Annotated in this window: 18 protein-coding genes and 3 pseudogenes (1 of these 21 running past the window's edge); 12 read left to right on the top strand and 9 right to left on the bottom strand. The window is 27.4% G+C overall.

Annotation, left to right across the window (positions count from 1 at the left end):
* Positions 1-24: 24 nt before the first annotated feature.
* Positions 25-260, bottom strand: a pseudogene (locus EXC46_RS03710) (IS1634-like element ISMsy1 family transposase); the annotation flags it as partial.
* A 170-nt stretch (positions 261-430) separates the two neighbouring features.
* Here EXC46_RS03710 and EXC46_RS03705 point away from each other — a divergent pair.
* The gene (locus tag EXC46_RS03705; RefSeq protein ID WP_027333906.1) at positions 431-796 is read left to right on the top strand and encodes a hypothetical protein; all 366 of its coding nucleotides are present in this window, start codon (positions 431-433) and stop codon (positions 794-796) included.
* 116 nt (positions 797-912) lie between these two features.
* The gene (locus tag EXC46_RS03700; protein ID WP_129622194.1) at positions 913-11,565 is read left to right on the top strand and encodes a lipoprotein 17-related variable surface protein; all 10,653 of its coding nucleotides are present in this window, start codon (positions 913-915) and stop codon (positions 11,563-11,565) included.
* A 418-nt stretch (positions 11,566-11,983) separates the two neighbouring features.
* Here the strand turns inward: EXC46_RS03700 and EXC46_RS03695 are convergent, their stop codons facing one another.
* Positions 11,984-12,187, bottom strand: coding sequence for a hypothetical protein (locus tag EXC46_RS03695; protein ID WP_027333877.1), 204 nt, complete (start codon positions 12,185-12,187; stop codon positions 11,984-11,986).
* A 659-nt stretch (positions 12,188-12,846) separates the two neighbouring features.
* On the opposite strand from EXC46_RS03695, the gene dcm reads away from it, so the two are divergent.
* Both dcm and EXC46_RS03685 read left to right on the top strand, forming a co-directional pair.
* Positions 12,847-13,809 (top strand): DNA (cytosine-5-)-methyltransferase, encoded by a 963-nt coding sequence (gene dcm / locus EXC46_RS03690; RefSeq protein ID WP_084262970.1) that lies wholly within the window; start codon positions 12,847-12,849, stop codon positions 13,807-13,809.
* Position 13,810: 1 nt separating this feature from the next.
* The gene (locus EXC46_RS03685) at positions 13,811-14,566 is read left to right on the top strand and encodes a PDDEXK family nuclease (RefSeq protein WP_027333880.1); all 756 of its coding nucleotides are present in this window, start codon (positions 13,811-13,813) and stop codon (positions 14,564-14,566) included.
* 171 nt (positions 14,567-14,737) lie between these two features.
* Here EXC46_RS03685 and EXC46_RS03680 read toward each other — a convergent pair.
* A pseudogene (locus tag EXC46_RS03680) lies at positions 14,738-14,977 on the bottom strand (IS1634-like element ISMsy1 family transposase); the annotation flags it as partial.
* Positions 14,978-15,814: 837 nt separating this feature from the next.
* On the opposite strand from EXC46_RS03680, the gene EXC46_RS03675 reads away from it, so the two are divergent.
* The gene (locus tag EXC46_RS03675; RefSeq protein WP_129622193.1) at positions 15,815-28,138 is read left to right on the top strand and encodes a lipoprotein 17-related variable surface protein; all 12,324 of its coding nucleotides are present in this window, start codon (positions 15,815-15,817) and stop codon (positions 28,136-28,138) included.
* A 282-nt stretch (positions 28,139-28,420) separates the two neighbouring features.
* Here EXC46_RS03675 and EXC46_RS03670 read toward each other — a convergent pair whose 3' ends face one another.
* From EXC46_RS03670 to EXC46_RS03660, 3 genes and pseudogenes are all read right to left on the bottom strand, one after another.
* Positions 28,421-33,046 (bottom strand): PA14 domain-containing protein, encoded by a 4,626-nt coding sequence (locus EXC46_RS03670; RefSeq protein ID WP_052353030.1) that lies wholly within the window; start codon positions 33,044-33,046, stop codon positions 28,421-28,423.
* Between the two features lie 264 nt (positions 33,047-33,310).
* Positions 33,311-34,991: pseudogene (locus EXC46_RS03665) on the bottom strand (IS1634 family transposase).
* Positions 34,992-35,158: 167 nt separating this feature from the next.
* Positions 35,159-37,735 carry a DNA topoisomerase IV subunit A gene (locus EXC46_RS03660; RefSeq protein WP_027333890.1) on the bottom strand — a complete coding sequence of 859 codons (2,577 nt, stop codon included), beginning with the start codon at positions 37,733-37,735 and terminating at the stop codon, positions 35,159-35,161.
* 501 nt (positions 37,736-38,236) lie between these two features.
* On the opposite strand from EXC46_RS03660, the gene uvrB reads away from it, so the two are divergent.
* The 6 genes from uvrB (at position 38,237) to EXC46_RS03630 (ending at position 46,544) form a co-directional block, all read left to right on the top strand.
* On the top strand, positions 38,237-40,231 hold the full coding sequence (gene uvrB / locus EXC46_RS03655; RefSeq protein WP_027333888.1) for an excinuclease ABC subunit UvrB: 1,995 nt from the start codon (positions 38,237-38,239) through the stop codon (positions 40,229-40,231).
* Positions 40,232-40,241: 10 nt separating this feature from the next.
* Positions 40,242-40,718 carry a hypothetical protein gene (locus tag EXC46_RS03650; RefSeq protein ID WP_027333887.1) on the top strand — a complete coding sequence of 159 codons (477 nt, stop codon included), beginning with the start codon at positions 40,242-40,244 and terminating at the stop codon, positions 40,716-40,718.
* Positions 40,719-40,730: 12 nt separating this feature from the next.
* Positions 40,731-43,571 (top strand): excinuclease ABC subunit UvrA, encoded by a 2,841-nt coding sequence (uvrA, locus tag EXC46_RS03645; protein ID WP_027333886.1) that lies wholly within the window; start codon positions 40,731-40,733, stop codon positions 43,569-43,571.
* An 87-nt stretch (positions 43,572-43,658) separates the two neighbouring features.
* On the top strand, positions 43,659-44,609 hold the full coding sequence (gene hprK / locus EXC46_RS03640) for an HPr(Ser) kinase/phosphatase (protein ID WP_129622192.1): 951 nt from the start codon (positions 43,659-43,661) through the stop codon (positions 44,607-44,609).
* A complete protein-coding gene (gene lgt / locus EXC46_RS03635; RefSeq protein WP_027333884.1) occupies positions 44,599-45,579 on the top strand; it encodes a prolipoprotein diacylglyceryl transferase in 981 nt (326 codons plus the stop codon). The genes hprK and lgt overlap by 11 nt, the downstream gene beginning before the upstream one ends.
* A 35-nt stretch (positions 45,580-45,614) precedes the next feature.
* Positions 45,615-46,544 (top strand): NAD(P)/FAD-dependent oxidoreductase, encoded by a 930-nt coding sequence (locus EXC46_RS03630; protein ID WP_027333883.1) that lies wholly within the window; start codon positions 45,615-45,617, stop codon positions 46,542-46,544.
* Between the two features lie 59 nt (positions 46,545-46,603).
* On the opposite strand, the gene EXC46_RS03625 is transcribed toward EXC46_RS03630, so the two are convergent.
* Positions 46,604-47,833 (bottom strand): IS3 family transposase, encoded by a 1,230-nt coding sequence (locus tag EXC46_RS03625; protein WP_165005584.1) that lies wholly within the window; start codon positions 47,831-47,833, stop codon positions 46,604-46,606.
* Positions 47,834-47,911: 78 nt separating this feature from the next.
* Complete coding sequence (locus EXC46_RS03620; protein WP_027333869.1) at positions 47,912-48,523, bottom strand: hypothetical protein; 612 nt, start codon at positions 48,521-48,523, stop codon at positions 47,912-47,914.
* 124 nt (positions 48,524-48,647) lie between these two features.
* Between EXC46_RS03620 and EXC46_RS03615 the strand changes: the two genes are divergently transcribed.
* Positions 48,648-50,438 (top strand): hypothetical protein, encoded by a 1,791-nt coding sequence (locus EXC46_RS03615; protein ID WP_129622191.1) that lies wholly within the window; start codon positions 48,648-48,650, stop codon positions 50,436-50,438.
* A 218-nt stretch (positions 50,439-50,656) separates the two neighbouring features.
* On the opposite strand, the gene tuf is transcribed toward EXC46_RS03615, so the two are convergent.
* Positions 50,657-50,668 carry the 3' portion of an elongation factor Tu gene (tuf, locus tag EXC46_RS03610; protein WP_027333868.1) on the bottom strand. 1,176 nt of this gene lie beyond the right edge of the window, so only the last 12 of its 1,188 coding nucleotides appear in the window; the start codon falls outside the window, past its right edge — the gene reads right to left on this strand; its stop codon occupies positions 50,657-50,659.

Genomic DNA, 50,668 nt, shown 5'->3' with positions numbered 1-50,668 from the left:
TTGGAAAAATTTGGTTTTAACTTAAATTTTATCTTCTACAACAGAAACCAATCTAACAATTGGTTTTAAATCATCAATGTTTTGTAGAGAATATTTTTTCTTTAATTTCTTCTCAATAACCTAATCCAACTAAATTCCCAATCCCTTTATCGTATCCTTTTGATATTCCTAATGCAATGTAAATCCCTTTTGGGTTTTTTTATTTTATACAGAATGTAGTTACTCATATTTATACTATAGACTATCATCATTGTAATCATTGTACAAAGTTAAAATAATTAAAAATTGTACTTATATACTATGTATATAAGTAATAAGTTAAAAGGTATAAAAAAGAGCTTCCAACTTGGAAACTCAGGATTAATAAAAGTGATATTGACAAAAAACTAAGATTTTCGAAAGTGTTTGAAAAGACGGAGTTTTTGATTTTTTGGCATTTAATTTAGACGAAAAGCATATTTATATTTATGTTTCTGAATACATGAAATATTATTCTGATGAACTTGAATTAGATGCTAAAGATATTAGTTGAGAAGAGTTTATAAAAACAATAATTCAAAAAGAAAAATTTATAAACAACTTAAGTAAAAAATTTAAATTTAATGAATATTTCTTAAATAATATTGATTTTGAATTCAATACATTAACTATTACAAGAGATGAATTTAATTTTACCGATTGACTTTTACCTGTTAAAATTCAAATTCCTTCATGTAAAGTTCCAAAAACCAATGAATTGGTAAAAACAAAAGTTGAAGTTAAATTTAGAATTAAAAACATTAGACTAACAGATTAATAAAAACAAAAACCAACAGAATTATTTGAAGATTTTAAAGAATATATGGAACTTATAATTAAAAAATCTATTAAAATTAATTATATATATATATATATATAGAATAGGAGATATGTATGAAAAATAAAGCATTAAAAAGGAGTCTTTTAATTGTAACTGCATCAGTACCATTAATAGGACTTGTTTTGCCTATTTCAATGAATACAAGTTCAAACAATGTGTCAATTGAAACTAGTTCAGGCATTAGTTGAACTTTTGATCAAGTTAATATTAATGTGCAAGATAATATTTGAAAGAACTATAATTCACTTTCAAATTCAAATCATAATGCCAGATATGCACCATATAGATATATAAATATTTTTGGTTCAAACGGTAATTTGAATTTTAATGACGAGAATTCTAATTGACAATATATAGCGGTTGGAGATTCATGATTTAGATTATTTGATGCTTCAAATCCAGGTTTTCCAAACAATGTAAATGTTTCAGATTGAACAGGCGATAATTACGCAACAGAAAGTGGAACACTTTATTCTTGACAAGTAGATGGTTTTAGTAATAAAAGTGTAGATTATGGACCATGATGAAATGGAAATGGATATAATCCAGGTACCGATACCAAAAGATTTAAAATAGGTTATAACTTAGTTAATAAACCATTACATGGTTCTGCTACTCAAGGTGCGCAATCAACATTCTATACAGGAGCATTTTATTTTTCAAATGATATGAAATTAGCAAGTGATATTAAAATTCACTTGTATATTAAAGTTGATGATAGAAATAATTCAACTGTTTTAAAACAAAAAACTTATACTATCAAATTAAAAGAAGAAAAAAATGCTACCTTATCTGATTATGATATTTCGCCTTGAATTGGAAAAGTACAAAAAGTGAATAAAGATTCTCTTCAAGCTTCTAAAAATGGAGATAGTTTAGAAGCATGATTAACTAATTACGCATACTTACCTTATTACCAAAATACTCCAACCTCATATACAAGTGGTTTAAGTTCAGATTTACTTAGCAAAAAAAGAACTTGAGATAATTACAAAGCATCAGGAAAACATAACGGAATGTATGATATTCTAGTATCTACCCCAACGGATATGTCAAGTATTAGAACAAACGGATTTAAATTATCAGAAAATAGTGGTACATGAGTAAATTTTGGTTTATATCAAAAAAACCTTATTAGTGATGCAAGACCAGCAGATATTATATATAACAATCAAGGTGGTTTATTTGTCTTCAATATTGAAATGAATAGAAAGCTTGATTATTTAGTTGCCGGAGCAGTAGCAGAAGCAGAATTTGAACCATATAATGATGTGGCTAATCCAAGTAATACAACGTTTTTTGGGAACACTGGATCATCAACAGCTAGAAAATCTTTCTTTGGATCAGCAGAATATCGTGAAAAAAATGATGACAATAATCAAAGAATTGTTTCTGGATTTTGAAAAATAGCTGACAGATCTGAATCTCAACTTAAAAAATTCTACACTTTAGAAACTATTGATTCAGCACTTGGTTCTGATATTTATAATCCAAATAGTGATGCATTTCCAGCCACAACTTTAAGAATTACTGAAAATGGAAATTCAAATATTAATTATGACATTTCTAAAAATAGAATTAATAGAAACAAAAGAGCAATTAGTACAAAAAATATTTATCAAGATACAAAAGCAGTAAATAATACAAATTCTTTACGTTTAACAAGTACAATTTCTAGTACAGATGCCAAAAAATGAAAAGTTAAAAGCGGTAGTTCATTAACTGCTAGTCCATTACCATCAAGTAGATTTGATAGCAATGGAATTGAATTCAGTCCAATTATTTATACATACACCGATCTTGAATTAGCTAAAAGATATGTTGATAGTAAAAAATGATTAAATAAAAATCAAAAAAATTCTTTAAAAATTGGATTAGATAATGAATCTGGATTTAATGCAAGTAATCAATATTCAAAGGATACTCTTTTAACTAAATGAAAAACTAAAATTGATATTCTTGATGAAAAGGCCAGAATTAAAGACTATACTGCTACTTTTGATTATCCAAATAAAAATATTCAACCTACATCTGCTGAACAAAATTTAGTTTCTCAACAAAGCATTTCTCCTGATGCAAACGGTTTAGAAACTGAAATTATTTCTATTAGCGGTAATAATGACACCAGAACTTTAACTGTTACTTATAGAATAGTAAAATCAAGTGATAAAACTAATGTTTATACTAAAAATAAAACCTATGATATCACTGGTTTTGCTAATGAACAAAATAGAGTTAATAATTTAAATGCTACTCCAGATTATAAAAATGCAAGTCAAAAATCAAATATTCAAGCTTCAGCTGTTGTAAAAAGAGATAAGAATGCTGAAGATATTGGTTGATCATTACCAGAAAGCACACAAATTTATCAAGGTAGTGTTAGATATCTCGGTTATAACGATATAACTGGCAAAATTAAAATTGCATATAAATTACAATCAACTGTGGATGCAAGCACTATTTCTAATGAAAAAACCGCAGAAATTACTGGTTTTCAAACAGAATCAACCAGATTAAATAATTTAGTTGCACAAGACACGTATACTAATCAAAATACAATCCTTAACATCACTGCAAATCCTATTAAACGCGCTTCAGATTCAACTTTAAATACTGATTACACAATCTCTTTAGCAAATAATTATGGAACTACTAATCAAGTTGAATTAACTAATTTATCATCTCCTACAGCTAATGATACTGATGGTTCAGTTTCATATACATATAAATTAAAAACTACAAGAACTAAAGAAGATTTAGTAACAATTACTGAAGAAGCAGTCGATAACAATAATATTTATAGTAATATTTCAGCATCACAAACTAGAACTGGATTTTTAACTCAAGCTCAATATGAGAAAAATCAAAAAGATGCGGCAAAAGAAGCAATTGATAATTATAAATATTTAAATGATGCACAAAAAACAGCACTTAAAAATCAAGTTAATCAATCTAATCTAGATCAATTAGATCAAATTGCAAAAAATGCAAGTGATTTAAATGACGCAATGAAAGCTTATAATGAAGCAACTAATAATATTGAAACAATTAAACAAAATACAGATTATACTCAAGCAGACAATCAAAGTGCTTTAGATAATGCAGTAACTCAACAAAAAACTGATGTTAATAAGACTCAAGGAACTAATTTATCATTAGAAGAAGTTAAAACTAGAACTAAAGCAATTCAAGATGCAATTAGCGCTTTAAACGGTGATGAAAGATTACAAAAAGCTAAAGATGATGCAATAGCTAAAATTAATTCTGATTATTCATCATTAACTGATAAACAAAAAGAAAAAGCAATTGCTTTAATTAATGAACAAACAACAATTGATGGTGTTACTAATCAAGATGAATCTAATAGTGCATTAAATTCATCAATGAAAACCTTGCGCAATTATATTACAAATCAAAATACTGTAACAGCAGGCAATAATTATACTTATACTACTAACGCTTTAAGAGAAGCCTATGATGGTAATCCAACTAAAGAAGGTAACCAAAAAGGCGGAGTAATTAAAGAAGCTGAAGATTTATTAGATGCTTTAAATACCGACAATAATGATAATTTAATGAATAAATCTAATATTGATTTATTAAATAACAAAATTCAAACTGCAATTAATAATTTAAACGGTCAACAACGTTATAATGAAGAATCAAGAAGATTAAATGATTTATCTCTTGCTTTAGCTAAAGTTAAAGATGCAAAACAAGCTACAGATACAGCAAGTGAAGTTGACACTAATGAAGTTGAATTCATTGCTTCAACTATGCCTGAAAATGTAACTACTGTTGATTTAGTTATTTCAAATACAAATGAAGTAACAGGTAAATTAGACTTAAGTTACAAATATCAATCAACTAAAGAAAATCTTGAAACCGTTAAGTCAACTAAAGTTTATACATTAAATAACAATAATGCTTTAAGTACTCTAACAGAAGAAGTGAGATTAAATAATTTAATTGATAATGATAGTGTTGCAAAAACTATTGCATTTAATGGTAATAATCAAAATCAAGTAGCTGTTGAAGAAGTGTCTGCTACTGACTTTACAGGAACCATTGATTCTACAAATAAAGCAAAAATTGTAATTACATCAGTGAAAGAAGATCCAAATGATCCGCACGCTGTACTTGTAACTTACGAATTGCAATCAACTAAAGATAATTTAGGTGATCAAACAGTTGTTTCAAAAACTAAACAAGTTAAAATTGATGGTTTTATGAGCAACAAAGAAAAAGAACAACAAACAATTGATGATTATACAAGCGCTAACTTTGTGGGAACTCCAGATAGCAATAAATTAGCTTCTTCATTTGTTGCATCACCACGTAATGTTAATATTGCTTTTGCAACAAATGATAATGCAAATCACGCCAATGAAACTATTGAAATTCAATCAGTTAAATCATGAGATGATGTTAATGGTACATTAACTGCTGTTTTTGTAGTTAAAAGCAATAAACATGGTGAAGAATTAACTTCTACAGAAAAAGAAATTACTATTACTGGTTATTTCACAGAAGAACAAAGATTAAATAATTTAATTGACAACAAACAAAAAGAATTTAACTTTAGTGGCACAAAAGCTAAAGATAAAACTACTGTTGATGAAGTTACTAAAGATAATCTTTCAGGTTATTTAGCAGAACAATTAAATGACCAATTAACTAATATTAATAATCAAAATAATGCTGTTGTTGTAATTGATGAAATTACTAATAAAAATCCGGATGGAACTATTACTTTCAACTATCACTTAAAATCAACTAGAAGCGATATTCAAAACAACACTGTAGTTTCTAAAACTTTAAGTGCTACAATGTCTGGATTCCAAAGTAATTTAGATCGTGAAAAAGCTGATTTAGATGCCAAAACTAATGATGATATTGATGTAGTTATTGATAAAACTCAAATGGCTTCAAGTTTCAATCCAAATCAAATTCAATTAAACCCTAAAGATAATACTATTAGTGTTGTTGATAAAACAATTACAGGTTACAATGATGTAATTGGAGCAATTAAACTTACTTATAAACTAAAAAGTAATAAAAATGGTCAAGATGTTTATTCTGAACCAAAAGACATTATTATTACTGGACTTAAAACTGAAGCGCAAAGATTAAATGAACTTTTAAATAACTTAGTTGAAGGTGATATCACTTTTAACGGAACTAAAAATAATCAATTACCTTCAGTTGATCCAGCCAATGATAAAGCTAACTATTCATATGATGCAACTAAACAAAACACAAATAAAGCTAGTGCATTTATTAATTCAATTACACCAGATGATTCAACTGGACAAAATACTTTAAACTTAAAATTAGTAACAAGTAAAACTCAAGATGAATTAATTTCAAATTGAAATGTAACTAATTATGAAGCACCAGAAAGTCAAAGCAAAGACTTAGTAATTACTGGTTTCAGAACACAAGCTCAACAAAACAAAATTGATCAAGATGCTGAAAAAGCAAGATTAACTAAGTTAGTTGCTAATGCACAAATTACTTATCCAAATAGTGATCAAATTTTAGCTTCAAGTTCAGTAGTTGGCGGAATACATAAAGTTATCAATTCAACAGATAATAATGCAGAAATTATTATTCAAAATATTACTGATAAAAATGACTTAAATGGTTCAATTACAGTAGCTTATGTAATTCATAGTACTAAAGGTGGAATTTACGAAAATGTAAATACAGATGTACAAAATGTTGATTTAAACAACTTTAAAACTGAACAACAAAGACTTGATGAATTATTCTTAAATAAAGTTGCTACAGCTTCATTGACTGGCATTGACAGTGCAAACTACAGACAATATTTACCAGAAGAAGTTTTAGATCATTTAACTTTAGCTGTTGCTGATTTAGAAAATGCTAAGGTTGAAATTGTTTCAAAAACACCAAATAATCAAACTAATAGTATTGACTATACATATCGTTTAGTTTCAACTAGAGGAGTGGTTAGTGGTCATGATCTAAATACTGTCACATCATCAGAAACTAAATCAGGATCATTAGCTGGCTTCAAAACTGTGGCACAAGCTGAAAAAGAAAGATTAGACAAGCTTAATCCAAATGCAACTGATGATGGTTATACTCATACAATTGATTACTCAAATAGAAATCAAATTCTTGCTTCAAAAGTGCAAATTAGCGATCAAAATTGAACTTGAAGTGTAGAACCAAATACTGATCATACTTTTAGTGACCAAGAAATCATTGCTTATGATGATATTACTGGTAAATTAAGAGTAAGATACAAATTACAATCAACTAAATCAGGTTTAACTGATGTTAAATCAGAATATAAATACGCAACCTTAACAGGTTATAAAACTGAATTAGACAGATTGAATGATTTAGTAAAACAAGCTAATCAACCAGTTGCTATAACTGCAAAAGATGAATCTAAAAAAGATGGAGCAAATCAGAAAAAAGCTTCACAATTAACTTCTGATGACTTTAATACAGCCTTAACAGAATACGGGCAAAATGAAAATGTTAAAATTGAAACAATTTTAGACACTCAAAATGCTAATAATGAAACTGGAACAATTCAATTAGGTTATAAATTAATTTCTACAAGACCATTAAATGGTACAGATGGTTTAATTTCAGGAACTTGAGATGATGCACCTCAAGAAGCACCTACTATTAAATCTGAAACTTCAAATCCATTATTAATTTTTAATGGTTATGTAACTAATGATGATGCAGAAGAAAATAGAATTGAAAGATTAATTGCTGATTTAGTAATTGATTATCCAGGTAAAGAACAATGATTACCTCTTTACAATGAAACAAATGTTATTCCTTCTGCAGTACAAGTAAAATTAAGTAATAATCGTGAATTAAATGCCGAAGGTATTTCAATCAAACCTGATTCAATGAAAATTGTTACTCGTGATGATAGAAAAGGTGAAATTACTGTTAGTTATACTTTAGTTTCAAATTCAAGACAAGCTGTTGAGGTTGAAATTAATAAAACTAGAAGTAAAAACGCTAATACTATTAAAGGCTTCAAAACCGAATTACAAAGATTGAATGAATTAACTTATAGTTGAGAAGATGCAATTCAAAACAAAACAACTATCAGCCCATCTGATGTTATTTTAAGTCATATTACTCCAGTTTCAACTAATGATGATCAAGCTAAAGATGTTGTGATTACAAGTTTTGATGATAGAACAGGTACTTTAAACGTTCAATACAACATTTATTCAAAACGTGCTGATTTAACTGATATTCATGTAGTTAATAAAACTGGACAAATTACTGGTTTACAAAATGAATTACAAAGATTAAATGCTTTAATTGTTAATGATCAAGTATCTAAAACAATTAATTATGTACTAAATGATAAAGCACAAATCAAAGCAAGTTCATTAGTTAATAAAAAAGCTGAAGTACTTGCAAATAATGATAATTCATACTTTACAACCTTAATTCAAGATCCAACTACTTCAAAAGCCAAAATTATTATTAAAGATATTACTGCTGATGATGAAACAGGTCAATTAACTGTTAAATATGTATTGCAATCAACCAAAGATAATTTAACCGATATTGATTCAGATACTGAAAATACAGTTCCAATTTCTGGTTTCTTAACTAATTTACAAGAAGCTAAAAATAATTTAAAAGCTAAAATTGATGAATTAGTGCAAAATAATAAATTAACTAGCGAACAAGCACAAGCACTTAAAGATAAAATTGATAGCAATGAAACTGATTCTATCGATAAAGTTAAAAAAATCGAATTAGAAGCAGATAAACAAATTCTAGTTAATGAAGCAGAAAAAGATTTCGTTCACTTAAACAAAGCTCAATTAGCTGATGTAATTAATAAAATTAAAACTGCTGAAAACTTAGATAAAGCAAAAACACAAAAAGCTGCTGGTCAAACCTTAGATGATAAAATGGCTAAATTAGATGAAATAGTTAAAAACTATGAAGCTAAAAAATCATTAGATAAATATAAACATGCTTCAGAAACACCTAAAAATGCTTTTGACAAAGTAATTGAAGATGCTAAAAACTTATTAGATAAAACTAATACTACTGATTTAGGTACAGATAATTTAGATAATTGAATTGGTAACGAGGAAACTAATACTAAAGGTGAAATTCAAACCAAATATGAAGCTTTAGATGGTGATATTCAAAAAACTATTCAAGAAGTAACTGATAATGAATACTTATCTCCAAAACAAAAAGAGGATTTAATTAATAAACTTAATTCATTAGATCCTAATACTTTAGAAAAAACTAATGATGATGGTACTAAATTAACTCTAAACGATATTAAAGGTGAAATTGCACAAATTGAAGCTCTTAAAAAAGAAGCAATTAATCGAATTAAAGCATATGAAAACTTGAATCAACAACAAAAAGATGCATATATTAATCAAATTAAATCAAGTGACAATGATCAATTAGAAACCATTGAAAATAATGCAACTACTTTAGATAACAAAATGCTTGAGTTAAAACAAACAATTAAAAATGTTAAAGATGTACCTAATTCAAGTGCATATCAAAACGCAGATCAAAATAATAAAGAAGCTTTTGATAATGCATTAAATGTGGCTAATAAAATTAAAAATGGTAAAGAAAATACTGATCCAAATGATGCATTTAATTACAATGCAGATTTAAATGCAGTACAAAAAGCAATTGATGATCTTAAATTAGCTAATACCAATATTAATCGTGATGAAGCTCTTAAATATGTTGATAATGCACCATATTTAAGTGCAGACGAGAAAGTAAAATTTAAAGAACAACTTAACAAAAATGCAATCACAGATGAAACTATTGCGAAATTAAAAGAGCAAGCACAAATTGTTAATGATGCTAAAAAAGTTTATGTAGATCAAATTAAAGCAATTGATAATAATGATTTAGATCAAAATAACAAAAATGAATATATTAATCAAATCATTAATAAAGAAATGACATTAGATGAAAATAATGTAATTACTAATCCAGAGGAATTTAGCAAAATTGTTTTTGATGCTCAAAAAGAAGCTTTACTTAATAAATTAGAAAAGAATGTAAATCAACCTGATTTACCAAATATTCTTAATCAAAAACAATTAACTGAAGCTAAAGAAGCAATTAATAATGCAACTGATTTAGCAGAAGCACAAAAAGCTTATGAAGATGCAATTAATTTAAGTAAAAAAATGGCAGCTTTAGACAAATTAGTCAAAAACTATGAAAAATCAATCGCTGATCCAAATAACACAAAATACAATAAAGCTGATAATAAAGAACAATTTGATAATAAATTAGCTGAAGCTAAAAAATTATTAACATCAGATTCAGATAATGGTGTTGATAATAAATTATTGGAAGATTTATTATCAAATAATGACAAATCATTACAACACTCATATGAAGAGTTAAATGGTTTAGAAAATGATTTAATTGAACAAATTAATAATTCAGAAGTTTTATCACCAAATGAAAAAGCTAATTTAATAGCCCAAGTAAATAACATTGATAAACATAATGATGAAGCTGGCCAAGTAGCTACATTGCAAGATAAACTTAATAAATTAATTGCTGACAAAAACAATAATATTAAAGCTATTCAAAACCTTGAAAATCTTAACCAAAGTCAGAAAGATGATTTAATTAACAGAATTAAAAATAATGACTTGGTTGATAACCCAGCAATTTTAGATGAAGCTCAAAATCTTGATAATAAGATGAAAGAGTTAAAAGATGAAATTGCAAAAGAAAGCGAAATTAAAGGTTCAAGCTACTATAATAAAGTATCTGAAGAAAAACGTAATAACTACGAAAATGCTTTAAATAATGCTAAAAAATTAATTAATAATCAAACTCCAAATGGTTATAATAGTGCAAATACTTCAGTTGCTGAAACTCAAGAAATTTTAGATAAACTTAAACAAAGTTTCAAAGTAATTGATGATGAAGTTAAGAAAATTAATGATTTATATGAGAAGTTAAACGCCAAAATTATTGAGTATCAAAAAGATGTTAATAATAAAGAATTGCCAAAAGAAATTCAAGACATTTTAGATGAATTGGTTAACTATGGTGAAGATATTAACGACATTAATAAATTGATTGAATTAATTGAGCAAGGTAAATTGCTTAAATCATTACACGAACAATGAAATAATTCAGATGTTAAAAATCCTGATACTGAAAAAGCAATTCAAGACTTAAATGCTAAAATCAATTCAATTACTGAATTAATTAATTTAGTTGAATCAAGCGATTTAAATAGTAAATTAGATACAAGCAAAAATTTTGTTCTAAATCAAAATCAATATAATCTAAACTTGGCAGAAGCTGAAATAAGTTATTTTGATGCTCTTAAAAATGTTGACAAAACTAAATTTATTGATGCAACTAATAAGTTAGAACAATTAAATCAAACTAAGTTTGTTGAATTTGCTAATAGTATCTTAAATACTTCATATTTTGATACTTATAAACCAGAAAGTAATTTAAATAAAAAATTAATTAAAGAATTATTAAAACTTAATTATGATCCATTAAATAAAATTGAAAAATCATTATTTGAAACACTATTAAAAGAAAAAGCAGGTGTTGAAGAAAAATTAAGTTGACTTTGATATTTAGCTTTAGGTTTAAGCACAACTCTTGCAGCTATAATTATTGGTGTTTTAGTTAAAAAAAGTAAAAAATAATTCTTAATTTTACATTAAAAAAATATGGAATTTTTGTTCCATATTTTTATTTATTTTAAAAATGTTTAAAATTAATTGATATTACAAAATAACTTTTAATGAATCAAAATCATCCATTGATGATTTTATGTTTGATATAACAGTGAAAGAATTCAATCGGTGCGAAATTAAAAACAACTAAAGTGTATTGAAATACCTTAGTAAATTAAACTTTTTACTAACTTTTGATGCCCTAACTTACTGTTTTCTGGGTTTTATTTTTATATTTTTAAAATAAAATTTTAGACTAAAAAAGAAAAAGTATTTTAAAAATTGATAGCAGACTATTATATATCAAAAATTTTAAATTTATGTAAATTATTGTAGGTGAATCAATTGCGTGATAAATGAAGACTTTTTTATTACCGAAAAACACTTCTTAACAAGCATCTAATTCAACATTTTCGCCAAATTTTAAATGTATATTTTTAGCTTGATAAACGCTTTTTCTTTTCTTTTCACACTCATCTATTTCTAAAGAACTAATTCTTGTGAAAAGTGAAATTTTTTCACCAATTTCTTGTTCAAGTAATCTTCTAATTTTTTTTAGATTCGTTTTTATATTTTCTTGTCATTTGAACATTAACAAAACTTTGCTTTTTAACTCTTTTAAAAGCTTGTGAATAACTAATGTTAAAACTTTGTTTTACTTTTTCATGATAATAAAGCGAAAAAGGAGCAATGTTAATAGTTGCATTTTTAGGAAAAAACTCTTCCGTAAAATCATAATAATCACGCATAATTTTATTTATACTCTCATCTTTATATTTGAGAGCATTTTCGTTTTTCTACCTTTGTGAGCAACAGTAAATGAACCACTTTCAACAAGCAGTTTTATTTCTTTTTTGTATCTAATTATTGTTCTGGCACTGAGGCGATAAAGGTTTCAAGTTCTTTGTTTGTCCTTTTATTTCAAAGCCTTAATACACCGTCATTATGTGGGCTTTTCTCTCTTCGTAATCACTCATTTTTTTATGTGTTGTAATTTTAAACAGGCTCATAATCACTCCTTATTAATTAAAATTTTATTTAAGATCTAGATTTCATTTTTAAAACTCTAGGGTGTGGCATTTCGTTTAATATTTAATATTATTTTTAAAAATTTCATGTTTTTTAAGATGATGTTAATGCTTAATATATAATTAATAATATTGATTTCTACATTTAGTATTCAAAGAGATTGTAGTGGCTATTAATTCAATGTTTTTTAAAAATATGAAAGGTTAAACTTATATTAATATAATGATAAAATTTTTTGATTTTTGTGCTGGTATTGGGGGTGGAAGAATTGCTCTTGAAAAAAATGGTTTAGAATGTGTTGGTCATTCAGAAATCGATAAGTATACATCAAAAACATATGAATTGTTTTTTGATGATGAGAGAAATTATGGTGATTTAACAAAACTTAACATTCTAGATCTACCTAAATTCGAGTTTTTAATAGCAGGATTCCCTTGTCAAACATTTTCGATAGTTGGTAAAAGAGCTGGATTTGACGATGAAAGAGGAAAAATCATATATTCTTTAATTCAAATAATGAAACATATGAAAAATAAATATTTTATTTTAGAAAATGTAAAAGGTTTGGTAAATCATAATAAGGGTAAAACATTTAATACAATAAAAACCGAATTAGAAAAAATAGGTTACAACATTTACTATAAAGTCCTCAATAGTTTAGATTTTGGTGTACCGCAAGCACGAGAAAGAATTTATATTGTTGGATTCTTAAAAGAATATGATAACGGTAATTTTGTGTTTCCAAGTAAATTTGAGTCAAATAAAACTTTTCATTATTTTCTTGACTCAGAGAATAATACAGAGCTAGATATTCAAGATAAAACGTTTCAAAAATATTTATCAAATAAATACAACAATCAAAAATTTACAAATGATGAAATATTAGGATGAGAAAATTGTGTTATAGATTGAAGACAATCAGATTTAAGAAAGTATAATCAGTTTTTTCCAACATTAAGAACCGGTAGACATGGATTATTGTATGTTCAAAATAAGAAAATTAAGAAATTAAACGGTTACGAGGCATTATTAATTCAAGGTTTTCCAAAAAATATTGCTAAAAAAGTAAAAAAATATAATCTAAATAATAATAAAGTTTTATCACAAGCTGGTAATGCTATGACTGTTAATGTTATCGATGCGATAGTTCAAAATATGTTAAGAAATATTAAGAATAAGGAATAAAATGAAACCAACAGATAAAACAAAACTCGGTTCAAAAACTGCAAAAGGCGGTTTTCGAAATGAAAGATTTATTGCACAGAAATTTAATAATTGAAAAAGTGATAAAGAAGCACAATCTTGATTAAAAATAATGAAATATAAATTGAACGAAATTGAATATGTTAAAGCAGATTTAATATTCGGTTATAAAAGTGATTTGAATGTAAAAATCAAAATTAAGTTAAAAAATACTATCGATGTTGAAAATATTCAAGTTAAATTAGTGAGCAACAAAAAAGGATACAATCAAATTGATAAAAGATGATTAAAAAGTTACCAAGAAATGTGAAATATACCTTTAAATGTCTATACTATTTTTCAATATTTCACTGGTGAACTAAAACCATATAAAAATAATGTTAGAGATAAAAGAAGAATGTATATTGATGAATTTACAGATGAAGAAAAAGATTTGATTTTGAATTGATTAAATCAGAATAAACTGTTGATAGTATTAGATATATTAAAAGGTCACGGAGAATTCTCTGTGGAATGAGTTCTTGTAATTCGAAAAGAAGAAAATGATTTTTCATGAGCTTTAAAAAATATAAATGAAGTTATTAGTTATTATTATTTTAACGGAGAGGTTCAAATAAGTGCAAAAGGTTCTATTAAAATAGGGAAGATAACGATTCAAAGAAAAGGTGGTGATAGAGGTAGAGAAACTGCTAATATGTTACAATTCAAAATTGATCCAACAGAACTTTTTACAATTTAGATTGCAATATATTTACTTTTAACTCATGTAGATGTAATAAAGGTGAATTTCTAGTGGTGATTTTCGTCTTTTTGTTTAAAATTAAAGATCTTAATTCTGCGTTTCCAAGTTATAATGAAAAAAAACGAATACACCTACAAATAAGGCGTATTCGTTTTTTGCACTTTTAAATTACAATGATAGACCATCAATCGCATATCGAAAATCACTATATATTTTGTTTAATTCCTTATTTTCTGGATCTAAATTATTGTTGATTTCACTTACAACTTTACCATTCGCAGTCTTTGTTGTGATTGTTATAAGCTTCAATACATCTATAAACATATTCATTATGAGTTTTTGGATCTCTCCATTATCCTTATAAAATTTCTTTAATTTATAAATGCAATATTTCAAAACTGTAGATGAATCAATTGCGTGATAAATGAAGACTTTTTTATTACCAAAAAACACTTCTTTACAAGCGTCTAATTCAACATTTTCACCAAATTTTAAATGTATATTTTTAGCTTGATAAACGCTTTTTCTTTTCTTTTCACGCTCATCTATTTCTAAAGAACCAATTCTTGTGAAAAGCGAAATTTTTTCACCAATTTCTTGTTCAAGCAATCTTCTAATTTTTTTAGATTCATTTTTATATTTTCTTGTCATTTGAACATTAGCAAAACCTTGCTTTTTAACTCTTTTAAAAGCTTGTGCATAACTAATGTTAAAAATTTGTTTTACTTTTTCATGATAATAAAGCGAAAAAGGAGCAGTGTTAATAGTTGCGTTTTTAGGAAAAAACTCTTCCGTAAAATCATAATAATCACACATAATTTTATTTATAGTCTCATCTTTATATTTGAGAGCATTTTCATTTTTTCTACCTTTGTGAGCAACAGTAAATGAACCACTTTCGACAAACGGTTTTATTTCTTTTTTATATCTAATTATTGTTCTGGCACTGACGCAATAAAGGTTTGCAAGTTCTTTGTTTGTCCTTTTATTTCAAAGTCTTAAAACACACGCCATTATGTGGGCTTTTCTCTCTTCGTAATCACTCATTTTTTTATGTGTTGTAATTTTAAACGCACTCATATTGACTCCTTATTAATTAAAATTTTATTTAAGATCTAGATTTCATTTTTAAAACTCTAGGGTGTGACATTTCGTTTAATATTTAATAATTTACAAAAGAGTTCTGGTATATATGTATAATAAAGTAAAGTTTACTTATAAATTTTTGAATTTGGAGATATAAATATGAGAAAAAATAAAAAATTGATTTTGCTTTTATCATCTTCATTATCTGTTTCAAGTTTAATTTTGACTCTTTCAGCAAATTATTCGAAAAAAGATGTGAATATTGCAATTAATGATGTTAATTATGTGTTTGATAAAGTTAATTCTAATATTTTAGATGATATTTGAACAGGTTATAATAATTATACTGATGGCACAGTTCATAGGTGATACAACTCTTTAGATGCAAATGGAGCAACTAATTTAAGTCAAACTGGAAATAATAAACTTAAATGAAATGCAACTGGTGATGCATGATATAGATTATTCGATGCTTCAACCCCAGGTTTACCAACAAATATTAATCAAACCAATTGAAATGGTGATGGTTTTGCTAATGAAATTGGCCATATGTATTCTTGAGAAAGAGATGGTGACTCACCATCATTACCTAATGGATCTGGTTCTTGATGAAATGGAAATGGATTTAATCCATTAACTAATAGTAAAAAAATTAAAGTTGGTATTAACCTAACTAACGCTGACACAAATAATGACTTTTTTACTGCTGGAATTTACTTTTCGGAGGATATTAGATTAGTTGGTGATATCAAAATCCACTTATTTGTTAAACAAGATAGTAGCAGTATTAATATTGATCAAACTGAAGGTAAATTAACTACATATACTATAAATATCAATGATGATCCAAAAGCTAATATTGGTACAATGGAAATAAGCCCATGAATAGGTAAAACGCAACAAGTAACTAGCACAGGGAAATCAGTTAGTACAACTATAAACGGTAAGTCAAAAATGGCTTACGTTAGTGACTACGCTTATTTACCATACTATGATCATATTCCTGATGAATACGAAAATAATATGTCAGATGTAAATAGAAATCAAAGAAACTGATGACAAAACACTAGACAACAAGGAAGTAATGAACTTTATGATGTTTTAATTAGAGGTTATACTCCACAAATGGTAAGAAATTCTAAATTTTCTTTCACAACCAGTAAATATAATCAAGTTGCTTTTGGTTTATTTCAACACTCAATAATTAGAAATGGTACTCCTGTTATTACTAAAGATAATATAACTCGAAATCAAGGGGGATTGTTTGTTTTTAGAGTTAATACAAGTACATCACATAACGAAATTGTTGCAGGAGCTGTAGTTGAATTAGAAATGAAACCATTTAATAATTCAACTGAACCTTTTAATCAATTATATGCTGGTAATACTAGTTCTACCACTGGAAGTAAAACATATTTTGGAGTTTCAGAATATAGAAATTTAAATAATAGAGATGATTATAAAGTTATTGGTGGATTTATCAAAATGGCTGATCGTAAACAGTCATATTTAAAGAAATTTAACACTGAAGAAAAAATTCAAGATAATCTTGAATTTTACAATAAAGCAACTGACGGAATCCCACAGGCTAATTTAACTATTTCTGAAATTGGAAATAGTGCTTTTACATACAATGTGGATAAAAATGGTATTTCTTATGACAATAAAAACGTAATTAGAACAAGAAATATTTATCAAGATTATAAAAGTTATAATAATTTATCTAATTTACATTTAAATGCTACTTTTGCTTCAGGTGTTGACAGAAAAAAATGAAGAATGATTGCTAGATCTACAACAGCTTCTGCTTCAACCACTTTTGGAAGAGAATATCTTGATTTTGCACCAATTGAATACACATTTACAGATTTAGAATATCTCAAAAGATATATTCAATCTAAAAAATGATTAACTAAAGGTGAAAAAGACGCTTTAACTAAGTATGTTGAAGCTGATACATCTCTTAATATAGATAATGAATATACAAATGAAACAATTAAAAATAGTTGGAAAACAAAAATAGATCAAATTGACGATTTACAAAAATCAATTGAAGAAAAATATAAAGACATTCGTGAATTCGCACTTGGTGCAGAAATTTATGATAAAAATTGAAATGCGATTGCTACAAATAAAATGATTTATGCTTTAGCTGATATTTCAGTTAAAAATAGTTTAAAAGATTTTATCAATACGAATTCTGACATTATTAAACTTAAATCTAGTGAATATAATGACGATACCAATGCCCAAGATAGAAGTACTTCAACTAAATATGACACCGCAGACTCTTTCGATTATTTAACTAGAATTCTTCAAACAATTAAAAAAGTTTTAACTGATAAATTTGATGCAATTAAAACTTCGGGTAAAAATAATTTGGATTCTATTTATGCAAAATTAGATGATTATCAAATTACTCAAGCTAATTCGCAAACTTATCCAAATAACAATTCAAAAGCAGCTAACTTACTAACTAATAATTTGATTCAAAATGTAATTAATCCTTTAACAAATTATGAACAAGTTCAGGCTTTTGATTCGGCAAATTCAGAATCTTATAAATCTAATATTAAAAATGTTCTAGATAGTATTAAAAATTTAAATGATTTGGAAGCAGAAAAAAATAATTTAAAAACCCAAATTGTTGAACAACAAAAAGCTCAAAATGATTTTAAAAATTATGCTGTTTTTACAAAATCAACCAATTCTATTAATTTAAATTCTTTTGATACTTTTGATGCTAATCTTAAGGATGCGGCCAATAAAACTATTGATAATATTTTTGATTCAACTCAAACTTTAAACACTTTTTATACTAATGGCAATAACACTTTACAACAAAATTGAATCAACAAATTAACTGGTGATGAAATTAATGGAGCCTTACAAGAATTCAAAAAAGAAATTAATAATTTTAGTTTTTTAAATGGCGATGAGACTAGTGGGGAAAAATTTAATATTATTAATAATTTAGGAGTTCAATTGGGTTGAGATGGACCTTTTACATATAACACTCAAACCAAAATTTTAGCCATTAATACAACCTATTATTCAACCATTGATCAAGCAATGCAATCAGCTTTCAGCACTGCTAAAAATAATGCTAAAACTAAAATTAACAATCTTTCATTTTTAAGTAAAGCAGAAAAAAATAATGTTAATCAATTAATTGATCAAGCACAACTATATAAAGACACTTATGTTCCAAACGAAGACTATTCAAATAAAGTATTAATAGGTTCAGATAAAAACATTAAAACCATTGTTGATAAATGAACTGATATTAATACAGAACGTGAAAAAATTAAAGACTACACCGCTACTTTTGACTATCCAGATAAAAGTATTAATCCAACCACAGCAGATCAAAATTTAATTACTACTCAAAGCGTCAGTCCAAATGACCAAGGTGTTGAAACGAAGATTATTGGCATTCAAGGTAATGATGATGCTGGTACTTTAGTAGTTACATACAAAATCCTTAAGTCTAACGATAAAGATAATATTTATACAGAAAATAAAACCTACACAATTACAGGCTTTAGTGATGAACAAACTAGAATTGCTAATTTAAGCGCAACTCCTGAATATAAGGATAAAGCTCAAAAAGCTAATATTCAAGCTTCAACAGTTGTCAAAGCAAATAATTCAAGTGTTGACATTCTATGGCAATTACCAACTAATACTAAAATTTATGCAAATAGTGTTAGATATCTTGGTTATAACGATATAACTGGCAAAATTAAAATTGCTTATAAATTACAATCAACTAAAAATACAAATGCTATTTCTGATGAAAAGACTGCAGAAATAACTGGCTTTCAAAATGAAATAACTAGATTAAATAATTTAGTAAATCAAGATTCTAATACAAATAAAATTACTAATATTACAATTGTTTCTAATCCAATTAAACGTGCTTCAGATTCAATATTAAATACTGATTATAATGTTAATTTAATTGATTCAAATTTTGCTAATACTAATCAAATTAGTTTAACAAATGTAAATCAAACTGCAACTGATGATGTTTCTGGTTCATTGACTTATACATATAAATTTAAAACTACAAGATCAGCAAGTGATCTTGTAACAATTGAAGGACAAACTGTAAATAATAACAATATTTATAGTAATGTAACTAATCCTCAAACTAGAACTGGTTTCTTAACTCAAGCTCAATATGAACAAAATCAAAGAGATGCTAAAAAAAGAGAAATTGATAATTATCAATATTTAAATGATGCACAAAAAAATGCTATTAAAGAAGCAATCCAAAATGCTCCAATTGATCAATTAGACCAAAAAGTTGCTGCTGCAAATGATTTAAATAATGCAATGAAAACTTACATTGAGGCAACTAATAACATTGATACAATTAAACAAGGAATTGATTATACTCAAGCAGATAATCAAAGTGCTTTAGATAATGCTGTAAATAAACAAAAAACTGATGTTAATAAAACCCAAGGATCTAATTTATCATTAACAGAAGTAAAACAAAGAACTAAAACAATTCAAGATGCAATTACTAATTTAAATGGTGAAGAAAGATTACAAAAAGCTAAAGATGATGCCATAGCTAAAATTAATTCAGATTATTCATCACTAACTGAAAAACAAAAGGCAAAATCAATTGAATTAATTAAGTCACAAAATACTATTGCTGGTGTTAATACTCAAGATGCTAATAATAGTGCTTTAAATGCATCAATGAAAACTTTGCGTGACTTTATAACAAATCAAAATAATATTGTTACAGGAAATAATTACCTTTATACAACAGATGCTTTAAGATCTGCTTATGACGGCAATCCTGCTAAAAATAATAACCAAAAAGGTGGGGTAATTAAGGGAGCAGAAGATTTATTAACTGCTTTAAATACTGATAACAATAATGATTTAATGAATAAAACTAATGTTGATTCATTAAATACTAAAATTCAAAATGCAATTAATAACTTAAATGGTCAACAACGTTATGATGCTGAATTAGCTAGATTAAATTCATTGCAAAGTGCTAGTGTAAAAGTCAAGGATAGTGCACAAAGTTCAAAAACTGCAAGTGAAATTGTTAAAGATGATATTGAATTTAATACCTCTACAATTCCTGCGGATGTAAAACCAGTTAATTTAGTTATTTCAAATCAAAATGAAGTAACAGGTAAATTAGATTTAAGTTATAAATATCAATCAACTAAAGAGAATCTGGAAACTCTTCAATCTAATACTACTTATACATTAAGTAGAAATAATGCTTTAAGTACTTTAACAGAAGAAGCAAGATTGAATCAATTAATAGATGATAATAATATTGCAAAAACTATTAATTTTAATGGAACTAAAAATCAAAATGCTATTGAAGACTTAACTAAAACACAATTTAATGGTACATTAGCTAATAGCGAAAACAATAAAGCTCAAATCGTAATTGATTCTGTTGCACCTGATCCAACTGATGAGCATGCTGTAATTGTAACTTACAAATTGCAATCAACTAAAGATAATTTAAATAATCAAACTATTGTTTCAAAAACTGCTCAAACTAAAATAACTGGGTTTATGAGCAATAAAGAAAAAGAACAAAATACCATTAATAGCTATAATGAAGCTAATTTTGTAGGTACACCAGATAGCACAAAATTAGCATCATCATTTGAACAGACACTACGTAATATTAATATTGCTTTTGCAACAAATGATAATGCAAATCATGCAAACGAAAGAATCGAAATTAAATCAATTAAAAATTGAAATGATGTTACTGGTTCATTAACTGCAATTTTTGTAGTTAAAAGCAATAAACATGGTGAAGTTTTAACTTCAACAGATAAAGAAATTACCATTACTGGTTATTTAACTGAAGAACAGAGATTAAATAATTTAATTGACAACAAGCAAAAAGAATTTAATTTTAGTGGGACAAAGGCTAAAAATCAAACAACCGTTAATGAAGTAGCTAAAGAAAATATTTCGGGATATTTAGCAGAACAATTAAATGGACAATTAACTAATATTAATAATCAAAACAATGTTGAATTAGTAATTGATTCTATTTCGGAAGCAAATCCAGATGGCAGCATTAAAATTACTTATCATTTAAAATCAACTAGAAGTGATATTGCTAATAACACTGTAGTTTCTAAAACTTTAAGTGCTACAATGTCTGGTTTCCAAAGTAATTTAGATCGTGAAAAAGCTGATTTAGATGCCAAAACTAATGATGATCTTAATGTAGTTATTGATAAAACTCAAATAGCTTCAAGTTTCAGTCCAGATCAAATTCAATTAAATCCTGAAGATAATACTATTAGTGTTGTTGATAAGACAATTGCAGGTTACAACGATGTAATTGGAGCAATTAAACTTACTTATAAATTAAAAAGTAATAAAAATGGTCAAGATTTTTATTCTGAACCAAAAGAAATTATTATTACTGGACTTAAAACTGAAGCGCAAAGATTAAATGAACTTTTAAATAGTTTAGTTGAAGGTGATATTACTTTTAACGGAACTAAAAATAATCAATTACCTTCAGTTAATCCAGCTAATGATAAAGCTAACTATTCATATGATGCAACTAAACAAAATGCAAATAAAGCTAGTGCATTTATTAATTCAATTACACCAGATGATTCAACTGGTCAAAATACTTTAAACTTAAAATTAGTAACAACTAAATCTCAAAATGAATTAATTTCAAATTGAAATGTAACTAATTATGAAGCACCAGAAAGTCAAAACAAAGACTTAGTAATTACTGGTTTCAGAACACAAGCTCAACAAAACAAAATTGATCAAGATGCTGAAAAAGCAAGATTAACTAGTTTAGTAACTAATGCACAAATTACTTATCCAAATAGTGATCAAATTTTAGCTTCAAGTTCACAAATTTCAGGAATTAATGCTGTTATCAATTCAACAGATAATAATGCTGAAATAATTATTCAAAATATTACTGATAAAAATGATTTAAATGGTTCAATTACAGTAGCTTATGTAATTCATAGTACTAAAGGTGGTATTTACAAAAATGTAAATACCGATGTACAAACTGTTGTTTTAAACAACTTTAAAACTGAGCAAAAAAGACTTAATGAATTATTTAAAAATAAAGTTGCAACAGCTTCATTAACTGGTATTGATAGTGCTGATTATGCTCAATATTTACCACAGGAAGCATTAGATCATTTAACTTTAACTTTAAATAATTTAGAAAATGCTAGGGTAGAAATTGTTTCAAAAACACCAAATAATCAAACTAATAGCATTGACTATACATATCGTTTAGTTTCAACTAGAGGAATGGTAAGTGGCCATGATCTAAATACTATTAAATCAGCAGAAACTAAATCAGGATCACTAACAGGTTTCAAAACTTTAGCACAAGCTGAAAAAGAAAGATTAGATAATATCAATCCTGATGATAAAAAAGATGGTTATACTCATACAATTGATTATTCAAATAGAGATCAAATTTTAGCTTCAAAAGTTAAAATTAATGATTCTAATTGAACTTGAGAAATTTCTCCGGCTAGCGATCATATTTTTAGTGACCAAGAAATCATTGCTTATGATGATATTACTGGTAAATTAAGAATTAAATACAAATTACAATCAACTAAAGAAGGTTTAACTGATGTTAAATCTGATTACAAATATGTAACTTTAACAGGTTTTAAAACTGAATTAGATAGATTAAATGATTTAGTAACTCAACAAAATCAACCTGTTTCAATTACTGCTAAAGAAGATAGAAAAAATGAGGAAGCTAATGAGAAAAAGGCTTCACAATTAACTGCAGATGACTTTAATGTTGAATTAACTCAATATGGTCAAGGACAAAATGTACAAATAGAAACTATTTTAGATACTCAAAATGCTAATGATGAGACAGGAACAATTGAATTAGGATATAAATTAATTTCAACTCGTCCATTAGAAGGTCAAGATAGTTTAATTGATGGTGATTGAACAGATGCACCATCTAAAGCACCTGTGATTAAATCTAACACTTCAAACCCATTATTAAGTTTTACAGGCTATGTAACCAATGAGGAGGAAGAAGAAAATAGAATTGAAAGATTAATTCCAAACTTGGTAATTGATTATCCAAATAAAGAAAATTATTTACCGGATTTTAATATAAGCGATGTTGTAGCAAACAATGTTCAAGTCAAATTAAGCGAGAATCGTGAATTAAATGAAGCACAAATAGCACTTAAATCTGGTTCAATGCAGATTATTAGTCGCGATGATAGAAAAGGTGAAATCACTGTTAGCTATACTTTAGTATCTCAATCAAGAAATAATGTTGAAATTGCAATTAATCAAACAAGAAGTAAGAATGCTAATACTATTACTGACTTCAAAACTGAGTTACAAAGATTACAAAATTTAAATTATGATTGAGCAAATACAATTGCAAATAAAACTAATATTAGTCCATCTGATGTGATTTTAAATAACATCACACCTTATGCTACTGATAATGATCAAGCAAAAGATATAACAATTATTGGTTCTGATGATAGAAATGGTACATTGAATATTCAATATAATATTTATTCAAAACGTACTAATTTAACTGATATTCATGTAGTTAATAAAACTGCACAAATTACTGGTTTACAAACCGAATTACAAAGATTAAATGCTTTAGTTGATAATAATCAAGTAACTAAAACAATTAATTATGTGCCAAATGACAAAGCACAAATCAAAGCAAGTTCATTAGTTAATCAAAAAGCTGAAGTACTTGCAAATAATGAAAATTCATACTTTACAACTCTAATTCAAAATCCAGCTACTTCAAAAGCTAAAATTATTATTAAGGATATTACTGCTAATGATGAAACTGGTGACTTAAACATTAAATACGTATTGCAGTCAACAAAAGATGGTTTAAATAATATTGATTCAACTACTGAAGGAACAGTTACAATTTCTGGCTTCTTAACTAATTTACAAGAATCTAAAAATAATTTAAAAACTAAAATTGATGAATTAGTTAAAGCAAATAAATTAACTGATGAACAAGCAAATGAATTAAAAAACAAAATTGATAACCCTGACACTAATTCAATTGAAAAAGTAAAAGAAATTGAATTAGAAACAAATAAACAAGTTTTAGTTAATGAAGCAGAAAAAGAATTTACTCATTTAAACAAAGCACAATTAGATGATGTAATTAATAAAATTAAAACTGCTGAAAACTTAGATAAAGCAAATGAAGCTAAAAACAATGGCCAAACCTTAGATAATAAAATGGCTAAATTAGATGAAATAGTTAAAAACTACGAAGCTAAAAAACCATTAGACAAATATACCTATGCTTCTGAAACTCCTAAAAATGCTTTTGATAAAGTAATTGAAGATGCTAAAAAATTATTAGAGAAAACAAATGCTACTGATTTAGGTACAGATAATTTAGATAATTGAATTGGCAACGAAGAAACTAATACTAAAGGTGAAATTCAAACTAAATATGAAGCCTTAGATGGTGATATTCAAAAAGCTATTCAAGAAGTAACTAATAATGAATACTTATCTCCAAAACAAAAAGAAGATTTAATTAATAAACTAAATTCATTAGATCCTAATACTTTAGAAAAAGCTAATGATGATGGTACAAAATTAACTTTAAATGATATTAAAGGTGAAATTGCTCAAATTGAAGCTCTTAAAAAAGCTGCAATTAATCGAATTAAAGCATATGAAAACTTGAATCAACAACAAAAAGATGCATATATTAATCAGATTAAATCAAGCGATAACGATCAATTAGAAACAATTGAAAATAATGCAGCTGCTTTAGATAACAAAATGCTTGAGTTAAAACAAACAATTAAAAATGTTAAAGATGTACCTAATTCAAGTGCATATCAAAACGCAGATCAAAATAATAAAGAAGCTTTTGATAATGCATTAAATGTGGCTAATAAAATTAAAAATGGTAAAGAAAATACTGATCCAAATGATGCATTTAATTACAATGCAAATTTAGATGAAGTACAAAAAGCAATTGATGATCTAAAATTAGCTAATACCAATATTAATCGTGATGAAGCTCTTAAATATGTTGATAATGCACCATATTTAAGTGCAGATGAAAAAGCAAAATTTAAAGAACAACTTAATCAAAATCCAATTACAGATGAAACAATTGCGAAATTAAAAGAGCAAGCACAAATTATTAATGATGCCAAAAAAGTTTATGTAGATCAAATTAAAGCAATTGATAATAATGATTTAGATCAAAATAACAAAAATGAATATATTAAACAAATCATTGATAAACCAATGACATTAGATGAAAATAATGTAATTACTAATCCAGAAGACTTTAGCAAAATTGTTTTTGATGCTCAAAAAGAAGCTTTAATTAATAAATTAGAAAATAATGTAAATCAACCTGATTTACCAAATATTCTTAATCCAAAACAATTAACTGAAGCTAAAGAAGCAATTAATAATGCAACTGATTTAGCAGAAGCACAAAAAGCTTATGAAGATGCAATTAATTTAAGTAAAAAAATGGCAGCTTTAGACAAATTAGTCAAAAACTATGAAAAATCAATCGCTGATCCAAATAACACAAAATACAATAAAGCTGATAATAAAGAACAATTTGATAATAAATTAGCTGAAGCTAAAAAAATATTAACATCAGATTTAGATAATGGTGTTGATAATAAATTATTGGAAGATTTATTATCAAACAATGATAAATCATTACAGCACTCATATGAAGAGTTAAATGGTTTAGAAAATGATTTAATTGAACAAATTAATAATTCAGAAGTTTTATCGCCAAATGAAAAAGCTAATTTAATAGCACAAGTAAATAACATTGATAAACATAATGATGAAGCAGGCCAAGTAGCTACATTGCAAGATAAACTTAATAAATTAATTGCTGATAAAAACAATAATATTAAAGCTATTCAAAACCTTGAAAATCTTAATCAAAGTCAAAAAGATGATTTAATTAACAAAATTAAGAATAATGACTTGGTTGATAACCCAGCAATTTTAGATGAAGCTCAAAATCTTGATAATAAGATGAAAGAGTTAAAAGATGAAATTGCAAAAGAAAACGAAATTAAAGGTTCAAGCTACTATAATAAAGCATCTGAAGAAAAACGTAATAACTACGAAAATGCTTTAAATGATGCTAAAAAATTAGTTAATAATGAAAATCCTGAAACTTATGACACCGCAAATCTTAATTTTGATGAAACTAATGATGTGTACTTAAAACTTAAAAAAGCTTTTGAAGCACTGGAATTAGAAAAATTAGTCAATGAAGGAAGTGAGTTTGTCCAAAAAGCTCCTTACACTACTTCGACTCCAGAAAAACAAAATGCTTATGATGCTGCAATTGAAGATGGTAAAAAAGTTCTTGAAAACCTTGAAAATGTAACAGTTGAAGAAATTCAAGAAGCAATTGATAAAATCAAAGATGCAATCAAGAAAATTTATGACAATAAAGATGACTTGAAAAACATTGTTGATGAATTACCAAATCTTTCTGCGCAAGAAAAAGAACATTTTAAAGATCTAATTCAAAATGAAGAAGATCCAGTTAAACGTGATGAAATTCTCCGTGAAGCTCAAAAAATTAACGATCAAAAACAAGAGTTAATTAATTTAATTAATGAACAGCCCAATTTATCTAACACAGATAAAGAACAATTAAGAGATAAAGTTATAAATGCTGACTCAAGTCAAGAAAACTGATATGACAAACTTAAAGATGACATTACTAAAGCTAACGAATTAATTAAGAAATTAGTTGATGAAATTAGCAACCATACTTTAAATAATGACGAGTTAGATGAATTAATCAAAGATCTTGCTGATGCTGGTGTAACAAATCCAGATTATGACAAGATTGTTGATGGATTGAAAAAATACAATGACTTAACAAATGCATTAACTAGCTACCGTAATTCACATGTTCTTGATGAAAATTATCAAGATCTAAAAGACGCTTTAGTTGCTGCAATTAACGACACAGTCGATTTTGCAGTTACACACGAAGAATTAAGGAATTTAAAAGATCAATTAGTTTCTCAAAAAGAACAATTGAATCAAGTTGCTAACGGTGAAATGAACTTAGTTGATTCATTAATTAATAAAGATCAAAGTAAGTTTGATGAAGCGTTAAATTCAATTAATCAAATTATTTCAGACAAATATAGTCAATTTAACAAAGAATTAAGTGATAAAAACTACTTTGAAATTACCAATAAACCTAATTCGCAAATTAGTGAAAATGATATTAATTTAATTAATAGCATTGAACAAAAAGATGCCTCCGAAGTAATCTACAGTGCAATACAAGAAGCATTAAAAACAAAATCAAAAGCAGAGAATTTAAGTATTTTATGATGAATTTTACTTGGATTATTTACCGCAGGAATTGGTCTTAGCATCTACTTTCTTGCTAAAAAGTCGAAAAAAGACGAAGAATAAAAACTAATTTCCAAAACAAAAAGTTGAATAGCAATATTCAACTTTTTTTGTTCACCTAAGTTTGACAACTTTTCCCGTATTTCCAACTTGCGGGATTTTTACTGCGTTTCCAAGTTGTAATCAAGAAAAAACGAACACATCTACAAATAAGTCGTATTCGTTTTTTGCACTTTTAAATCCTGAGTTTCCAAGTTAGACCTCATTTTTTGAGGTCTAACTTGGAAACTCAGGATTGTAACTTGGAAACAAAGCAATAAAAAATGCCTATAAATAGGCATTTTTTTAGTTCTGAATATCTTTATATGAAATAAATGTTAAAACTAATGGTTTGTTTTCTTTGTTTACAATTTTAAGAGTATGTGAATCATTTCAATTTATATTTGTATCAGTAATTTTGGTTAAAAATAATAGCTCATTAAATAATAATGTGTTGTTTGATTGGTTAGAAGCGCTAATGTCTTTACCTACTAATTCATCATCAAAATAAACATCAAAAGTGGACATATCTTGGCCTTTTTGTCCCATAATTACCATTTCTGGTGAATTAATTGGAATTTTAATATAGTCATTAGCAGTTACGGATTTAGCTACAAAACCATTAATTGGACTTTCTACATCACCTCTTTCATTGCTTATTATTTCTCAATGTCCATAAAATCTATTATTTTCGCTGTTAATTGGAATGATGCTATCAGTATTTAAATTAATTCCGAATTTAATTTCAGCTAAAGTAATTCCATATCTATCTGTATTAAGAGTGTTTCTAGCTAAAATAGTAATTTCTTCTATATCATAAACACGATCGAAGAAAACTCTTTGGTAAGAAGAATTGCTTCATCTTGAACTAAAATCATAATATAAATTGAATTCATGACGTTCTTCAGAATTTTTTTCTTTAATTAATACTGTCAATTCATTCGGTACATATCAACGTCAATAGTCTTGTCTTGGATATATGTCAATAAAGTTAGCTTTAAAACTTTCACTAGCTTGATATATTAATCTTACCGGTCTATTTTGAGTAGCATTGCCATAGAATTTTTCGAAATATGTATTAATATCATTATCAAATACTTTATCAGATTCTGGAAATTTTGGTGCCATTCTGGCGTTACTAAATTGCGGTTCCACCATTCCTAGATTTTTAATATATCTTGAAATTTGAGTTTTGTTTTTACTTTCATTAGTTCTGTATCTGCGTTGATATTGATAAGCTGGATTTTCAATTAAATTGCGAAGTTGATCTGCATTTAAATTATTAGTTTCTAAAGTAGGGGTTATAGAATTTGTAACTAAATTAATTTTTTCTGTGTCATTAGCCAATCAGAAATTCATATTACCAGCACCTGCTTTGTTATAAACTGCTAATTTAATTTCGTAAACTTGACCTTTAACAAATTCAAATGAACCTAAACTTTGTTCACTATTAGAAGCATTTAAACTGCTTCCGATTAATTGATTATTAACTCAAACACCAGATCAATCATCAGCTAATGCTTTAAATTCAAAGGTTCCTGTTTTAGGAGCAACGAATTTCATTGTTGATTCTAAAAGAGTATTTGCCCTATTCTTGGTTAAATAATTAAGTTCATCAAAATTAAAATCTTGCACAAACGAAATAATATCATTTTGATCTATTTGAGTGTAAGCAGCATAAAGCTCTTCAAAAGAATTTGCATTAGAATTTAAACTTGGATATAGTTTCATCACCGGACGATTAACTACATTTCTAATTTTAATTTTCATTTTGTACATTGGTACATAATTACTTGGTTTAGTATCAAATTCATCTGGAATAATATCTAAATCAAATTCATCAATTTCGGCAAAAGTATTTGCATTAGCATGGTAAGTAACTTTAAATTTATTATTTGAATCTATAGTTAAAGAATTACCCAATTTAGTTTGAGTTGGAACTTGAATGTTTTTAATTCTAAAATTAGGATTAAATGAAGCAATACCTTTTTCAAAATCAAAAACATAATCTTGACCAGCTGGAATTTGGAAAGCAGGCATTGTATCAGAAGTATATTCGAAATTATTTGTTTCACTGTTATATAAATAGTTTCCAACAGCATAAATAGATGAAACAAAATCAAAAGCAGGATATTTATTTAATTTGTTTTCTTCTTCTGGAGTAACCGATCTTTCTTGAGAACTATCACCATTAATTTCTTTAATTACTGTGAAATTCTTTTGTAATGTTTCCCCTGTAGTCACAGATGAAGCATATTGTTTAAGTGCATATAAAGGATTTAATTTAAAGTAATCTGCTAAATAAATTATAGTAGTGAAAAATTTTTCTGAATTTTTACTTTTTCCAGAAGCTTTAATTCAATTGGCAAAATTCATTGGTCCATATTGATAAACCATATTTGCATATAATGAATATCAATCATTATTATTGGCTTTTTTAGCATTTAAAATGTATCCATTAGCCAATCTCGCTCAACCTTCATCTAAATCACCTGTAAAATTAGCAAAATTACGTAATCTTGTTCTGTCATTTATAAATGCTAAATCAACTGTTGAAGGAATATTTGTTCATCCATGATTCTTAATATTGAATGGATCTTGATGTTGTTCAAAGTTATGATTAATTTCATGGTAATTACCTCAATTAGCAAAACCAAAATCTAAACTTTTACCATCATAATATCCTTTAGCTCAACTAATAGCAGCTCAAAGATTATTTGTACCTCCTCAAGCTCCAGCTCCGTCTCAAATATCATCACAATAATTTAAAGCTATTTTAGGATTTCAGTAATCTCCTCAATAATATGACATTTCATAAAAACTATTTCATTTCTTAAAGACTTCTTCTGGGAAAACCATATTATCTAATTCCACTCCAGCAACAGATGTAGGAGTGGTGAAAGGAACTAAAATTGAAGAATAATTAGTTTGGATCGAAGCAACAGGAGCGGTAATTTCGCCATTTTTAATTTTCGTAATTTGTGCATTTCATTGTTCTTCAGTGGTTTGATCATAAACATAATGGAATTGTTCTACCGCACCATAAACTTTGAATTTTAAAGAAGCAAAATTTCCATTATATTTGAAGTTTTGTTTTAATTCAAATGATAAAGAACCTCCAAAAGGTGAAGCTACTTTAATTTTTCTAGTTTCTGGATCTATCTCACTAAATTGGAATGTAAAGGAACTTTGTACAAAAGGATAACGGTTAGAAATTCTAGCTGTATTGTTAAAATCTCTGTTGTTTCAATAGTTTTGATTTATATGAATTTTGATTGGTAAATCTTTATTTCATGCGTTTTTAAAAACATTATATGTCTCAGCATCAAATTCAATTTCTGCAATTTCACCTGCTGGAATATATAAACCTAAAGCATTACTTCCTGAAAAACTCCCATCAATTTTAAATTCCTTAGTAAGTGATTTAGTTTCATTAGTTACATTCTTTTGATATCATAAAGCCGCTGCTGGGTGTTTTTTCAATTGACCACTTGCGATTTGAGATTTAATTCATTGAGGGTCTGAATATTTAACATCTGTTTCTCCTGGCACTCTTTCAGCAAAAACTAAGTTTGAAATATTAACTCTTTCACCATCCAAAGTCATAAATGAATTTTCTCTATTATTAGCTTCATAATTATAATCTCAACCTGGATATCTAAAACCTTGTGAAGAATAACGATTTAATAATTCTGTTTCATAGAACTGGTTATTTATTTTATTTTCACGTGATTCATAACCTAAAAATTTTTGTTGATAAGTCACAATATCAAAAGCTTCACTTAAATTAGCTGCAAAACTTGGATCTGTGTTTTGGAAATTGTCAGATTCAATTTCTAATTCGTTAGTTTTTCAACTTAAACCTTCATTATCAAATACAATAGCATAGTATGTACCAGGTCTGTTTGTTTCATATGATGACGAACCTATTTGATCTAATTTTTTATTAAAATAAAATCACTGAGTTCTAGAAAGATCCAAATTGGTTGTTTTATTTAAAGTTAAAGTTATTGGATTTCCATTGGTTATGATTACATTATCACGATTTTGCAAAATAACTTCACTAAGTGGATTAACTTTATGAACTATTAAGTTATTAAAAGTTTTAACAAATGTTTTATTATTGTAAGTTCCTTTAATTACAACTGAATAAGTTGTATCTGTTTCGATATCACTATATTGGATTTGCAATTGTGGAATTGTAGTATTTTTCAAAAATTCATTATTAGAACTTCAACTATATTGATTAATTACTAAGTTGTTCTGAGAATTATCAAACCCTTCAATATTGATATTTAAAACACCAGTTGTTGAAGTAAAATATCCATTATTTTCAACTATAACAGATGCATTTTGAAATAATAAATTAGTTTCTTCAGCGGTCAATTCTTTTGATTCTTCTGGTGCAGGATTAGCAGGATCAGTAGGCTGAGTAGTTTCAGCAGGATTAGGATTAGTTGGCTCTGTAGGCTCCTCCGAATCAGTAGGTTGTGCAGGTTCTACTGGATTTGGATTCACAGGATCAGTAGGACGAGTAGGTTCAGCAGGATTTGGATTAACAGGATCAGTAGGTTGTGTAGGTTCTACTGGATTTGGATTAATAGGATCAGTAGGCTGAGCAGGTTCAGCAGGATTAGGATTAGTTGCTTCTGTAGGCTCCTCTGAATCAGTAGGTTCTGTAGGTTCTACTGGATTTGGATTAACAGGATCAGTAGGCTGAGTAGGATTAACAGGATTAGGATTAGTTGGTTCTGTGGGCTCCTCTGAATCAGTAGGTTGTGTAGGTTCTACTGGATTTGGATTCACAGGTTGAATAAGATTTTTTTTATTTCTGTTATTCAAAATTAAAGTTGTAGTTACAACGCTTGCAATTGTAAGCGGAGTTAAAAGAGCAAGTGCACCTATTAGTACTTTCTTTTTATTTTTTTTCATACACACTCCTTATTTAATGTATTTTTATATTTTAACAAAAACACTCTAAATAAATAATATTTAATATTTATTAAATAGCAAATAAAATGTTAGGTTAAACTGGATACAAAAAAATCACGTATTTGAAATTTGCGTGTGATTTTTCTAATTTATAATATTTTGGTCTTGAAGAATAACCTATGTTTTCCTGCATTTCCAAGTTGTAATGAAGACAAAAACGAATACACATACAAATAATGCGTATTCATTTTTTGCACTTTTAAATTACAATGATGGACCATCAATCGCATATTGAAAATCACTATATATTTTGTTTAATTCCTTATGTTCTGGATCTAAATTATTGTTGATTTCACTTACAACTTTACCATTCACAGTCTTTGTTGTGATTGTTATAAGCTTCAATGCATCTATAAACAGATTCATTGTGATTTTTTTGGATCTCTCCATTATCTTTATAAAATTTCTTTAATTTATAAATGCAATATTTCAAAACAATTAGAGACAAAAAGCATAAAAATACATGAGATTGAATATGCTCGTCTTTATAAACGTACATCGGTCTAACTTTGATTGCTGATTTTAAGGTTCTGAAACCTTCTTCCACTTTTCATTGTCCCTTATATATTTCATTCGCTTCTTTTGAATCTATATTTGTTATGTTGGTTTCAATCATATAAAAGGCATCTTCATTAGCGACTTTTTTAATTTTTTCGATATTTAATCTTCCAACTGTTTTACCATCTACTTCCATATAATTTTTCTTGCATTCAGGAACCAAAGCACTTAATGGGAATTCACCATTAATAGACTTTTTATCTAATTTATTAATAAGATTTTGTCTTTTTATTTTGTCTAAAGTTTGTTTCGAAGGGCTAAAATAGACAAATTGTTTTCTAAAGGTATCGTTATATCTTTTTTTATTTTTGTTTTTAGTTCAAACAGATTGGACCAATCTAGATTTAGTAAAATAATCATTTTCTTGAACAAACCCTTGATCATTTACTATAAATTCTTTATCTTCTTTTCCGAGAATATCAATACGTTTCTAGACTATATATTTATATCCTTTTTGTTCTAAATATCTTAAATTTGCATTTTGACTAATACCTTTATCAGCAACAATTATTGTGTCTTTTATTTTGTAAATTCTTTGCATTTAGACTAAAAATTTCACAAGAGTTTTAGAATATGCAGTATTTCCTTGGAAAACTTTATAGTGAAAAGGAATGCCATTATTATCAACTACCATAGCCACAACAATTTGATCTTCATCATGCTTTCCGTCTTTAGAAAAACCTCTTTGTCTCAAACCATCTCTTGAAAAACTTTGAAAATAAACAGTTGTATTAGCAAAATGCATTAATTTTGTGTTTCTAGTTGTCAATTCTTGCATTTTGTTATAAATATTGACTAAAATTGCATTTTTATATTCTAAAAAAGTATCAAAATAGTTATAAATTGAAGATTTTTTTACATCTATCTCATGTAAAAAATCATTTTTGTTTTTGTATTGACAAATATAACTTCTTGGTTGAATTATGCTTGTTGCAACAATAAATTCCAATACTTCTTCTAAAGATTTGTGTTTAGTTTTAGGTAACGCTTTAAATAAATCTAGTTCTTTAATTACTTTATAAATAAGTTCAATACCAACGTTTTTTACATTTGTTTCGACAGATGTTGGGTTAAGCAATTGGAAAAATTTGGTTTTAACTTCAATTTTATCTTCTCCAACAGGAACCAATCTAGCAATTGGCTTTAAATCATTAATGTTTTGTAGAGAATATTTTTCTTTAATTTCTTCTCAATAACCTAATCCAACTAAATTCCCAATCCCTTTACCGTATTCTTTTGATATTCCTAATGCAATATAAATCACTTTTGGATTTTTTCTTTTATATAGAATGTAGTTACTCATATCTATGAGATATATTATTATCATTGTAAAAAGTGAAAATAATTAAAAATTGTACTTATATACTATGTATATAAGTAATAGGTTAAAAGGTATAAAAAAGAGCTTCCAATTTGGAAACTCAGGAAACTCAACACTTTTGCGTTAAACGCAAATAAGTATTGAGTTTTTTTATTTATTATTAAACAAGCAATTTAAAGTTTCTTATTTCTATATTCGGCTAGCTTTTTGTCAATTTCATCAAAATCAATTTCTTCGATTTTTTTAGCTGAATTATTGATTGTTTCTGTCTCTTCTTCAATTTTTTCTTTAGTGAATAAGTTTTTATTGGTTATGTATTTTCATTCTTGATAATGTTTCTTAATTCTTACTTTGTATAAGTTATCTACTTCGATTTCAATTAAAGTAGGATTTGCTTTTGAGAATGAATATTTTTTAATTGGTTCTAAAAATGTTTCACCTAAAGTATTTTTGATAAGAAGTTGATCATCTTCTCTTGTAGGATACATATCAGAAACAAGGAAATCAGTAGTTTGGGTTTCTTCTTTGAAAATTGGTTTTCCTTTAATGTTTTTAGGGATGTTTGGAATCTTTTTACATCTAATTTTCTTAAGTAGTCCATCGTCTGTTAAGAAAGTAATAACATCATCATTTGAAGCTAGAGTAAAGTTTGAAACTTGATCTTTTACAGAAAGATAAATTGATTTATTTCCTTTTGCTTTAGTTCCATATAAACCTAAATTATTTTCTGAATATTTGCTTGATAAACCATTTTTAGTAATTATGATAATATCTTTAGTTCCATCGCTTGGACAAGCATTTACAACAATATCATTTTCATCTAATTTAATTGCTGTGTAACTCTTATTGATTCTTGAAACTTTAAAATCTTTTAAAAGTACTTTCTTGAACATTCCATTTTGCGTTCCGAGTGTAATATACATTAATGTATCTCAATTATTAACTTCAATAATCGAGACAATTTCTTCATTTGGATGTAAGTCAACAAAATCAGTTAAGTGCATTCCAAGTTCTTTTCATTTTACTTCAGCTATTTTGTAGATAGGTAGAATTACATAATTTCCAAAGCTAGTGAAGATTAAAAAGTTATTAAGTGTGCTTGATTTTTCATAGTGAATTAAATAGTCATTTTCTTTGAGTACATAATTTTTAAAATCATTGCTATCCATAACTTTTTGTGAAATTCTTTTAATATATCCAGCTCTGGAAATACCAATATTGACAATTTCATCTTTAACTAAATCAGTTTCTGAATAACTGAAATTGTATTCTTCATTTATAATTTCTGTTTTTCTAGTTGTAGCTAGAAGTTTTTTCATATCTTCGAGCATGCCGATAATATATTTATTAAACTCTTTCTCGTTTGATAAAAGAAGCTTAATTCTAGCAATTTCTTTTTCAATTTCAGCTTTTTCAAGTAAGTAAGCTTCTTTGTCAGTTTTACTAAGACGGTAAAGTCTAAGTTCCGCAATTGCACGTGCTTGCACTTCTGTAAATCCAAAATGAGCAATAAGGTCTTTAATAACTCCAGCTTTTGAGCCCTCTGATTTACGAATTACACGAATAACTTGATCTGTAATTTCGCTAACTTTAATAAAACCTTCAACTATTTCAAGCCTTAATTTATATTTTTCAAGGTCGTATTCGAGAGTTTTGGTTTTAATTTCTTTAATATGTTTAATGTAACTTGAAAGAAGTTTGGATAAATTTAAAATTTTCGGAGCACCTTCATCAATTACAACATTATTGTAAGAATAAGTGACTTGCATTTGGGTTTTTTGGAATAAATAACCTAAAATACTTTCAACATTAGCATCTTCTTCTAGTGTGATTAAAATATTAATTCCATCACGATCTGATTGATCACGAACTTCAATAATTCCTGCAATATCACTATTGTTGATGATTAAATCAATTTCATAAACAAGTTTAGATTTAATCACTCCATAAGGTATTTCTGTAATTTCGATAAACTGATTTTTACCTTTTGTGTAAACTTGATATTTTGAAAATAGTTTGATTCTATGTTTATCATTTTTTCCAGTTTCGAAAGCTTCATAAATACCATTTGTTCCATAGATTTTCCCACCTGTTGGAAAATCAGGGCCTTTGACAAACTGCATTAAATCACTTAAAGAAGCATTAGGATGCTTAATTTTATATTTTGTGGCATCAATTATTTCACCTAAATTATGTGGTGGAAGGTCAGTTGCCATCCCGATTGCAATTCCTTGAGTTCCATTAACAAGCACGGTAGGAAAAATTGATGGTAAAACAACTGGTTCAATTTCTGAATCATCATAGTTAGGAACAAATTGAACAATATTCTTTTTGATATCACTTAAAATAAATTCACAAACACGACTCATTTTAGCTTCTGTATAACGCATCGCAGCAGCAGGGTCATCATCAAGCGAACCAATATTTCCGTGCATATTTAAAAGCGGAATATTATTTTTTCATCATTGACTCATGTTGACCATTGCATCATAAACAGATTTATCACCATGTGGGTGATACTTACCAATAACATCACCAACAATTCTTGCTGATTTTTTATATTGTTTATCATGCTCAAGACCAAGGCCAAACATTGAATAAAGAATTCTTCTTTGCACCGGTTTTAGACCATCTCTAACATCAGGTAGTGCTCTTTGTTGGATAATGTATTTTGAATACTTACCAAATCGATCAGACATAATTTTATCTAATGATTCTTGAATGATTTTTGATAGAATATTTTCTTTCATAACTTTTCCTTTGTGCTCTGTAATTAATTTAATTTTATCAATTTTTAACAATTAAAACGAAAATAACAAAAGCAAAAGGGAAATTAGAAATAAAACCAACAATCTTTTTGAATTTATCATATTTATATTTTTTATAAAATAATGTAAAATATGTTTAATTAAATTAACAAATCATAATTTAAATTATTTTTTATACAAAAATACAAAACACTCAAAATATTTAAAAGTAAAGGAATAAAATGCGTAAAGTAGTTAGATTAAAAAATAAATTACGTGCTGAAAAAAGAGCAAAAAAACTTGCTAAAGAAACAGCTAGAGACAAAAGAAGAGCAGAAAGAGCTGCTGCTGAGTAATTTAATCAAAATAATCAAACACTTAATAAGTCCAACTTGGTTTTATTAAGTGTTATTTTTATATGTTTGATAAAAATTCTTCAATTTATCTTTTTTATCAAGTTAACTAATTTAAAAAATAAAAACGAAAGGTAATAGAATTTACAATATGAGCATTTATAAGTTAAAAGCCGATTATGAGCCTTCAGGAGACCAACCAAGTGCTATTAAACAGCTAGTTGAAAATATTAAAGAAGGCGTGAGTGAACAAGTTCTTTTAGGAGTTACTGGAAGTGGAAAAACTTTTACAATTGCAAACGTTATTAAAAATTTTGATCGTCCAGTAATTGTTTTATCACACAACAAAACACTTGCTAGCCAACTTTATTCGGAATTAAAGTCATTTTTCCCTGAAAATGCTGTTGAATATTTTATTAGTTACTTTGATTATTTTAGGCCTGAATCATATCTTCCTTCAACAGATACATATATCGAAAAAGACTCAAAAACTAATGAACAAATTGAAATCTTGAGGTTGAGTGCATTAAATTCATTAATGACTCGTAAAGATGTTATTGTTGTTGCTAGTGTTAGTGCAATTTATGGTGCTTTAAATCCTGAAGTTTATAAAGATGCGTTTTTTAGGTTTTATAAAAGTCAAAAGATTTCAATTCAGGAATTCAATTATGCTTTAATCAATTCGCAATATACACGTAATGATGTAGATCTTAAACCAAGTACTTTTAGTATTAAAGGTGATGTTGTTTTAATCCACCCTGCAGATAAGGAAGATTTAGCAATTCGAGTTAGTTTTTTCGGTGACGAAATTGAAGAAATTGCATTAATTGATCCATTAACTAAAAATGTTCGTGAAAAAGTCAATATTTATACTTTATCACCAGGTAGTGAATATGCAACAGATAAAAATGTTTATCAACAAATTGCTCCAATGATTTTAGATGAACTTAATAAAGCAATAGCCAACTTTAATAAAGAAGGTAAACTTTTAGAAAGTACAAGATTAAATCAAAGAACTAAAAATGATATTGATGACATGTTAGAGTTTGGCCATTGCAAGGGAATTGAAAATTATTCAATGTACTTAGATCAAAGAACTTTTGGAGAAAGACCCTTTACAATTTTGGATTTCTTCCCGAAAGATTCGCTCATGTTTATTGATGAATCACATATGTTTGTTCCTCAATTAAATGCAATGTATAAAGGTGATCGATCAAGAAAAGAAGCGCTTGTCAATTATGGTTTTCGTTTACCTAGTGCGCTTGAAAATAGACCACTCAAATTTGAAGAATGAGAAACAGAGTTTAATTTTCAAAAAATTTATATTTCTGCAACACCTGGGGATTATGAGCTAGAAAAAACAGATCAAGTTATCCCGCTTTATGTGCGTCCAACTGGTTTAATTGATCCTGAAATAGTTATCAAGCCTACCAAAAACCAAGTTGAAGATATTTATGACACAATCATTAAACAACGCGAAACAGGCGAAAAAACAATTATTTTAACAGTTACGAAAAGAATGGCCGAGGAGCTTTCGACATTCCTGATTGAAAAAGGAGTTAGAGCAGCTTATATCCACTCTGAACACAATACTTTTGTTCGTAATGAAATATTAAGAAAATTAAGAAGCGGAATTTATGAAGTTGTTGTCGGAATTAATTTATTAAGAGAAGGAATTGACTTGCCTGAAGTTTCTAAAGTAATTATTTTAGATGCTGATAAAGAAAGCTTTATGCGTAACGCACGCAGTTTAATCCAAATTGTTGGACGTGCAGCCAGAAACGCGAACGGACAAGCAATTTTATATGCTGATAAAATAACCAAAAGTATGCAAATTTGTATCGATGATAATGCTAAAAAAAGAGAATTACAAATTAAATACAACAAAGAAAATAATATAGTTCCTAAAACTATTATCAAACCTATTCCAGAACCAATTCACGGGCACGACATTATGAATGCAGTGGAACTACTTCTTTCTAAATCACAAGAAGGAAAAAATATCAAAAATAAAGATAGCAAAAAATCAAAAGATGAAATTATTAAACAAGTTAAAGAACAAATGAATCAAGCCGCGAAAGAGCTCGATTACGAAAGAGCAATTGAATTAAGAGATATTCTTTTAGAATTACAAAAAAACAATTAGAAAGAGCGATATGTATATTAAATACGAAGATATAAAAAACAATAACGATGGTATTAACAGTTACACAACAGATCCTTATTCAATCCATCAAATTTTGATTCAAATTATCAAAAACACACTTAAAGATCAAATAAATATAGATTTATATAACACACTTATTCAAAACAACTATTCTAGCGCTTCAACTTATCAGCTTGTTTTAGATCAATACGCATTAAATCTTGGCTTGCTACTTCAAAAGCATAGTTATCTAGGCTCTAATGTAAAAATTAAATTAGAATGACAAAAGTTTCAAAAAAGCAGCGATCAAAATGAAGTGATTAGTGTTATGAAAGAGCTTTTTCAATTATTTAATTTAAAAGGGAGAACCAAAGATATTTTAGTTTTTGTAGAAGATTTTAATTTGTTTAATAACGAGCAGCTCGAAACAATTTCGAAAATGAATTTTTTAATTGAACCAGTTAATGGTTGTGACTTACCATCTTAAAAAGGAGAATTTATGTCTAAAAATAATGACTTTTTAGCAATTCAAGGTGCAAGAGAAAATAATTTAAAAAACATTTCTCTAACAATTCCTAAAAATAAACTAGTTGTCTTTACAGGTCTTAGTGGTAGTGGTAAAAGTTCTCTTGCTTTTAATACTATCTATGAAGAAGGAAGAAGAAGATATGTTGATTCTTTAAGTTCTTATGCAAGAATGTTTTTAGGCGGAACTAAAAAACCAGATGTCGATAAAATTGATGGATTAAGTCCTGCAATTAGCATTGAACAAAAAACAGTGCATAATAACCCTCGTTCAACAGTAGGGACTATTACTGAAATTTATGATTATTTAAGATTACTTTTTACAAGAATTGGTAAAGCTTACTGTCCAAAACATAATATTGAAATTTCTTCACAAACAACAAAAGATATTTTAAAGTCAATTTATCAATTTCCACTTAATAGCAAATTGATAATTTATGCGCCAATTGTTGAGGCGCAAAAAGGTACTCATGCAAACCTTATTTCAAAAATTAAAAGTGAAGGGTACTTAAGAGCTAAAATCGATGGTAACATTTATGTTTTAGATGATGTGATCGAGCTTGATAAAAATATTAAACACGATATCGATTTAATTATTGATCGTATTGTTTTAACACCTGAAAATGAAAAGAGAATTGTTGAAGCTATTGATATTGCAGCAGGTTTAACAAACGGTTTAGTAAAAATTGAAAATATAGATACTGAAGAAGTTAGAAGTTTTTCAAAAACTTATGCTTGTGTTTATAAAGATTACAGTTTATCAAAAATTGAAACTCGTTTATTCTCATTTAACTCACCACAAGGGATGTGTGAACACTGTAAGGGTCTTGGAACAGAATATAAAGCCGATTTTGACTTAATTGCTCCTGAAAAATGAAGAAGCATTAATGAAGGTGCTATTAAATATTTTGAAAACACGGTAAATACTTCAAACATTGAATGACAAAGGTTTGCTGCACTATTGAATCATTACAAAATTAATCCAAACTTACCAATTGAAGAACTCACTGAAAAAGAGCTTAATATTATCAAATACGGTTCAAACGAAAAAATAGAATATGATGTTCAAACAGAAAATAATACATATCGTATGGACAAAGAAATTGAAGGGATTGTTACTAAAATAGAGCGTCTTTATTTCGAAACTTCAAGTGACAAAAGAAGAGAATATCTTGGTAAATATATGAATCCTGTTGATTGTACAGTATGTAAGGGAGCGAGATTAAAAGACACTGCTCTTTCAATCAGAGTTGATAACATTAATATTTTCGAATTTACCCAAAAATCAATTGCAGACGCTTTAATTTTTACCAAAAATTTAGTTGATAAAATTGATGATAATGAAAAACAAATTTCGAATTTAATTACTAAAGAAATTATTGATCGACTTTCATTTTTACAAAATGTTGGTTTAGATTATTTATCACTCGAAAGAACAGCCGAAACTTTAAGTGGTGGAGAAGCGCAAAGAATCAGATTAGCAACTCAAATTGGTTCAAACCTTTCGGGAATATTATATGTGCTTGATGAGCCTTCAATTGGTTTACATCAAAAAGATAATGCTAAATTAATTGAAGCGCTAAAGAAAATGGTTGATTTAGGTAACACTTTAATCGTTGTTGAGCACGACGAAGATACTATGTATGCAGCGGATTACATTGTTGATATCGGGCCAAAAGCGGGTGCACATGGTGGTGAAGTTGTAGCACAAGGAACACTTGATGATATTGCTAAAAATCCAAACTCAATTACAGGTAAGTATTTATCAGGTGAATTAGCAATCCCTGTGCCAGATATTCGTCGTTCAGGTAATGGTAATTCAATTATCATTAAAGGCGCTAAAGAAAACAACTTAAAAAATATTAATGTGAAAATCCCGCTTGGAATGTTTGTTGCTGTGACTGGAGTTTCAGGAAGTGGTAAAAGTACCTTGATTAATGATATTTTAGTTAAAGGGATTCAACAAATGCTTGGTTTAGCTGATGGTTTAAATCATAAAAAAGCTAAATTTGACACAATCCAAGGCTTAAAAAACATCGATAAGGTTGTGCCTGTTTCTCAAAGTCCAATTGGACGTACTCCAAGAAGTAACCCAGCAACATATACTGGTGTTTTTGATGATATTCGTGATATTTTCGCGAACGTTTATGAAGCTCGTACACGTGGTTATACAAAAAGTCGTTTTAGTTTCAATGTTCCTGGTGGAAGATGCGAAAAATGTTCAGGTGATGGTTTCTTAAAAATCGAAATGCACTTTTTACCTGATGTTTATGTAACTTGTGATGAGTGTGATGGAAAAAGATACAATAGAGAAACTTTAGATATTAAATATCATGGTAAAGACATTTCGGATGTACTTAATATGACAATCGAAGAAGCAATTGAATTTTTTGAAAACAAAAAGAAAATCCTTGAAAAATTACAAATTTTAAGTGATGTAGGTTTAGACTATATCAAATTAGGTCAAATGTCAACTACTTTAAGTGGCGGAGAAGCGCAAAGAATTAAATTAGCTACCTACTTACAAAAGAAAGCTACTGGAAAAACAATTTACGTGTTAGATGAACCAACAACAGGTTTACATATCCATGATATTGCTAAATTACTTAAAATTATTAACAATATCGTTGAAAACGGAGACACAGTTTTAGTTATCGAACATAATTTAGATATGATTAAATCTGCTGATTACATCATTGATTTAGGGCCTGATGGCGGAGCTAATGGTGGAAAAGTTGTTGTAGCTGGAACTCCTGAAGAAGTTGTTAACTTCGGAGTAGGTTATACAGCTGAATATCTCAAAAAAGTGCTTTAATTTATTTTTTAAAGGCTGTTTTTTAAAAAAATAGAAAAAGATATAATTAAATAAATAATTTCAGCAATTATTTAGTCTAGGAGATTTATGTCAAGAAGAACTCATGATAAAATTAATGTTTTAAAAATTATTCACTTTTTTGATTTAAATATTGTCAATGCTGATAATCCAAATATCGAATATAACGACATACATGAACCAGCAATTAAAAGAGTTGGTTTGGAATTAAGTGAACATATTCGCACAGATCGTATTTCTTATAATGTTATTTCTTGAGGAACAAGCGAGTCAATGTGATTTGCTCAAATTGGAAAAGAAAGAACAGTGAATGCATTAGAACATGTTATTAGTCAAAAGCCGCCAATTATTATTTTGTCTAAAGGGGTAAATAAACCTGCTCTTTCATGAATTATTGAAGTTGCTAACAAGTACAATGTTCCTGTTGCATTAACCAAAACTAATTCTTCTGTTATTTCAACTGTAATTGGTTCTTACTTAAATGACTTTTTTGCAGAAGAAACTCAAGTACATGGAACACTTGTCTTAATTGGTGGAACTGGAGTTTTAATTACAGGAGCAAGTGGAGTTGGTAAATCAGAAGCTGCACTTGAATTAATTCAAAAAGGACATATTTTAATAGCTGATGATGCTGTTATGATCAAAGATAGTGGAAACTCATTTATTGGTAGATCGCCTAAAATGATTCGAAACTTACTAGAAGTAAGGGGGATTGGGTTAATTGATGTGAAATATACTTATGGAATTTCATCTGTTGCCAAATCTTCAATTATTGATCTTGTGGTCGAACTTGTTCAACAAGATAAACAAAATGAATTAGACCGTTTGGGAACTGAGATTTTAAAATATCCAATTTTAGGAAGATATATTCGTAAAATCAAGGTGCCGATTAAGCAAGGGGGTTCAGCAGCCGCTTTAATTGAAGTAGCAGTTAGTGCTTATCTTGCTTGAAAAGAAGGAAAAAGCGTTCTTGATGAAATAGAAAAAAGAAGACAAGAAGGAGAAGACGATGAATTTTAATTTACCATCTTATGTTCCTGATTTTGCAATTGCAGAAGGAACGCCGACCACATTATTTCAAATTGGTAATTGGTCAATGAATGTTTATTCATTAGCGATTATGTTAGGTTTCCTTTGCTCAATTTTAAGCATTGTGTTCTTTTGAAAAAGAGAAAAATATCCAATTGAAATTTTACTTTCACTTATCATTATCACTGTGCCAACCTCAATAATCGGTTCAAGATTAGCTTTCATTATCGAACAAGCTATTTATGGCGGAGATTTATCAGAGTGATATGCAATATGAAAAGGTGGATTAAGTATTCAAGGTGGAATCATCTTAACAATAATTGCTGATTTAACATACTTATATTTCAAACGTTCAATCATAGATATGAGAAAAGCAGCTAGTTTAATTATTCCTACTATCTTAATTGGACAAGTTGCCGGAAGATGAGGAAACTATTCAAACCACGAGGTTTATGGAAAAATCGATTGAACAGGTGCTTCTTCACTTATTTTTGGAAAATCATTTGCTTCAAACATGTTTATTAGTGACGATTATTCTGAACTTCTTGGACTTAAAGGAGCTTATAGATACCCACTCTTCCTTTACGAAGGAATTGCAAACTTAATTGGATACTTAATAATCGTTTGAGTATTTAATCTTTTTTGAGTATTTAAACCAGGAGCCACTTCAGGTTTATATCTAGTTTGATACGGAATTGTTCGTCAAGCGATGGAACCATTAAGACAAGAAAGTTATGATTTTTATAAATATTTAGCTCTTATCTTTATTATTATTGGTACTTTAGTGTTTGTTTACTATCAATTCTTTGGACTAGTAAAATACAAATTAATTTGCACAAAAGAAGATTCAAAATTTAAATTTATTTATCGCAATTATGAATATGCAAATCAAGAAGAATACTTATCACACGTAGAAACTTCTTCTTTAAAATATTTATATTACAAATTAAAAACTAGATAATTCTAGTTTTTAATTTTATACAGTTGGAGGAAAATATGCAAAATGAAAAATGAGACACAATAATTATTGGTGGTGGTCCTGCAGGTCTTAATGCTGCCCTTTATGCTTCTCGTGCAAACTTAAAAGTATTATTTATTGAAAAAGGAGCACCAGGAGGAAAATTATCAACAACTAGCAAAGTTGAAAACTGAATTGGCACTCCAATGATTGAAGGGTGACAAATTGCACTTGATTTCTTTGAGCACGCCAAAAAATATGGTGCTGTCTACAAATATGGAACAGTTATAAATGTAACTAGCAACGATAAATACGATTTTGAAGTTGAATTAGCTAGTGGCGAAAAACTTCACTCAAAAACAGTTCTAGTTGCAACTGGAATGGAAAATAGAGTTCCAACCTTTATTAAAAATATTGATCGCTACATGCACGCTGGAGTTAGTTTTTGTGCTATTTGTGATGGTCCACTTTACAAAGGTCGCCCTACGCTTGTTTTGGGGGCAGGAAATTCAGCTGTTGAAGAATCAATTTATCTTTCAAGCATCGCTACTGAAGTTAATTTAGTAATCAAAGATGATTTCTTTACTGCAGAACAAAGACTTGTAGATGAACTTCTTAAATTACCAAATGTTAAAGTATACAAACAAAGCAAGATTTTAGAAATTGGTGGAGAAGGCCAATTAGAATGAGCTTTAATTGAAGATAAAGATGGACAAACATCTAAAATTGAAGTTGCTTCTTTCTTCCCTTATATTGGAATGGAGCCTAAAGCTCAATTTATTGAAAAACTTGGTGTACTTGATCATAAAGGCTTTATTCAAACTAACGAAAATATGGAAACCAAAGTGCCTGGACTTTTTGCTGCAGGAGATATTCGCGAAAAGGAAATTCGTCAAATTGTTACAGCCGCAAGCGATGGAAGCATAGCAGCCAAAAGAATTACCGATATTGCTAATACTTTAAAATAATTTAAAAAACACCTTGCTATTTGCAGGGTAAACTGGGACACGAAAAGTGGACAAAAAGTTTAATTTGCTAAAACACCTCAACACTCTTGAGGTGTTTTTCAATTTAATACTGATTGAATTCTTTCGTTGTTGTATCAAAACACAAAATCATCAATCAATGATTTTAATTCATTAAAAGTTATTTTTGTAATGTCGATTAATTTTAAACATTCTGATTTTAAAATCGAAAAGAAATATTCTGCTTCTCTATTATCTAAAGAATTTCCAACTCTACCCATTGATACAACACCATTGTTTTTCTGAATTAAATCTACATAAGTTTTTGAAGAATATTGGAAACCATGATCAGAATGAGCTATTCATTTTTTGTCCATTTTGATTTTAGACATATGTTCCATTACTAGTTCTAAATCATTTCTTTTTGAAAGATTATAATTAACAACAAATTTGCTTTTGTGATCAATCGCAACAGATAAAAATACAAAATTGTTTAAGCAATCTTTTGGTGCAGAAATATAAGTAACATCAGTGGCAATTATTTGGTTTGTCTCTCCGTGATAATCACGATTAACAAGATCTATAAATTTTACGTTTGTGTTCTTTTGTTCTCTGTCTATTTTCTTTCTTCTGATTAAACAAAATAAGTTTAATCTTCTCATCGCTCTACCAATAGTCCTATAATTTAGATCTATTTGGAATTTTGTTCTAATATAACTTTCCAATCTTTTTCTACCAAACAAACCCTTATTTTTCTTAAATGACTTAATTATTAATTCATCATATTTAGTATTTACAGATTTTTTTCTTGTTTGCTGATCTTTAGTTTTTAGATTGTGAATTGTTGACTTAGATTTATTAAAGCATAGGCCCAATTTTCTTGTAGAAAGTGAAGATTTCTTAATTTTAGAAATATCAACTTCAATATTATTTCTATCAAAAGAGTCTTTATAAATTTCTAAAATTTCAATCAATTGTTCCTTAGGCATTTTTTCTCATTCCTTTTTTACAATTTCAATAGGAGTAATTTTTTGCCTTTTTGGTCTACCTGACCCTTTACCTTTTTTAGATGATTTACCTGTTTGCGATTCTATATTTATCATTCCTAAATTATATCTGTTATACTTGAAGACAAAATATTTTTTAGCCTCATTGAATTTTCTATCAAAAAAACTAAAACCTCTGATTGAATAATATTTAAGTTCAAAATCATTTTTTGATATCAAATTATTTTTGTAATCTTCGTAACTAGCGAATAGTTCTAATCATTGATGTGCCTTTAATTGTCTCATAATACCTCCTAAATATATAAAAACACGAAATATGGTTGTGTCCATATTTCGTGTCCTAGTTTAGGGTGTTTTAATTTTCTAATCAAGTTTTCAAGGCATAAAAATTAATTTAGCAGACACTTTTTTTCTTGTTTTTTCCTTGATTTTTCTAATCTTAATAAAACTATTTAGAAGAATCGAAAGCAGAACAAGACTAAAGATAAAAGTAAGATAAAGAGCATGAATTCAGTAATATTTGTAATATGCATAGTAGAAATACATTTTTAACACTTGTGCATCAATAACCATTAAAACAATATACACAACTGTAAGAAAGATAAAAATAAAGTAGTTATTAGCAACTTTATTTGACATTGCTTTTGCAAAATCCTCATTGTCATAAAAAATTGAAATAAGTTGTTGTTTTAATAAACTTTCAAATCAAAAAGGAAGGATCAAACTTCAGAAAATACCATAGAAATTCTCTGGACTTTTTGATTTATTAATCACAAGTAAAGTGATCAGTAAAATTTCTTTGATTACAAATAAAAATAAAGCAAGTACAAAAATAGTTGTTATAACTTGATAATATGCTCCAGATTGTTTAATGACATTCAAAGTTCCAATTTCTAATTGAATATGATGTAAAAAGAAGGTATAAAAAACACCGAAAAAGCATAAAAACAATGCTAAAGAATCGAATAATTGCATAATATTTAAAAAACGCAAATTCGTTTTATACAAATTATTATTAAAAATTTTATATAAGTGTCTCATGGAATTATTATAATTCTTTTTTATCTTTTTGTGCTTTAAAAATAATATAATAAAGCATATGAAAAGAATACATAGATTGATTATTTTAACCACACTTGCAAGTTCGGGAATAATAATTGTTCCATCAATTGTTTTGGGCGTTTTGTCAAATAAAAGAAGAGTTAAAAAACAAAATGAATTAAATCAAAATAGCCAAAACGACGCAATAAATTATGATTTAGATCAAGAATTAAGTTCTACTACTAATATTTTAGAATTACAAGATCAAGCAGACATAAATTTATATTTTTCGACATATGGTATTATGCCTTTCTTTAATTTGGTTAGATTAGCAATGCTTTCAAAATCCGAAGTACATTTTCTTTATACTTCAAAATTACTTTTTCAAAAACCACTTAATAAAGACTATTTTGAAGATTTTCTTAAAAATGTTAGAAAATTACCTGAAAATCTAGATTCCGAGAGAGCACAAGAAAAATACAATAAATCTACAATTAAAGATCTCGATTCTCTTTCAGATGAAAAAGCTGTGGAATATTTTGAAAAAATTATTGCTAGTAATCCAGATAAAAAAATTAATCTTTTTGTTAATTCAGACCACTTTAAAGATGAGATTGGTTATGCTAATTTGGTTCATAAATATCCTAATGTTGCTATCGTTGGATTAGAAGATTCTTTATGGACAGGTCAATGAGTTTCTCAAAAATATGTTCCTGCAATTTATGATCTTTATTTAGATCCTAAAACTGGAGAACCTATTGAAGATGCTCCTAAATATTTTGATAAATTGAGTCAATATTTAATTACCAATTTTTATCCTAATATAGTTAGTTATTTTTCAGAATATGATGCAGTGCAAAATTTAACAACAAAGAAAATTAGAAATATTAAACCATTCTTTGAAAAAGAAATAGATGAGAAAACAGGAAAAACAGTTTCTCCAAAAGAAATTAAAGATTTTATTTTCAGTACTAGAGATAGAAATAATAAAAGATTATTTACACATTGAGGTAAAATAATTGGTCTTGATTGAGAAAAAGAACGTGAAATAGTAAAAGATGATCATAACAAAAATAATAAACCATCGATTATAATTATCGGAACAAGTTATGATTCTGATATCGAAAGAGTAATTTATGTAGCGTCAAAATATGCGGATGAATACAATATTTATTATAAAGGACACCCTGGTCACAATTATAATGCTACTTATATTAATGAAAAATTATCACCTGAAAATGTTGGAAGTAAAATCGTTTTTAATAATCCAGCAACTGGTCAAAATGATACTTGAATAATTAAAGAAAATCAAATTGTAAGAGCATTAGAAACACAAATAGCATCAGAAGAATTAACAACCGATCATGTTCTTGATGAGAACCCTTTAAGATTTGAAAAATGAGTTTTACTAACTTTTGGAACAAACGCAATTAGTGGAATCGATAATGGTTATAATGTACCAGATGATGTTTTGGAAATTTTTCTTGATAATGAATTAAGACCAATTAGTCAAGGAGATAATCTTTATGATGAATACATTAAAAAACTTATTACAGATTATATAGCTCCTAAATCTCTTGAAATAATAAGAAAAGAAGAATCTAAAAACAAACCGTTTAATGATTTAACTGTAGAAGATTTTGTTTTTCAAAAGAATGCTAGTGCAGAAAAAGAAAGATTTTTCTTCAAAAATATTAATATTAACAAAATACTTGTATCAGAACTTAATGATAGTGGAACAGCTTGAGAGATTACTTTTGAAATTCGGGCTCGTTCTAGTGTAAAGGAATCGGATAAAATTTATACATTCACTAGAAAAATAGAAATCCCTTTAACTGAAACTAGATAAAGATCAGATAACTATTCCGAGTTTCAAATATACATTGAATTCTTTGATTTAATTCCAACTAGCTTTGTGCTGGTTGGTTTTTTTATTTAAAATAAAACAAATGATTTAACATTAGGTTCAAAAGAGTATCATACAACTAGATTTGAATGGTTTATACCTAAAAAATAAAAAAACACAGAGCAATAGCTCTGCATTTTGTGTTTGAATAAGTTTTTAAATTATTTAATAAT

The sequence above is a fragment of the Mycoplasmopsis glycophila genome (assembly GCF_900660605.1).
GTDB lineage: Bacteria > Bacillota_I > Bacilli_A > Mycoplasmatales > Metamycoplasmataceae > Mycoplasmopsis > Mycoplasmopsis glycophila.
The sequence above is the reverse complement of the archived record's forward strand: the minus strand, read 5'-3'. Positions and strand labels throughout refer to the sequence as shown.